Source organism: Streptomyces sp. NPDC033131, from assembly GCF_055578365.1.
On the sequence record NZ_JBVIPA010000005.1, the window covers coordinates 229,022 to 283,669 of the forward strand.

The 54,648-nt window shown below is 71.6% G+C and carries 57 protein-coding genes, 4 pseudogenes and 1 riboswitch; of the genes and pseudogenes, 23 read left to right on the plus strand and 38 right to left on the minus strand.

The annotated features are described in order from the left end of the window. Positions 1–68: 68 nt before the first annotated feature. From ACZ5XS_RS09805 to ACZ5XS_RS09840, 8 genes and pseudogenes are all read right to left on the minus strand, one after another. Positions 69–283, minus strand: a pseudogene (locus ACZ5XS_RS09805) (AAA family ATPase); the annotation flags it as partial. Further along, on the minus strand, positions 280–1,446 hold the full coding sequence (locus ACZ5XS_RS09810; protein WP_468649520.1) for an exonuclease SbcCD subunit D: 1,167 nt from the start codon (positions 1,444–1,446) through the stop codon (positions 280–282). The gene ACZ5XS_RS09810 and the pseudogene ACZ5XS_RS09805, both read right to left, overlap by 4 nt. A gap of 206 nt (positions 1,447–1,652) precedes the next feature. Next, positions 1,653–2,279, minus strand: coding sequence for a YigZ family protein (locus ACZ5XS_RS09815; RefSeq protein WP_468649522.1), 627 nt, complete (start codon positions 2,277–2,279; stop codon positions 1,653–1,655). Between the two features lie 52 nt (positions 2,280–2,331). After that, entirely contained in the window at positions 2,332–2,874 is a 543-nt protein-coding gene (locus tag ACZ5XS_RS09820; protein ID WP_468649524.1) for a SixA phosphatase family protein, read from the minus strand. Beyond that, entirely contained in the window at positions 2,871–3,605 is a 735-nt protein-coding gene (locus ACZ5XS_RS09825; RefSeq protein WP_468649526.1) for a hypothetical protein, read from the minus strand. Before ACZ5XS_RS09825 ends, ACZ5XS_RS09820 begins: the two co-directional genes overlap by 4 nt. Positions 3,606–3,660: 55 nt before the next feature. After that, the gene (locus tag ACZ5XS_RS09830; protein WP_468649528.1) at positions 3,661–4,470 is read right to left on the minus strand and encodes an ABC transporter ATP-binding protein; all 810 of its coding nucleotides are present in this window, start codon (positions 4,468–4,470) and stop codon (positions 3,661–3,663) included. A gap of 8 nt (positions 4,471–4,478) precedes the next feature. Then, positions 4,479–5,492, minus strand: a complete 1,014-nt coding sequence (locus ACZ5XS_RS09835; RefSeq protein WP_468649530.1) for a FecCD family ABC transporter permease — start codon at positions 5,490–5,492, stop codon at positions 4,479–4,481. Further along, positions 5,489–6,505 (minus strand): ABC transporter substrate-binding protein, encoded by a 1,017-nt coding sequence (locus ACZ5XS_RS09840; protein WP_468649532.1) that lies wholly within the window; start codon positions 6,503–6,505, stop codon positions 5,489–5,491. Before ACZ5XS_RS09840 ends, ACZ5XS_RS09835 begins: the two co-directional genes overlap by 4 nt. A 64-nt stretch (positions 6,506–6,569) precedes the next feature. Beyond that, a riboswitch (cobalamin riboswitch) is annotated at positions 6,570–6,762 on the minus strand. Between the two features lie 75 nt (positions 6,763–6,837). Between ACZ5XS_RS09840 and ACZ5XS_RS09845 the strand changes: the two genes are divergently transcribed. Both ACZ5XS_RS09845 and ACZ5XS_RS09850 read left to right on the plus strand, forming a co-directional pair. Beyond that, entirely contained in the window at positions 6,838–7,245 is a 408-nt protein-coding gene (locus tag ACZ5XS_RS09845; RefSeq protein ID WP_468649534.1) for a CoA-binding protein, read from the plus strand. An 81-nt stretch (positions 7,246–7,326) separates the two neighbouring features. After that, positions 7,327–8,544, plus strand: a complete 1,218-nt coding sequence (locus ACZ5XS_RS09850; RefSeq protein ID WP_468649536.1) for a 4-hydroxybenzoate 3-monooxygenase — start codon at positions 7,327–7,329, stop codon at positions 8,542–8,544. Positions 8,545–8,563: 19 nt separating this feature from the next. On the opposite strand, the gene ACZ5XS_RS09855 is transcribed toward ACZ5XS_RS09850, so the two are convergent. After that, the gene (locus ACZ5XS_RS09855) at positions 8,564–8,923 is read right to left on the minus strand and encodes an ArsR/SmtB family transcription factor (protein WP_468649538.1); all 360 of its coding nucleotides are present in this window, start codon (positions 8,921–8,923) and stop codon (positions 8,564–8,566) included. Positions 8,924–8,983: 60 nt separating this feature from the next. Between ACZ5XS_RS09855 and ACZ5XS_RS09860 the strand changes: the two genes are divergently transcribed. Next, complete coding sequence (locus ACZ5XS_RS09860; protein WP_468649540.1) at positions 8,984–10,066, plus strand: cation diffusion facilitator family transporter; 1,083 nt, start codon at positions 8,984–8,986, stop codon at positions 10,064–10,066. A gap of 3 nt (positions 10,067–10,069) precedes the next feature. Here ACZ5XS_RS09860 and ACZ5XS_RS09865 read toward each other — a convergent pair whose 3' ends face one another. From ACZ5XS_RS09865 to ACZ5XS_RS09875, 3 genes are all read right to left on the minus strand, one after another. Next, the gene (locus ACZ5XS_RS09865; protein ID WP_468649542.1) at positions 10,070–10,627 is read right to left on the minus strand and encodes a YbaK/EbsC family protein; all 558 of its coding nucleotides are present in this window, start codon (positions 10,625–10,627) and stop codon (positions 10,070–10,072) included. A gap of 31 nt (positions 10,628–10,658) precedes the next feature. Further along, complete coding sequence (locus tag ACZ5XS_RS09870; RefSeq protein ID WP_468649544.1) at positions 10,659–11,231, minus strand: helix-turn-helix domain-containing protein; 573 nt, start codon at positions 11,229–11,231, stop codon at positions 10,659–10,661. A gap of 146 nt (positions 11,232–11,377) precedes the next feature. Next, on the minus strand, positions 11,378–12,133 hold the full coding sequence (locus tag ACZ5XS_RS09875; RefSeq protein ID WP_468649546.1) for an acyltransferase: 756 nt from the start codon (positions 12,131–12,133) through the stop codon (positions 11,378–11,380). 107 nt (positions 12,134–12,240) lie between these two features. Between ACZ5XS_RS09875 and ACZ5XS_RS09880 the strand changes: the two genes are divergently transcribed. Next, positions 12,241–12,771 carry a gamma carbonic anhydrase family protein gene (locus ACZ5XS_RS09880; RefSeq protein ID WP_468649548.1) on the plus strand — a complete coding sequence of 177 codons (531 nt, stop codon included), beginning with the start codon at positions 12,241–12,243 and terminating at the stop codon, positions 12,769–12,771. A gap of 168 nt (positions 12,772–12,939) precedes the next feature. Here ACZ5XS_RS09880 and ACZ5XS_RS09885 read toward each other — a convergent pair whose 3' ends face one another. Continuing rightward, complete coding sequence (locus tag ACZ5XS_RS09885) at positions 12,940–13,596, minus strand: DedA family protein (RefSeq protein ID WP_468649550.1); 657 nt, start codon at positions 13,594–13,596, stop codon at positions 12,940–12,942. 179 nt (positions 13,597–13,775) lie between these two features. Beyond that, positions 13,776–15,557, minus strand: coding sequence for a ricin-type beta-trefoil lectin domain protein (locus ACZ5XS_RS09890; RefSeq protein ID WP_468649552.1), 1,782 nt, complete (start codon positions 15,555–15,557; stop codon positions 13,776–13,778). A 208-nt stretch (positions 15,558–15,765) separates the two neighbouring features. Here ACZ5XS_RS09890 and ACZ5XS_RS09895 point away from each other — a divergent pair. Further along, a pseudogene (locus ACZ5XS_RS09895) lies at positions 15,766–16,386 on the plus strand (UTP--glucose-1-phosphate uridylyltransferase); the annotation flags it as partial. Here ACZ5XS_RS09895 and ACZ5XS_RS09900 read toward each other — a convergent pair. Beyond that, a complete protein-coding gene (locus ACZ5XS_RS09900; protein ID WP_468649678.1) occupies positions 16,387–16,824 on the minus strand; it encodes a DUF4442 domain-containing protein in 438 nt (145 codons plus the stop codon). 85 nt (positions 16,825–16,909) lie between these two features. Between ACZ5XS_RS09900 and ACZ5XS_RS09905 the strand changes: the two genes are divergently transcribed. Both ACZ5XS_RS09905 and ACZ5XS_RS09910 read left to right on the plus strand, forming a co-directional pair. Beyond that, positions 16,910–17,872 (plus strand): DUF8017 domain-containing protein, encoded by a 963-nt coding sequence (locus tag ACZ5XS_RS09905; protein WP_468649554.1) that lies wholly within the window; start codon positions 16,910–16,912, stop codon positions 17,870–17,872. A gap of 65 nt (positions 17,873–17,937) precedes the next feature. Continuing rightward, positions 17,938–18,936, plus strand: coding sequence for a DUF8017 domain-containing protein (locus ACZ5XS_RS09910; RefSeq protein ID WP_468649556.1), 999 nt, complete (start codon positions 17,938–17,940; stop codon positions 18,934–18,936). Positions 18,937–19,007: 71 nt separating this feature from the next. Here the strand turns inward: ACZ5XS_RS09910 and ACZ5XS_RS09915 are convergent, their stop codons facing one another. The 3 genes from ACZ5XS_RS09915 to ACZ5XS_RS09925 all read right to left on the minus strand — a co-directional run bounded on the left by ACZ5XS_RS09915 (position 19,008) and on the right by ACZ5XS_RS09925 (position 21,382). Continuing rightward, positions 19,008–19,853: a spermidine synthase gene (locus ACZ5XS_RS09915; protein WP_468649557.1), complete on the minus strand. Its 846-nt coding sequence runs from the start codon at positions 19,851–19,853 to the stop codon at positions 19,008–19,010. Positions 19,854–19,953: 100 nt separating this feature from the next. After that, positions 19,954–21,123, minus strand: coding sequence for an elongation factor Tu (gene tuf, locus ACZ5XS_RS09920; protein WP_217242100.1), 1,170 nt, complete (start codon positions 21,121–21,123; stop codon positions 19,954–19,956). 94 nt (positions 21,124–21,217) lie between these two features. After that, entirely contained in the window at positions 21,218–21,382 is a 165-nt protein-coding gene (locus ACZ5XS_RS09925; protein ID WP_468649684.1) for a hypothetical protein, read from the minus strand. 53 nt (positions 21,383–21,435) lie between these two features. On the opposite strand from ACZ5XS_RS09925, the gene ACZ5XS_RS09930 reads away from it, so the two are divergent. Further along, complete coding sequence (locus ACZ5XS_RS09930) at positions 21,436–22,227, plus strand: TVP38/TMEM64 family protein (RefSeq protein ID WP_468649559.1); 792 nt, start codon at positions 21,436–21,438, stop codon at positions 22,225–22,227. Between the two features lie 156 nt (positions 22,228–22,383). Here the strand turns inward: ACZ5XS_RS09930 and ACZ5XS_RS09935 are convergent, their stop codons facing one another. Then, positions 22,384–23,553, minus strand: coding sequence for a thiolase family protein (locus tag ACZ5XS_RS09935; protein WP_468649561.1), 1,170 nt, complete (start codon positions 23,551–23,553; stop codon positions 22,384–22,386). A gap of 115 nt (positions 23,554–23,668) precedes the next feature. On the opposite strand from ACZ5XS_RS09935, the gene ACZ5XS_RS09940 reads away from it, so the two are divergent. From ACZ5XS_RS09940 to ACZ5XS_RS09950, 3 genes are all read left to right on the plus strand, one after another. Next, positions 23,669–24,139, plus strand: coding sequence for a winged helix-turn-helix transcriptional regulator (locus ACZ5XS_RS09940; RefSeq protein WP_468649563.1), 471 nt, complete (start codon positions 23,669–23,671; stop codon positions 24,137–24,139). Between the two features lie 144 nt (positions 24,140–24,283). Beyond that, complete coding sequence (locus ACZ5XS_RS09945; protein ID WP_217242104.1) at positions 24,284–25,159, plus strand: undecaprenyl-diphosphate phosphatase; 876 nt, start codon at positions 24,284–24,286, stop codon at positions 25,157–25,159. 84 nt (positions 25,160–25,243) lie between these two features. After that, positions 25,244–25,423, plus strand: a complete 180-nt coding sequence (locus tag ACZ5XS_RS09950; RefSeq protein ID WP_217242105.1) for a hypothetical protein — start codon at positions 25,244–25,246, stop codon at positions 25,421–25,423. A gap of 68 nt (positions 25,424–25,491) precedes the next feature. On the opposite strand, the gene ACZ5XS_RS09955 is transcribed toward ACZ5XS_RS09950, so the two are convergent. Continuing rightward, entirely contained in the window at positions 25,492–26,607 is a 1,116-nt protein-coding gene (locus tag ACZ5XS_RS09955) for an AI-2E family transporter (RefSeq protein ID WP_468649566.1), read from the minus strand. 87 nt (positions 26,608–26,694) lie between these two features. Between ACZ5XS_RS09955 and ACZ5XS_RS09960 the strand changes: the two genes are divergently transcribed. Together ACZ5XS_RS09960 and lnt are read left to right on the plus strand one after the other, a co-directional pair. After that, positions 26,695–27,177, plus strand: a complete 483-nt coding sequence (locus ACZ5XS_RS09960) for a nuclear transport factor 2 family protein (protein WP_468649568.1) — start codon at positions 26,695–26,697, stop codon at positions 27,175–27,177. A gap of 74 nt (positions 27,178–27,251) precedes the next feature. Then, positions 27,252–28,817 (plus strand): apolipoprotein N-acyltransferase, encoded by a 1,566-nt coding sequence (gene lnt, locus ACZ5XS_RS09965; protein ID WP_468649570.1) that lies wholly within the window; start codon positions 27,252–27,254, stop codon positions 28,815–28,817. Here the strand turns inward: lnt and ACZ5XS_RS09970 are convergent. After that, a complete protein-coding gene (locus tag ACZ5XS_RS09970) occupies positions 28,741–29,646 on the minus strand; it encodes a Gfo/Idh/MocA family protein (protein WP_468649572.1) in 906 nt (301 codons plus the stop codon). The two genes, lnt and ACZ5XS_RS09970, sit on opposite strands and share 77 nt — an antisense overlap. Positions 29,647–29,775: 129 nt before the next feature. On the opposite strand from ACZ5XS_RS09970, the gene ACZ5XS_RS09975 reads away from it, so the two are divergent. After that, a complete protein-coding gene (locus tag ACZ5XS_RS09975; protein WP_468649574.1) occupies positions 29,776–30,288 on the plus strand; it encodes a DinB family protein in 513 nt (170 codons plus the stop codon). Positions 30,289–30,688: 400 nt separating this feature from the next. Continuing rightward, a complete protein-coding gene (locus ACZ5XS_RS09980) occupies positions 30,689–30,895 on the plus strand; it encodes a hypothetical protein (RefSeq protein WP_468649576.1) in 207 nt (68 codons plus the stop codon). 112 nt (positions 30,896–31,007) lie between these two features. Here ACZ5XS_RS09980 and ACZ5XS_RS09985 read toward each other — a convergent pair whose 3' ends face one another. From ACZ5XS_RS09985 to fabG, 5 genes are all read right to left on the minus strand, one after another. Then, positions 31,008–31,499: a hypothetical protein gene (locus tag ACZ5XS_RS09985; RefSeq protein ID WP_468649578.1), complete on the minus strand. Its 492-nt coding sequence runs from the start codon at positions 31,497–31,499 to the stop codon at positions 31,008–31,010. A 110-nt stretch (positions 31,500–31,609) separates the two neighbouring features. After that, positions 31,610–32,293, minus strand: a complete 684-nt coding sequence (ung, locus tag ACZ5XS_RS09990; protein WP_468649580.1) for a uracil-DNA glycosylase — start codon at positions 32,291–32,293, stop codon at positions 31,610–31,612. A gap of 107 nt (positions 32,294–32,400) precedes the next feature. Then, entirely contained in the window at positions 32,401–33,981 is a 1,581-nt protein-coding gene (locus ACZ5XS_RS09995; RefSeq protein ID WP_468649582.1) for an ABC transporter substrate-binding protein, read from the minus strand. A 191-nt stretch (positions 33,982–34,172) separates the two neighbouring features. Then, positions 34,173–34,931: an SDR family oxidoreductase gene (locus ACZ5XS_RS10000; protein ID WP_468649584.1), complete on the minus strand. Its 759-nt coding sequence runs from the start codon at positions 34,929–34,931 to the stop codon at positions 34,173–34,175. A 17-nt stretch (positions 34,932–34,948) separates the two neighbouring features. Then, positions 34,949–35,710, minus strand: coding sequence for a 3-oxoacyl-ACP reductase FabG (gene fabG / locus ACZ5XS_RS10005; RefSeq protein WP_468649586.1), 762 nt, complete (start codon positions 35,708–35,710; stop codon positions 34,949–34,951). 284 nt (positions 35,711–35,994) lie between these two features. Between fabG and ACZ5XS_RS10010 the strand changes: the two genes are divergently transcribed. Then, a complete protein-coding gene (locus tag ACZ5XS_RS10010; RefSeq protein WP_468649587.1) occupies positions 35,995–36,435 on the plus strand; it encodes an excalibur calcium-binding protein in 441 nt (146 codons plus the stop codon). A 28-nt stretch (positions 36,436–36,463) separates the two neighbouring features. On the opposite strand, the gene ACZ5XS_RS10015 is transcribed toward ACZ5XS_RS10010, so the two are convergent. The 3 genes from ACZ5XS_RS10015 to ACZ5XS_RS10025 all read right to left on the minus strand — a co-directional run bounded on the left by ACZ5XS_RS10015 (position 36,464) and on the right by ACZ5XS_RS10025 (position 39,108). Next, entirely contained in the window at positions 36,464–36,880 is a 417-nt protein-coding gene (locus ACZ5XS_RS10015; RefSeq protein WP_468649589.1) for a DUF3037 domain-containing protein, read from the minus strand. Beyond that, positions 36,877–37,641, minus strand: a complete 765-nt coding sequence (locus ACZ5XS_RS10020) for a HipA family kinase (protein WP_468649591.1) — start codon at positions 37,639–37,641, stop codon at positions 36,877–36,879. Before ACZ5XS_RS10020 ends, ACZ5XS_RS10015 begins: the two co-directional genes overlap by 4 nt. A gap of 195 nt (positions 37,642–37,836) precedes the next feature. Beyond that, positions 37,837–39,108 (minus strand): hypothetical protein, encoded by a 1,272-nt coding sequence (locus ACZ5XS_RS10025; protein ID WP_468649593.1) that lies wholly within the window; start codon positions 39,106–39,108, stop codon positions 37,837–37,839. A gap of 288 nt (positions 39,109–39,396) precedes the next feature. Here ACZ5XS_RS10025 and ACZ5XS_RS10030 point away from each other — a divergent pair, with 288 nt between their 5' ends. Beyond that, on the plus strand, positions 39,397–39,882 hold the full coding sequence (locus ACZ5XS_RS10030; RefSeq protein ID WP_468649595.1) for a Rieske (2Fe-2S) protein: 486 nt from the start codon (positions 39,397–39,399) through the stop codon (positions 39,880–39,882). Between the two features lie 3 nt (positions 39,883–39,885). Here the strand turns inward: ACZ5XS_RS10030 and ACZ5XS_RS10035 are convergent, their stop codons facing one another. Further along, positions 39,886–40,536 (minus strand): cysteine hydrolase family protein, encoded by a 651-nt coding sequence (locus tag ACZ5XS_RS10035; protein WP_468649597.1) that lies wholly within the window; start codon positions 40,534–40,536, stop codon positions 39,886–39,888. A 139-nt stretch (positions 40,537–40,675) separates the two neighbouring features. On the opposite strand from ACZ5XS_RS10035, the gene ACZ5XS_RS10040 reads away from it, so the two are divergent. Next, positions 40,676–41,143: a pyridoxamine 5'-phosphate oxidase family protein gene (locus tag ACZ5XS_RS10040; protein ID WP_468649599.1), complete on the plus strand. Its 468-nt coding sequence runs from the start codon at positions 40,676–40,678 to the stop codon at positions 41,141–41,143. A gap of 1 nt (position 41,144) precedes the next feature. Here the strand turns inward: ACZ5XS_RS10040 and ACZ5XS_RS10045 are convergent, their stop codons facing one another. Next, positions 41,145–42,047, minus strand: coding sequence for a LysR family transcriptional regulator (locus ACZ5XS_RS10045; protein ID WP_468649601.1), 903 nt, complete (start codon positions 42,045–42,047; stop codon positions 41,145–41,147). Between the two features lie 74 nt (positions 42,048–42,121). Here ACZ5XS_RS10045 and ACZ5XS_RS10050 point away from each other — a divergent pair. Further along, positions 42,122–43,045: pseudogene (locus ACZ5XS_RS10050) on the plus strand (DMT family transporter); the annotation flags it as partial. A gap of 974 nt (positions 43,046–44,019) precedes the next feature. On the opposite strand, the gene ACZ5XS_RS10055 reads toward ACZ5XS_RS10050, so the two are convergent. Beyond that, entirely contained in the window at positions 44,020–45,351 is a 1,332-nt protein-coding gene (locus ACZ5XS_RS10055; RefSeq protein WP_468649603.1) for an aminotransferase class I/II-fold pyridoxal phosphate-dependent enzyme, read from the minus strand. A 35-nt stretch (positions 45,352–45,386) separates the two neighbouring features. Between ACZ5XS_RS10055 and ACZ5XS_RS10060 the strand changes: the two genes are divergently transcribed. Beyond that, positions 45,387–46,070, plus strand: coding sequence for a pyridoxamine 5'-phosphate oxidase family protein (locus ACZ5XS_RS10060; RefSeq protein WP_468649605.1), 684 nt, complete (start codon positions 45,387–45,389; stop codon positions 46,068–46,070). Then, positions 46,070–46,705 (plus strand): annotated as a pseudogene (locus tag ACZ5XS_RS10065) (FMN-binding negative transcriptional regulator). Before ACZ5XS_RS10060 ends, ACZ5XS_RS10065 begins: the two are co-directional and overlap by 1 nt. A gap of 40 nt (positions 46,706–46,745) precedes the next feature. Here the strand turns inward: ACZ5XS_RS10065 and ACZ5XS_RS10070 are convergent. The 3 genes from ACZ5XS_RS10070 to ACZ5XS_RS10080 form a co-directional block, all read right to left on the minus strand. Further along, positions 46,746–47,693, minus strand: a complete 948-nt coding sequence (locus ACZ5XS_RS10070; protein WP_468649607.1) for a DMT family transporter — start codon at positions 47,691–47,693, stop codon at positions 46,746–46,748. Between the two features lie 222 nt (positions 47,694–47,915). Beyond that, the gene (locus ACZ5XS_RS10075) at positions 47,916–48,920 is read right to left on the minus strand and encodes an EamA family transporter (RefSeq protein WP_468649609.1); all 1,005 of its coding nucleotides are present in this window, start codon (positions 48,918–48,920) and stop codon (positions 47,916–47,918) included. A gap of 71 nt (positions 48,921–48,991) precedes the next feature. Beyond that, a complete protein-coding gene (locus ACZ5XS_RS10080; RefSeq protein ID WP_468649611.1) occupies positions 48,992–49,543 on the minus strand; it encodes a Clp protease N-terminal domain-containing protein in 552 nt (183 codons plus the stop codon). A 261-nt stretch (positions 49,544–49,804) separates the two neighbouring features. On the opposite strand from ACZ5XS_RS10080, the gene ACZ5XS_RS10085 reads away from it, so the two are divergent. Beyond that, the gene (locus tag ACZ5XS_RS10085) at positions 49,805–50,236 is read left to right on the plus strand and encodes a type II toxin-antitoxin system Rv0910 family toxin (protein ID WP_468649613.1); all 432 of its coding nucleotides are present in this window, start codon (positions 49,805–49,807) and stop codon (positions 50,234–50,236) included. Between the two features lie 90 nt (positions 50,237–50,326). Here ACZ5XS_RS10085 and ACZ5XS_RS10090 read toward each other — a convergent pair whose 3' ends face one another. Beyond that, a complete protein-coding gene (locus tag ACZ5XS_RS10090) occupies positions 50,327–50,956 on the minus strand; it encodes a PadR family transcriptional regulator (protein WP_468649615.1) in 630 nt (209 codons plus the stop codon). A 174-nt stretch (positions 50,957–51,130) separates the two neighbouring features. On the opposite strand from ACZ5XS_RS10090, the gene ACZ5XS_RS10095 reads away from it, so the two are divergent. After that, complete coding sequence (locus ACZ5XS_RS10095) at positions 51,131–51,940, plus strand: PhzF family phenazine biosynthesis protein (protein WP_468649617.1); 810 nt, start codon at positions 51,131–51,133, stop codon at positions 51,938–51,940. Between the two features lie 43 nt (positions 51,941–51,983). Here the strand turns inward: ACZ5XS_RS10095 and ACZ5XS_RS10100 are convergent, their stop codons facing one another. Together ACZ5XS_RS10100 and ACZ5XS_RS10105 are read right to left on the minus strand one after the other, a co-directional pair. Next, on the minus strand, positions 51,984–52,784 hold the full coding sequence (locus ACZ5XS_RS10100) for a CPBP family intramembrane glutamic endopeptidase (RefSeq protein ID WP_468649619.1): 801 nt from the start codon (positions 52,782–52,784) through the stop codon (positions 51,984–51,986). 259 nt (positions 52,785–53,043) lie between these two features. Then, positions 53,044–54,561, minus strand: a complete 1,518-nt coding sequence (locus ACZ5XS_RS10105; RefSeq protein WP_468649621.1) for a glutamate-cysteine ligase family protein — start codon at positions 54,559–54,561, stop codon at positions 53,044–53,046. Positions 54,562–54,648 lie beyond the last annotated feature (87 nt).

The window sequence follows — 54,648 nt, forward strand, 5'->3', positions numbered from 1 at the left end:
GGCCCCCAACTCGCACGCAAGTGATGGGGGTTCAGGAAGACCACGCATCCCTCGTCCCGCCCGCTTTGGTTCCACTGCCCAGCCCCTCCCCCTCCCCGCCCCCCCGCCCCCCCGCCACGGAGCCGTACAGCGCGTAGCACACGGCGTCCAGGACGGAGGTCTTCCCGGCGCCGGTCGGCCCGTGCAGCAGGAAGATCCCGGCGGCCGACAGGTCGTCGAAGTCGACGGTCTGGGACCCGCCGAAGGGCCCGAACGCGGTGATCTCGAGCTGGTGCAGCCTCACCGCGCCACTTCCCGCACGGCCTCGTCCGCACGCGCCGCGTCGAACGCGTCCCGCAGGACCACCTGTTCGCGTGCGTCGGGTCCGGCGCCGCGCACGTGGGCCACGAAGTCCTCCGCGATCTGCTGGTCGGTGCGCCCGGCGAGCCGCCTGGCGTACGACACGGCGGGGTCGTCCGCCGCCCGTTCGGGGTCGAAGACGAGGCTGAGCGTGTGCGGGAAGCGCTCGCTGAGCCGGGCCATGGGGTCGGCGGGGCGGACCGGGTCGGTGAGGGTCGCCTCGACCCAGGCCTCCTCGTGCCGGCCGAGGTCCGGGTCGGCGAGCAGGTCCTCCAGGTGTCCGCGGATGCGGGCCAGCGCGCGCGGGACCGGGCAGTCGACGCGCTCGGCGGTGACGGAACCATCGGCGTCCAGGTCGACGAGCCACATGGTCTTGCGGTGCTCGGCCTCCGAGAAGGAGTACGGCAGCGGGGAGCCGGAGTAGCGCACACGCCCGGTGATGGTCTGACAGCCGTGCAGGTGCCCGAGTGCCGCGTAGTCGACGCCGTCGAAGACGCCGGCGGGCACGGCGGCCACTCCCCCGACCGTGATGTCCCGCTCGCTGTCGCTGGCCTCGCCACCGGTGACGAAGGCGTGCGCGAGGACGACGGAACGGGTGCCGGGCGCGCGCCTGGCGAGGTCCGCTCGGACACGGTCCATGGCGGCCGCGAGCACGGCCTCGTGCCCGGCCCCCCGGTCCATGCCGAACTCGTCCTTCACCAGGGCGGGTTCGAGGTAGGGCAGGCCGTAGAAGGCCACGTCACCATGGGTGTCGGACAGCACCACCGGCGTGCCGCACGCCGAGGGATCGGTCCGCAGGTGGATGCCCGCGCGGTCGATGAGGCCCGCACCCACGCCCAGCCGGCGGGCCGAGTCGTGGTTGCCGGAGATCATCACGGTGGGAACGCCGAGGTCGGCGAGGCGGTGCAGGGCGTCGTCGAACAGCTCGACCGCGGCGAGCGGCGGCACCGCGCGGTCGTACACGTCCCCCGACACGACGACCGCGTCCACGCCGCGCTCGCGCACGGTCGTGACGAGATGGCCGATGAACTCCGCCTGGGCTCCGAGCATGTTCACCCGGTGAAACGCCCGGCCGAGATGCCAGTCGGAAGTGTGCAGCAATCTCACAAATCCACTCCGACCCGCATATCTCCCCCTGCAACTCCCCTGGAACCAGCACGAACCGATACAAGCTCGCCGTCAGCATCCACCACGCTAACGCCTGTCGGCACCTGATCCACCACGAACCTCGGACCGTCACGCCCATCCGACAGCAGATGACAGGGAATGTCCTTGATGCGCTGATTGGCGAAGTGGCCGCGCCGGCTGTGGGGTCAGGCGTCCCCGTACGCCTCCCCGCCCAGTTCGAACCCGGCCGTTCCCGCGGTCGTGTCCGCGAGCCATGCCCGGAAGGCCTCGACGTCGGCGTCCGGCAGGCCGATCTCGATCGTGACCGCCTCGCCGTAGCGCACGTCCCGTACCTGGCGGCCCGTCGCCCGCAGGTCGTTGTGGACCTTGCCGGCGCGCTGGTGGTCGACCGTCACCGTGGCCAGCCGGAAGCGGCGGCGGGTGAGGGTGCCGAGGCTGTCCAGGGCCTCGCCGACCACTCCGCCGTAGGCCCGGATGAGCCCGCCCGCGCCGAGTTTGACGCCGCCGTAGTAGCGGGTGACGACGGCGACGACGTACCGCATGTCGCGGCGCAGCAGCATCTGCAGCATGGGGACACCCGCGGTACCGCCGGGCTCTCCGTCGTCGCTCGCCTTCTGGATCGCGGCGTCGGCGCCGATGACGTACGCGAAGCAGTTGTGCGTGGCGTCCGCGTGCCGCTTCCGGATGCCCGCGACGAAGTCCTGGGCCTCCTGCTCGGTGGCCGCCGGGGCGAGGGCGCACAGGAAGCGGGAGCGGTTGACCTCGGTCTCGTGCACGCCCGCGCGGGCCACAGTGCGGTACTCGTCCTGCATCGGGCCACCCTATGCGGGCTGGTCCGCCTCCCCGTCCTCGGCCGTCTCGCGGTCACTTCTTCTTGCCGCGCGCGACGATCACGTCCGTCAGCAGGGCCGTGCCCGGGGCGAGGTCCGACCAGACGGTTCCGCGCCAGGCGAGTACCGCGATCGCCGAGGTCGGGAACTTCAGGCGGACCTCGTCCAGCGCGTCGTCGAGGCCGTCCCCCGCGAGGTCGAGGACCAGTTCCTCCAGGCCGGGGTTGTGCCCCGTCAGCAGCAGCGTGTCGACCTGTGCGGGCGCCTCGTGCACGACGGCCAGCAGATCGGAGACGTCCGCCGCGTACACCCGCCTCTCGAACCGCACCGGCGGCGGTGTGCCCCACTGCGCGGAGGCCAGCTCCCAGGTCTGCCGGGCGCGCACGGCGGTGGAGCACACGGCGAGGTCCGGCAACAGGTCCGCCTCGGCGAGGGCCCGGCCCGCGGCCGGCGCGTCCCGGCGGCCGCGCGGGGCGAGGGGGCGTTCGTGGTCGGGGACGCCCTGGGGCCAGGCGGACTTGGCGTGCCGCAGGACGAGCAGGTGACGCAGCGGGCCCGCTCCCGCCCGGGCGATCACGCCGCCGATCCCACGTCGCGGGTGAGTTCGAGACCCAGGAGACGGTCGGCGTAGGCGTACGTCTCGAAGCGGGCGCCTTCCGGCAGGTCCGAGGTCTCCACCGACCCGAGGACGCGGAGCACCGCGCACACGTCCAGGTCGTCCTCCCAGGCGGTACGGAGCTCTTCGCGCACCTCCTCGGGAATCGCCCGCGACGGCTTGCGCGCCCAGTCGGCGACCGCGCGCCGCCACCGTACGAGGGTCTCGCGGGCCTCACCCAGCGCGTCCGCGTCGAGCCGCACGGGCTCGCTCCGGTGCCGGGAGAGCAGCGCGAGGCGTACGTCGGCGGGGTCGGCGCCCTCCGGGATCGGGATCGCGGGGGATGCCTGGTCCACGGGGCCGACGGTGACGCGGACGCCGTCGGGGGCGGGCCCGTTCTCGGCCACCACGTGGATGACCTGGGCCTGCCCCGGCCCCGACGAGACCCCCGCCTCCCGGCTGTCCTCGAACGGCCGGATGCCGAGGGCCGCCGCGGCCGCCCGCAGTTCCGCCTGCTGCGGCTCCCCCGTCAGCAGCGCCCAGACGGGCGTGCCACCGATTTCGAGGGCCCGGAACAGGACGTCGGCGACGAGCAGCACCCGCAGCGCGGTGGTGTCGCCGCCCGCCACATGGGCGTGGACGCGGGTCAGACCCCGGCGGGCGGGGGCGGGGTCGACGGGCTCGCCGGTTCGGTCGTCGATGATGCGCAGCACGAAGTGAGCGTAGGCGGGCGGACAGCACCGCGCCACCGCCTGACCGAACACCCGTTCAGGTCAGCGTGCCCAGAAACCGCACATGCGGCCGCTCCTCGGGCCCCTCCCGGGTCACGGCGGCCCGCACTCCGTACACCTCGGCGATGAGCCGCTCGGTCAGGACGTCGCCCGGGGTACCGCCCGCCACGACCCGGCCGGTGTGCAGGACGACCACCCGGTCGCAGTACATCGCGGCGAGGTTGAGGTCGTGCAGGGCGACGACGGTGGTGACCGGGAGGGCGGTGACCAGGGACAGCAGGTCGAGCTGGTGGTGGATGTCGAGGTGGTTGGTGGGTTCGTCGAGGAGGAGTTCGCGGGGCTCCTGGGCGAGCGCGCGGGCGATCTGGACCCGCTGGCGCTCACCGCCCGACAGGGTGTGCCAGGGCTGGTCGGCGCGGTCGCCGAGCCCGGCACGGTCCAGGGCCGACCGAACGGCCCGCTCGTCGTGGGCGGCGGCGGGCGTCCAGGCGCGGCGGTGCGGGACCCGGCCGAGTCGTACGACGTCCAGGACCGTCAACTCGACCTGGGTGTCGGCCTGTTGCTCGACCACGGCGAGGCGCCGGGCGACCTCGCGGCGGGGCAGGCCGGCCAGGGGCGTGCCGTCGAGCGTGACGACACCGGCGCTCGGACCGAGCAGGCCGGCCAGCACGCGCAGCAGTGTGGACTTGCCGGAGCCGTTGGGGCCGAGGAGGCCGACGGTGGAGCCCTGGTCGGGCGCGAGGGTGACGCCGTCGAGGATGAGGCGACCGTCGGCTCGACGGCTCACGCGGTCGGCGCGCAGGCCGCCCGTGGCCGTGGCGCCGGGCACGTCGGATGCCGTGCGCACGGTCTCCTTCACCGCACCCTCCGCGTCCGGTACAGCACCGCCACGAAGGCCGGTACTCCGATCAGGGACGTCACCACACCCACGGGCACCTCCTGCGGGTCGAGAACCGTGCGGGCCAGCGTGTCGACCCACACCAGGAAGACCGCCCCGGCCAGCGCGGTGACCGGCAGCAGCCGGGCGTGGCCCGGGCCGACCAGGGCGCGGGCGGCGTGCGGCAGCACCAGGCCGACGAAGCCGATGGCGCCGGCCGAGCTGACCAGCGCGGCCGTGAGCAGGGCCGTGACGCACAGCAGCACCAGACGGGTGCGGGCCACCGACACCCCGAGGGCGGCCGCCGCGTCCTGCCCGAAGGCGAAGGCGTCGAGGGTGCGGGCGTACGACAGGCAGACCACCAGGGCCACGGCCAGGACGGCGAAGCACACCCACACGTCGGTCCAGCCCGCCCCGCCGAGCGAGCCGAGGAGCCAGAAGAGGACGCCCCTGGTGGTCTCGGCGTCGGCCGCGGTCATCACGATGAACGAGGTCAGAGCGGAGAAGAGCTGCATGGCGGCGACGCCGGCGAGGACCACCAGGTCGGTGCTGCCGCCGAGCGTGTGGCTGAGGAACAGCACGAGCGCGAAGGACACCAGGGCGCCCAGGAACGCGCCCGCCGGGACGGACACCGCGCCCCCGCCGACGCCCAGCACGACCACCAGCACGGCCCCGGTCGACGCGCCCGAGGACACTCCGAGGACGAAGGGGTCGGCGAGCGGGTTGCGCAGCAGCGACTGCATCACCGCCCCGCACACGGCGAGTCCGGCGCCGCACACGGCCGCGAGGAGCGTGCGCGGCAGTCTGAGCTGCCACACGATGCCGTCCCGGATCGGTGTCAACTCCGAGGTTCCGAGGCCCAGATGGGCCGCGACGACGGACCACACGTCGGCGACCTCGATGTCGGCCGGGCCGATGGTGATGGCGAGGGCGAGGGAGCAGCACAGCAGGACCGTCCCGGCCGCACCGAGCAGGACCGCCCGGGCGGTCACTTCACGAGCCCGAAGTCGCGCAGGCCCGCCGCGACCTTCTCCACGCCCTCGATCGTGCGGATGGTCGGGTTCATGGCCTGCCCGCTGAGCTGGACGTACCGCCGGTGCCGGACGGCGGTCATGTTCCTGGTGACCGGGTTGGACTCCAGGAAGGCGATCTTCTTCCGGGCCGACTCGGCGGTCTGCGACTTGCGGGTCAGGTCGCCGATGACGAGGACGTCGGGGTCGCGGTCGGCGACCGTCTCCCAGTTGATCTGCGGCCATTCGTCGTGCGTGTCGTCGAAGACGTTCCTGGCACCCAGGGAGCGGGTGATGACGCCGGGAGCGCCGCAGCAGCCCGCCATGTAGGGCGACTCGGAGTTGGCGAACCAGTACAGGAGGGTCACGTCGGAGGCGTCGATGCCGGCGGTCGCCCTGGTCATCCGCGCCTCGAGTTGCCCGACGAGTTTCTCGCCCCGTTCCCTCACCCCGAAGACGGCGGCGAGGTCCCGTATTTCGCCGTAGACGGCCTCGGCGGTCAGGGGCTCGGAGCGTGCGCCGTCCCCGTCGCCGGAGTTGTCCTTGCCGGCGCAGTCGGACGGGGAGACGTAGGTGGGCACGCCCAGCTTCTCGAACTGCTCGCGCGAGGCCACTCCCCCCTTCCCCAGCGTGGAGACGAAGGAGGCGGCGACGAAGTCCGGCTCGGCGTCCAGGACGCGCTCGAAGGAGGGGTTGTTGTCGGCGATCCGCTCCACGGTGGCGTTCGCCTTCTCCAGGCCCTTCATCACGGGGTCGGTCCAGGTCGCCGTGCCCGCCATCCGGTCGGCCAGCCCGAGGGAGAGCATGATCTCGGTGGTGCCCTGGTTGAGGGAGACGGCCCGCTCGGGCGGGGCCTCGACCCGCACCGTACGGCCGCAGTTGTCGAGGCTGACGGCGGCCTTCGCATCGGTGGTGGCGGCGTCGCCGCAGCCGGTCAGGAGCAGGGATCCGGCCGTGAGCAGGGCGGAGGGAAGGGCAAGGCGTGCTGTCTGCACGGAGTGGTCCTCGATCGTCGAGGGCTCGAACGCGGAGCCCGGTCGTACGGTGCTCCCCCGCCGTATGTCACCGCGAGGGCCGCCAGCAGGTCTTCGGACTCGGGATCGTCCGGTCGGGGCGCCTTCCCAGACGACATACGCGTCGTCCAGTGGCCGAGGCCCCGCCCGTCACCCTCACCGCTGCGCGTCAGCTCCGGATTCGCACCGGATTCCCTGACCCACGTGTCATGGGTTCGACTGGCCCCGGCAAGCTATCACGGAGGGGAATCACCGGTCGCGGCGCGCTGTTGTGCCAGAGGTCAGAGCGTTCACGAGCCCCAGGGAGACCCACGGTGTACGGCGACGAGGCAACGGTCCGCAAGATCCTCACCGGGCTCGGCGACACCTGGGCCGTGGTCGGCCTGTCGTCGAACCGGCAGCGCGCCGCGTACGGCGTGGCCGAGGTGCTCCAGCGCTACGGCAAGCGGGTCGTCCCGGTGCATCCCAAGGCGGAGACCGTCCACGGGGAGCGCGGGTACGCCTCGCTCGCGGACATCCCCTTCGACGTGGACGTCGTGGACGTGTTCGTGAACAGCGACCTCGCCGGGGCGGTCGCCGACGAGGCGGTGGCGAGGGGTGCGCAGGCGGTCTGGTTCCAGCTCGGGGTCATCGACGAGGCCGCGTACGACCGCACCCGGGCCGCGGGCCTGGAGATGGTGATGGACCGCTGCCCGGCGATCGAGATCCCCCGCCTGGGCTGACGGACGCTCTCGCCGCCACCTGCCCGCGGCGTCCGTCCACGATCCGCGAATCGCTCCGGGACGCACCGACATAATGTTCGGGTGACCTCCACCCCTTCCCCCGACTCCGGTGCTCCGCAACGCTTTCCGGTCGTCGTCGTGGGCGCCGGGCCCGCCGGGCTCACCGTCGGCAACATCCTGCGGGCCGCCGGCGTCGACTGCCTGGTCCTGGAGACGGAGACGCGCGAGTTCATCGAGCAGCGGCCGCGGGCGGGCGTCATCGAGGAGTGGGCCGTGCGCGGGCTCCAGCAGCGCGGTCTCGTGGACACCCTGCTGCAGCGCGCGCAGCTCCACACCGAGTGCGAGTTCCGCTTCGGCGGTGAGCGCTTCCGCTTCTCGTACGTCGAGCTGACGGGGACTCACCACTTCGTCTATCCGCAGCCGCTGCTGGTGACGGACCTGGTGCGCGAGTACGCGGACGTGCGCGGCGGGCAGGTGCGGTTCGGTGTGCGGGGCGTCCGGCTGCACGACCTGGACACCGACCATCCCTCGGTGTCCTACGTCCCGGCGGAGTCGGGCGAGCGGGAGGTCGTCGCGTGCGACTTCGTCGCGGGGTGCGACGGGGGGCGCGGGGTGAGCGGTGGCGCCCTGCCCGAGCAGGCGCACATCTCCCGGCACGACTACGGCATCGGCTGGCTGGCGCTGCTCGCCGAGGCGCCTCCGTCCAACGACTGTGTCGTGTTCGGCATCCATCCGAACGGCTTCGCCGGGCACATGGCCCGCAGCCCCGAGGTGACCCGGTACTACCTGGAGTGCCCGCCCGGCGACGACCCGGAGAACTGGTCGCACGAACGCGTCTGGTCCGAGCTCCAGGAGCGGCTCGCGGCCACGGGCCTCGGTCCGCTCACCGAGGGGCGGCTGATCGAGAAGCGCGTCCTGGACATGCACAGTCACGTGGTCGAACCCATGGTGTTCGGCCGGCTCTTCCTGGCCGGGGACGCCGCCCACCTGACCGCCCCCATCGCGGCGAAGGGCATGAACCTCGCTCTGCACGACGCCTTCCTCCTCGGCGACGCCCTCGCCGGGTACCTCACCCACGGCGACGAGTCCGGCCTGGACGGCTATTCGGAGGCGTGCCTGCGGCGGGTGTGGGACTACCAGGAGTTCTCGCAGTGGCTCTCCGAGGTCTACCACGGCACCTCGTCGGGCGACCCCTACCGCGCGGGCACCACCTTCGCCCGGCTCCGCCGTCTGTTCACCTCGCCCGCCGCCGGGGCGGCCTTCGCCGAGCAGTATCTGGGCACGGCCACCGCGTACTGATCCGGCCGGGCCGGGTGCGTCAGTCGTGCGGCGGCCGGTCGGTGAGCCGGTGGTCCGCCACGTTCAGCGCCTCGTCCACCAGTCGGCGCAGATGGCCGTCGGGCAGGCTGTAGACCACCCGGCGGCCTTCCTTGCGCGTGTTCACCAGGCCGGCCAGCCGCAGCCTGGCCAGGTGCTGGCTGACGGCCGGCCGGGCCGCCCCGCACGCCTTGGTGAGCGTCGTGACGTCGGCCTCTCCCGCGACCAGCGCGTGCAGCAGGGTGAGGCGGGTCCGGTCGCCGAGCAGGGCGAGCAGCTCGGCGGCGAGCGCGAACTGCTCCTCGCCCGGGGTGCGCGGGTGCGCATCGTTCGCAGGTGACAGGTGCATGCGTGCGCTCATACGCACATAATGGCGTCGTGGGCGTCGCGCGTCCACTCCGCACGCCGGAAGGGGACCCACGTGAACGACCGACACCACCACGACCACGGGCACGACCGACACCACCACGACCACGGCCACGGCCATCACCACGACGCCCCTCACCACCACCCGCCCTCCGGCCTGCGCCGCCGCCTCACCCACCTCCTCACCCCTCACTCCCACGAGAGTGCCGACAAGCTCGACTCCGCCCTGGAGTCCTCGGCCCGCGGCATGCGGGCCCTGTGGATCTCGCTGGCGGTGCTGGGCGCGACGGCCCTGGCGCAGGCGTTCGTGGTGGCCGTCTCCGGGTCGGTCGCGCTGCTCGGCGACACGGTGCACAACACCGCGGACGCGCTGACCGCCGTGCCGCTCGGGATCGCGTTCGTGCTCGGCCGGCGCGCGGCGACCCGCCGCTTCACCTACGGCTACGGCCGCGCCGAGGACCTCGCGGGCATCGTGATCGTGCTGACGATCGCCGCGTCGGCGGCCTTCGCGGGCTGGGTGGCGATGGACCGGCTGCTCGATCCGCGGCCCGTCGAGCACGTGCCGGCGGTCGCGGTGGCCGCGCTGGCCGGTTTCGCGGGCAACGAGTGGGTGGCCCGATACCGGATCCGGGTCGGCCGTGACATCGGCTCGGCCGCGCTGGTCGCGGACGGTCTGCACGCCCGTACGGACGGATTCACGTCCCTGGCCGTGCTGTTGGGCGCGGGCGGCTCGGCCCTGGGGTGGCAACTGGCCGACCCCATCGTCGGACTGGCGATCACGGCCGCCATCACCCTGGTGCTGCGGGACGCGGCGCGCGAGGTGTTCCGGCGGGTGATGGACGCCGTCGACCCGGCGCTGGTGGACCGCGCCGAGCAGGCCCTGCGGGAGGTAGACGGGGTCCGGGAGGTGGGCGAGCTGCGGCTGCGCTGGATCGGGCACCGGCTGCGCGCCGAGGTGGCGGTCGTGGTGGACGGCGAGGCCACGGTACGCCAGGCGCACGGCATCGCCGTGGACGCCGAACACGCCCTGCTGCACGCCGTCCCGCGCCTCACCGCGGCCCTGGTGCACGCGGACCCGGCACCGGTGCCGGGCGAGGCGGATCCTCACCACGCCCTCGCCCACCACGGGGCGGCCTGAGCGTCAGGCGACCCCCAGCCCTTCCAGCACCACCGCGCCCGGCAGCTCCTCGAACGCCTTCCCCGGCACCAGCAGCTTGCCGCGCCGCCGTCCGCTGCCCACCAGGACGTACGGCAGCTCGACGACGGCGGAGTCCACCAGCACGGGCCAGCCCTCGGGCAGTCCGATCGGGGTGACGCCGCCGTACTCCATGCCGGTTCGACCCGTCGCCGTGTCCATCGAGGCGAAGGAGGCCTTGCGGGCGCCGAGCTGTCGGCGGACGACGCCGTTGACGTCGACCCGGGTGGTGGAGAGCACGACGCACGCGGCCAGGGTGCTCTCGCCGCCGCGCTTGCCCGCGACGACCACGCAGTTCGCCGACTGCTCCAGCAGGTCGCGCCCGTAGTGCTCCACGAAGACGGCGGTGTCGGCCCACCGCGGGTCGGTGTCGACGTAGACGATCTGCTCGGCGGGGACGCTGCCGCTCCAGCGGCGTACGGCGTCGGCGACCGGGCCGGTCAGCTCGTCGAGGCAGTCGGGGGCGGGAGTGGCGCGGTCGAAGTGACCGATGGGTGCGTCCATGGCCGCACGCTAACAAAGCCGTACGGCCGTCTCAGTGCACGGGCGGGACGGAGACGGCCATCAGCATCCGCATCGCAACGTCGCCCTGATTGCCGTACGTGTGCGGGGTGTTGGCCTCGAAGGAGGCGGTCGCGCCCGCCGGGACGCGGTACTCCACGCCGTCCACGGTGAGGGTCAGTTCGCCTTCGGTGACGTGGAGCAGTTCGGCGGTGCCGGTGGGGTGCGGGTCGGAGGAACTGTTCTCGCCCGGCATCAGCCGCCACTCCCACATCTCCAGCGGGCCGGGGGCCTCGGTGCCGGCGAGGAGGAGGTTGTAGCTGCCTGCGTCCGTGTGCCACAGCCGTACGGCCTGCTCGGCGGGGACGACCCGGACCGTCGGCCCCTGTTCGTAGTCGAGCAGGGTGGTGATGCTGATCCCCAGCGCGTCGCCGATCTTGACGACCGTGCCGAGGCTGGGGTTGGTGCGGGACTGCTCGATCTGGATGAGCATGCCGCGGCTGACTCCGGCCCGGGCGGCGAGCACGTCGAGGGTGAAGCCGCGCACCGCGCGCCAGTGCCTGACGTTGCGTGCCAGGGACTGGGTCAGCAGGTCGAGGTCCGACACATTCCGTCCAACGTCTAGTCACAGTCATGGATGAGAGAGGGGAGAGTTCAGTTCTCCGAACTGCGGTGGGTGCACCCCATCGTTCACCGAACTGTACTGCGGGGCCAACCGGCGGTGGGGGTGGGAGCTTCTGGCGACGGGCTGAGTCAGTCCAGCTCGGCGAGCTTCGCCGCGGTCTCGTCGTCCAGGTCCGCCAGCCTGCGCAGCTGTTCCGGGGTGACCCCCGCGGGAATCGGGACCGGTGCCGGCGTCCGGAGCGGCGGCTGCCAGCCGTCGCCGGGAGTCCAGCGCCGCACGACCCGGGCGGGCGCCCCCGCCACGACGGCGTGATCGGGCACCACACCGCGGACCACCGCTCCGGCGGCGACGACCACGTTCCGCCCGATCCGCGCGCCGGGCAGGATCACCGCCCCCGTCCCGATCCAGCAGCCCGGCCCGATCTCCACCGGCTCCATCCGGGGCCACTGCTTGCCGATCGGCTCGTGCGGGTCGTCGTAGGAGTGGTTGGTGGACGTGACGTACACGTACGGCCCGAAGTAGCAGTCGCTGCCGATGGTGACCGTCGTGTCGGCGATGACATGGCTGCCCCGGCCGAGGACGACTCCGTCGCCGATGCGCAGGATGGGATCCGGTCCGAGGTCGAGGTCGGGCATCAGACCGGCGGTCAGGGTGACCTGTTCGCCGACGATGCAGTGCGACCCGAGGTGGATCCAGGGTTCGCCGAAGACCGTGCCGAGCGGGAAGGCCAGCCGGGTGCCCGTGCCCAGTGCGCCGAAGCGGAACCGTCCCGGGTGTTCGGCGGTGACGGAGCCGGTGCGCTGCACCCAGGCCCAGCCCGCGTGGACGGCCCGCTGCGCGAGGCCGCGCGGCCAGGATGAGAACGTGTTCTTGCGCTTCGACACGCGCTCACCGTACTCAGCGTCACGTGAGCCGATGAGACCGAGGGGCTGTGATCTGCGCCCCACCCGGTGGCGTACGGTGCCGGTGTTGTCGGCGACGGGAGAGGGCGATGGGGCAGAAGGCTTTGATCACGGGCATCGGCGGCAGGGAACCGAACATCCACGAGGAGGCGTTCGTGGCGCCCACCGCCTCGGTGATCGGGGACGTGACCCTGGAGGCCGGGGCGAGTGTCTGGTACGGCGCGGTGCTGCGCGGCGACGTCGAGCGGATCTCCGTCGGAGCGCAGAGCAACATCCAGGACAACTGCACGCTCCACGCCGACCCCGGCTTCCCCGTCACGATCGGCGAGCGGGTGTCCGTCGGTCACAACGCCGTCGTCCATGGAGCGAGCGTCTGGAACGACTGCCTGATCGGCATGGGGGCGACGATCCTCAACGGCGCGGTGATCGGGGCGGGTTCCCTGGTCGCCGCGCAGGCGTTGGTGCCGCAGGGCATGCAGGTACCCCCCGGCTCACTCGTCGCGGGCGTCCCCGCGAAGGTGAGGCGGGAGCTGACGGAGGAGGAGCGTCAGGGGGTCACGCTGAACGGCACGCTGTACGCGGACCTGGCGAAGACGCACAGCGAAGTGCATCAGGACTGAGGGGTCCTTTCACTATGAGCGTCCGATCAGGTCGCGTGGTCTGGTGCCGTGCATCGCAAGGCGCCGGAGCGACCTCGTGGCGGAGCCACGTGGGCGTTTCGGCAACGCGGCGAGGTGCGGTGCCAGACCACGCGACCCGGACGGGCATAGTGAAAGGACCCCTAAGTGTCAGTCGGCGGCCGGGACGGGTACCGGCTCGGGCTCGGCCGCCTGCTTCTGAGCCGTCACGTTCTTCGCCTTGCGCTTCAGCACCAGCATCGACGTGAGCCCCACCAGCACCGCCGCCACCAGCCCCAGCCACGAGAACCGCTTCAGCCACGACTCGGCGACGATCCCGACGTAGTAGATGACGGCCGTCGTGCCGCCCGCCCACAGGATCCCGCCGAGCACGTTGGCGATCAGGAACTTCCAGTACGGCATCCGCAGCACACCCGCGAGCGGCCCGGCGAAGATCCGCAGCAGGGCGACGAAGCGGCCGAAGAAGACGGCCCACATGCCCCACTTCTCGAAGGACCGCTCGGCCGTGGCGATGTGTCCCTCGCTGAAGTGCCTGGGGAACTTCCGCCCGAGCCAGGCGAGCAGCGGGCGTCCGCCCTTGCGGCCGATGGCGTAGCCGATGGAGTCGCCGACGATGGCACCGACGGTGGCACACACGCCGAGAATCACCGGGTCGATGCCCGCGTGTTGCGAGGACAGCAGTGCGGCCGACACCAGGATGATCTCGCCGGGCAGCGGGATGCCCAGGCTCTCCAGACCGATGACGATTCCCACGAGGGCGTAGACGGCGACCGCGGGCACCGTGTCGAGCCAGTCCTGGACGTGCAACGCCGGTTCCTCCGATTCGCGTCCCTGCATTCCCCGCGTGCCCCGGTGAACAGGCGCACGCCCGGGAAGCCTACCGGGTCACCGGGACGCCTCGGCGCCCCACAGGTCGCACTGGTGTTCCCGGCTCACGGTACGAGGACGGTGACCACTTTGAGGGGGTGGCCCCTTCGGCGGACCGACTACCCGAGGACCGTGTCGACGGTGGTGGTGACGGTCGTCGTGACGGTGTCGGCGACCGAGCCCGCCGTGTCCCGTACGGCGCCCGGGAGGGCCGCCACCTCCTCCACGGATGCGGCCGGCACGCGGTCGTCGCCGGAGGTGTCGGTGCCGACCTGGGCCATCCGCCTCTCGACATGCGGCGGCGCGAGCGGCTGGTCGCCCTGCGGCTCCTCGGCGCCCTCGGGCGGTGGATCGGCGTCGGGCGTCGGAGCGGCGGCGGTCGGCGGTGAGCCCGGGGCCCCTGGGCCGTCGTCCCGCGTCTCGCCCCGCTCTTCCGCGCCGCCGGTGTCACCGCTCACCGGCTCCAGCACCCACCGCTGTTCCGCCGATCCGTCCCGCTCGGCGACGACCAGCGCCTTCCCGGGGCCGGGCGCGACGAGCAGGCCTCCGCCCCGGCGCAGCAGCAGTTCGCCGCGGACGGTGAGGTCGTAGCGGACCTCACCGGCGTGCACCAGGCAGTCGGCCAGGACGACCGAGCCCTCGTCGGCGTCGGCGTCCAGGCAGAGGGTGGGAGCGAGGGCGCTGCGCAGCAGACCGTCGTCCTGGTACGACCACTGCTGGGACCGGGCTGTCGAACACGCCGTCAGGACGGTCCCGGCGCCGTTCTCGGTCCTGCCCCCGGGTACGTCGAGGCAGAGTCCGGCGACGACGTTGCGGAGCCTGCCGTGTCCGACCTCGACGCGGTTGCCCACGGACGCGGCGGACGGGGATCCGGCGGACGGGGCCTCGTCGACGGCGCCCGGGGAGACGGCGCCCGGGGAGACGGAGTTGCCGCTGGCCGCGCCCCAGGTGGCGCGGGGTCCGGGAACGCCGCTCTCGTCGGACCAGCCCTTGGCGACCAGCACGGTCACGAGAAGGGCGAGGGACGTCAGACCGGCGCCCACGAGCATGGCCTTGTGATGCCGGCGCGGCGCGGTGAGGCGGCCGGCCTGAGCAGGGCGGTGGCGGCCGCCGTGACCGGGACGCGGGACGAGACCCGCAGTCGACGCGGTCTGGTCGTTCCCCCGGCCGGGCCGCGAGTCGAGATAGCGGCGGGCACCCCAGCCGAGCACCGTCTCGGCGAGCAGGTCTTCCAGTCCGTCGTCGAAATGGCTGAGCTGCTCGGCCGCGTGCCGGCAGTACCGGCACGCCATCAGATGCTGTTGGACATCGGGCAGCAGGCCTCCGCCCCGGCGAATGGGGACGTCGAGGAGGCGGTTGTAGAAGCGGCATTCCGTGGTGGGTGCCAGTTCCCGGTGGGCCCGTACGCAGCCCGTGCGGAATTGCTCGCGTGCCTGCTCCAGGGCGGCCGACGCCCTGGCCGTGTCCACTCCCAGCAGACCGGCCGGTACGGATATGGGCTCGGCCTCGACCTCCGTGTGCCACAGCAGGCATTGGGAGGCTCCAGGAAGGGCCTGGAATGCGCGCTCGGCGAGCTGTCGCCTTTCGGGGGTGACCGACCTCGCGGCGCGCAGACCACGGCCGCCGGTCGGTTTGCGGAGTTCCGGCAGTACGGCGGAAATGCCGTCGTCCGCGGCCCACTCCTTGACGGTCTCCCGAACGGCTCGCAGGAGCCGGGGCCGTACCGCACCGCCGCCCCCCGGTCCCAGCACGCGGTGGAACGCGGCGGCGGCCGCCATGGAGGCGGAACCCTCCGAGGAGACCAGGCAGATGGCCGCGTAGTCGTAGGTCGCCCGCCAGTGCCGGGCCATCAGGAGCGCGACGGCGTGGGCGTCCGTGCCGGCCGCGTCGAGCCGGGCCATGAGATCGCGGTCGGATTCCCCGGGGCTGGATCCGGGCCGTGGCGGGTACGGGGGACGTGGGGGGTGGGGGGATTGCACTGGACCAATTCCTTCCAAGCCGCAGGACGGCATGCGAAATGCGCGTCCGTAGGAAAGCAGGTGCCTGATTGGTGCATACCTATGCCGCGTCAGGTGCGGGGCCGTTATGGGCAGTGGTTATGAGCGGTCGATCAAGGGGGCGCTCACTTTCGCACAAACGACTCACAGGAAACAAGAAGTTCGAGTGACCCAGGTTCAAAAAGCGGCGACTTCAGAAAATTTACCGGCGGTATCCGTACCCGCATTCGAAAGACAGCGGAGTCGGCCCGTCAAGTTGTGTGCGGCGAACACCCGTTGGCACACGCAATCTCCAAGTTCCCGCCCCACAGCGCCCTCGAGCCGGAGCAGGCGCCCGCCGACCCAGGGTGACGCGGTGCGACTGGACGCGGTGCGTGACCCGGCCCGCCCGGTCGTCATTCACCACACATCCGCCAGGGCGAGCCCCTCGGCCTCGGCCACACGGCGCCCTCCGCGCCCGCCGCCAGGTCGGCGACCAGCCGTTCGCCGTCCTGCTCGGTGACGATCACATCGACCCGCGCGAGACCTGCTCAGCCGACGGGTCCAGCTCTACGGCCGCGCGGCCATGAAGCCGACCTACGAAGGAGACGCGGTCCGCGTCACCGGCCCGGCCGGCCGGCCGTCGCCACAGGACGCGCCCAGCGCGTACGCCGTCATCGGCCGCCACGCCCTCGACCCCGCCGTCTTCGACGCCCTGGAACGCACCCCGCCCGGGCGCGGCGGCGAGATCCGCTCAGCCGTTGGGCCGCAGCGTCCACACGACCGTCATCTCGGTGGTGACCGTTCCGTCCGCGCGCTGGATGGCGACGGTCACCGGGAACTCCGGGCGCTTGCCCTCGTCGAGTTCGGCGACGACGTCGGCAGCGGGGCGGCCGAGCGTGGCGGTGGCGGTGACGGGACCCAGGGCGATCTTCCTGAACGCGATCTCGGCGGTGACCGGAAGCGGCACGGCGCGGGAGAGCTGGTCCCCGAAGGCGGCCAGGACGATCGCACCACTGGCCGACTCCCCCAGCGTGAACATCGCGCCGGCGTGCGGCCCGCCGACGTGGTTGCGGTACTCGCTCTGGTCCGGAAGGGCCAGGACGGCCTTCTCCGGAGTGGTCTCCAGGTACTCCAGGTTCAGCGTGCGAACCATCGGCACCGTGGCGGCGAGCAATTCGCCGATGGACATCTGATCTGCGTTCATGCCGACATGTTACCCATGAGTAGCCTCGCGGGGCCAGAGTCGCGGAATGATCGCCGTATCGTTACGGCCCATGTGGCCAGGAGAGCAGCCGCCGGGGGGCGGGCAGAGTCCGCAGCAACGCCCGGCCGAGGAAAACCCCTACCGGCAGTCCGGTTACCAACAGGCGAATCCGTACGCCCCACAGCAGCCGCCCCCGTGGGAGGCGCCCACCGCGCCCGGCGGCGTACCTGTTCCCGGGCCGCCGGGCGGCGGGCGTCGTACGAAGGTGATCGCGATCACCCTGGCGGCGGCCGTGGTCGTGGGCTCCGCCGTGACCGGGGCCGTCCTTCTGGGCGGCGGCACGGACGACGAGGCCGGCCCCGGTCCGACGGCTTCGGTGGCCTCGGTGTCGCCCTCCGTGTCCGGGAATCCTCGCGCCGCCGACGGCATGTCGCCCACCGTGGCCGGCTGGAAGACCGTGGTGAACCCCGACCTGGGTGTCGCGTTCGACGTGCCGTCGAACTGGGCGCTGCGGTCGACGAGTTGGGTCTCCTGGGTCTCGGAGGACGACGACCCGGAGGACAAGCCCCTCGTCGCGATGAAGGCCCCCGCCATCCTCAAGGAGCAGTGGTGCGGGTCGGACGACGACAAGGACGGCAGGACGGACCACACGGCGCTGGCGAGTGTCGGCACCAGAAACAACAACGGGGCCAGGAGCACCGAGGCGGCGGCCCGCGCCGACTCCTCGGCCTGGGTCTACGGCGCCTACACCCAGCCGCACCGCGAGAAGGTCACGACCGGCCCGGTCACCTCCTTCACCACCGCCTCCGGTCTCACCGGCAGTACCGCCACGTCGACGTCCGCCGGAGTCGCCAAGAAGGGCAAGTGCGACACCGACGGCAAGGCGACGACCTTCGCCTTCCAGGACGCGGACGGTGACTTCGCGTCCTGGTCGCTCGTCGGCGCCGCGGGCGTCGGTGACGAGGTGCCGGACGCCACGGTGGAGAAGATCATGAAGACCGTACGGCTCTACACGTCCGGGGACGAGCGCTGATTGCTACGTCCCTGACAAGGACCGGTGACCAAAACGTGTCCCGGGCGGGGCTAGGGTGGCTGCCCATGTGGCCAGGACAGCAGCCGCCCGGGGGCGAGCAGAACCCGCAGCAGCAGAACAACCCGTACCAGCAGCCGGGGTACCAGCAGCCGAATCCGTATCAGCAGCCCGGGTTCCAGCAGCCCAACCCCTATGCGCAGCAGCCGCAGTGGGGCGCTCCGGCGCCGGCGGGCGCGCCCGCACCGCCGCCGCCCGGCGGCGGTGGCGGCCGGACGAAGGTCGTCGCGATCGTGGCGGCGCTGGCCGTGGTCGTGGCCGCCGGTGTGACCGGATTCCTGGTCCTGGGCGGCGACAAGGACGACGAGGCGGACGGCGGCAAGGATGCGAAGCCGTCCGCGAGCGCGTCCACCGAGCCGAGCGCGTCGGCCTCCGAGGAGAACCCGCGCGGCGGTGACGCCGAGCAGGCCACCATCGAGGGCTGGAAGATCGTCGTCAACCCCAAGTGGGGCACGGCCTTCGACGTGCCGGCGGACTGGGAGGTGCAGTCCCCGTCGTCGGCCGTCGCCTTCGAGGAGGAGAACTCCGACGACCTCAAGCCGATCATCACGATGTCGGCGCCGGCGATCCTCAAGTCCAACTGGTGCGAGTCCGACGACGACAAGGACGGCCGCACCGACACCATGTCCCTGGCCGCGACGGGCACCAAGGGTGCCAACGGCGCCAAGAACACCGACGAGATCGCGATCAACACCCCGGCCTGGTGGGTCTTCGGCGGCTACACACAGCCCGACAAGAAGAGCATCACGATCGACAAGAAGGCCACGCCCTACACCACCACGTCCGGCATCAAGGGCAGTTACGCCTGGGCGTCGTCGAAGGACACACCCGCGACGGGCAAGTGCGTGACCGACGGCAAGGCGATCACCTTCGGCTTCAAGAACTCGGCCGGTGACTTCGTGTCGTGGAACTTCTACGGGGCCAAGGGCGTCAAGGAAGAGGTCTCCAAGGAGACCATCATGAAGATCCTCAGCACGGTACGGGTGCACGGAACTCCGACGGGCTGAGGACGGTCTTTCGGTCCTGGCCGGCCGGGACCGGCAGAGCCGGGCGGCTGCCGTGTCGGTGCGGCAGCGGGTCAGCCGATACCGAACGCCCCGTCGGGGGGCACGGGTGACGGTACGGCGTCCTCGTCCCGCACGGGTCGGGCGCCGCCGATGAACTTCCGCAGGGCGGGCCCGTGTTCGACGCGGGCCGGGAAGGCGTCGGAGGCGGTGCGGCGGGCCAGGGCCGGCGTGTCGAGCGGGTGGTGCGCGGCGACGAGCACCGCGTTGCCGAAGCGGCGCCCGCGCAGCACGGCCGGCTCGGCGATCAGCATCAGCTCCTCGAACACCTCGGCGAAGGTGGCGAGTTGGGAGCGGAGGAAGTCGAAGGGCGCGGCGTCGGCCAGGTTCGCCAGGTAGACGCCCTCGCCGCGCAGCACCCGAGCGGTCTCGCGGGCGTAGGTGACGGACGTCAGGTGCGCGGGCACCCTGGAGCCGCCGAAGACGTCGGCGACGAGGACGTCGGCGGATTCCGCGGGGGCTGATTCCAGCCAGGCGCGGGCATCGGCAGCGTGCAGCGCGATCCCCGCGCCCTCGGACAGCGGCAGATGCTCCGCGACGAGGTCCAGCAGGCCTCGGTCCGCCTCCACGACGTCCTGTCGCGAGCCGGGCCGGGTCGCCGCCAGGTACCGGGGCAGGGTGAGCGCGCCCCCGCCGAGGTGCAGCACGTCCAGCGCACGCCCCGCCTCCGCGACGATGTCCAGAACATGCCCGAGCCGCCGCGCGTACTCGAACTCCAGGTGCTCCGGCTCGTCCAGGTCGACGTACGACTGCGGCGCCCCGTCCACCGTCAGCAGCCAGGCCCGCTCCCGGTCGACGTCGGGCATCAGCTTGGCGGTCCCGTGATCGACGTCGCGGGTGACGGGTATGGGCTCGTTCACCTTCACATTGTGCCTGTGCCGCGGCGCTCCCCTCAGCGGCGTGCGGAACCGCGCGACCGGTCACAACGGCCCCGCGGTCCCCCACGCCCACCGGCCGCCCTCAGACGACGGCGGTCACGGTCCCGGCCCCGACGGTCCTGCCACCCTCACGGATGGCGAATCCCAGCCCGGGCTCCAAAGGCACCTCACGTCCCAGCTCGACGGTCATCGTCACCGTCTCCCCGGGCCGGGCGACAGCGGCCTCCCCCAGGTCCACGTCCCCGACCACGTCCGCGGTCCGGATGTAGAACTGCGGCCGGTATCCGGTGGAGACCGGTGTCGTACGCCCGCCGTCGCGGCCGGACAGCAGATACACCTGTGCCGTGAACCGCCGCCGGGCCGGCACGCTGCCGGGCGCGGCCACCACATGCCCCCGCCGCACCGCGTCACGCGGCACGCCACGCAACAGCATCGCGACGTTGTCCCCGGCCTGGGCCTCCTCCATGGGCTTGCCGAACGTCTCCAAGCCGGTCACCACGCTCTCCACGCCCGCGCCGAGCACCTCGACCCGGTCCCCCAGGCGGAGCGTCCCCCGCTCGACCGCGCCCGTGACGACCGTGCCCCGGCCGGTGATGGTGAGCACGTTCTCCACCGGCATCAGGAACGGCGCGTCCAGATAGCGCTCGGGCATCGGCACGTACGTGTCCACCGCGTCGAGCAGCGCCTCGACGGACGCGGTCCAGCGCGGGTCCCCTTCGAGGGCCTTGAGCCCGGAGACACGTACGACGGGTACGGAGTCACCGCCGTAGCCGTGCGCGGTGAGCAGGTCGCGGACCTCCAGTTCGACGAGGTCGGCCAGCTCCTCGTCGGCCATGTCGGCCTTGTTCAGCGCCACGATCACGTGGTCCACGCCCACCTGCCGGGCGAGCAGCACGTGCTCGGCGGTCTGCGGCATGATCCCGTCCAGCGCGGACACCACGAGGATGGCCCCGTCGAGCTGTGCGGCGCCGGTGACCATGTTCTTGACGTAGTCGGCGTGGCCGGGCATGTCCACGTGCGCGTAGTGCCGGGTGTCGGTCTCGTACTCGACGTGCGCGATGTTGATGGTGATGCCCCGAGCCGCCTCCTCCGGCGCCCGGTCGATGCGGTCGAAGGGCACGAACGTGCCGGAGCCGCGCTCGGCCAGCACCTTGGTGATGGCGGCGGTCAGGGTGGTCTTGCCGTGGTCGACGTGGCCCATCGTGCCGATGTTCAGATGCGGTTTGGTGCGCACGTATGCCGTCTTGGGCATGGCGATACCTCGAAGCTTCTTCGTGGAAAATCCGGGGACCCCTAGGACTCGCCGACCCTCCCCCTGCGGGGTCCGCCGGACGATCCGGAGAGGGTCAGCTTCGGGCGCCGTCGACGGCGGTCAGGAAGGTGAGAGCGGCAGCCTTCGGGGCATCCGCGACCGCGGATGCTGCGAGGAGGAAGGCGAGCCGGTACATGACGCAGATCATGGCCGACGCGTTGTCCCACGTCGAATGGTTTTCCGCGGTGCCGAACCGCACAACGGACGGCATCCATACGGCGATCACACATATATGTCGGTTAGTGTCACCGAATGCTCGATGCCACCAACCGCTCTGGGGGCACCGCCACGGCCACTCCCCGGGCCGCCGCCACGGAGTTCGCCGTCGCCGTCCCCACTGCGGAGCTCGCCGGACCCGCTCCGGCGGGTCTCGCCGCGCGCTGCTCGAGAGTGCTGTTCTCTCCGTGGTCGCGCCTGTCCCTGCTCGTCGCCCTGCTCGCCGGGGCCGCGGCGGCCGTGCTGCTCTTCGAACCGCAGCGGCTGCTGGCGGACGGCTGGCCGCCGCAGCTCGGCGGAGCCGCGGCGGCGCTGGTGTTCGCTGCGGCGTACGGCCTGTGCACGGTCGCCTTCGTGCCCCGCCCGCTGCTGAACCTGGGGGCCGGCGCGCTCTTCGGCTCCCAACTGGGCGTCGGCTCGGCCATCGCGGGCACGGTGCTCGGTGCCGGGCTCGCCTTCGGTCTCGGCCGGGTGCTGGGGCAGGACGCGCTGCGCCCGCTGCTGCGCGGCCGGTGGCTGAAGGCCGCGGACGGGCAGCTCAGCCGGCACGGCTTCCGTTCGATGCTGGCGGCACGGCTGTTCCCCGGCGTGCCGTTCTGGGCCGCGAACTACTGCGCCGCCGTCTCCCGCATGGGCTGCGTCCCCTTCCTCGTGGCGACGGCGCTCGGTTCCATCCCGAACACCGCCGCGTACGTCGTCGCGGGTGCCCGGGCCTCGGCGCCGACCTCGCCGGCCTTCCTGATCGCGATGGCCTGCATCGCGCTGCCGGCGCTGGTGGGCGCGCTGGTGGCCTGGCGCAAGCGTCACCAGCTGCGCGCAGTCCGGTAGCACTCCGGACGGGTCCACGGGGCCGCCCGCCGCAGCCTCGGCCCCGGGCAGGCGAGCTGGGACGCGAGTGCTTCGAAGCGGTGTTCCCGTGGGGTCAGGCGCCCGCGAGACTCGACGGCGGCACCGGCCAGGCCTGGGCCGTCCTCACCGAGGCGGTCACACGGACTCCAGGACCATCGCGTTGGCGAGTCCGCCCGCCTCGCACATCGTCTGCAGGGCGTAGCGGGCGCCGCGCTCGCGCATCGCGTGCACGAGGGTGGTCGTCAGCCGGGTGCCGCTCGCGCCGAGCGGGTGGCCGAGGGCGATCGCGCCGCCGTGCACGTTGACCTTGGCGAGGTCGGCGCCGGTCTCCTGCTGCCAGGCCAGGACCACGCTGGAGAACGCCTCGTTGACCTCGAACAGGTCGATGTCGTCGAGGGACAGGCCCGCCCTGCGCAGCACCTTCTCCGTCGCCGGGATGACGCCGGTGAGCATGAGGATCGGGTCGGATCCGGTGACGGCGAAGCTGTGCAGCCGGGCCAGGGGGCGCAGGCCGAGGCGGGCCGCGGTCTCGCCGGACGTGATGAGCACGGCGGACGCCCCGTCGTTGATCGGGCTGGCGTTGCCCGCGGTGACGTTCCACTCGATCTGCGGGAAGCGCTCGGCGAAGCCGGGGTCGGCGTAGGCGGGTTGCAGACCGGCCAGGATCTCGGCGGTGCTGCCCGGTCGTACGCACTCGTCACGGGTGAGGCCCTCCAGGGGCGCGACCTCCGCGTCGAACAGGCCCGCGTCCCAGGCCGCGGCGGCCTTGTGGTGCGAGGAGAGGGCGAAGGCGTCCATCTGCTCGCGGGTGATCGACCACTTGGCGGCGATGAGCTCGGCGCTGATGCCCTGCGGGACCAGGCCCTCCCCGTAGCGCTCGGCGACTCCGGGGCCGAAGGGGTCCTTGCCGGCCGGCACGTTCGACCACATCGGCACCCGGCTCATGGACTCGACCCCGCAGGCGACGACGAGGTCGTACGCGCCGGAGATGACGCCCTGGGCGGCGAAGTGCACGGCCTGCTGGGAGGAGCCGCACTGGCGGTCCACGGTGGTCGCGGGGACGGTCTCCGGGAAGCCCGCCGACAGGACGGCGTAGCGGGTGGTGTTCATGGCCTGCTCGCCGACCTGGTCGACGGTGCCGCCGATGACGTCGTCGATCAGCGTGGGGTCGACGCCGGAACGCTCGACGAGGGTGCGCAGGGTGTGGGCGAGGAGTTCGACGGGGTGGACGTGCGCGAGGGCGCCGTTCGGCTTGCCCTTGCCCACGGGAGTGCGTACGGCTTCGACGATCACTGCGTCGCGCATGGTGCGGCCTCCAGGACGACTGCCAGGACCACCGGCGACTACCGGTGAGTAGGAAATCCGAACTCACCATAGCCTTGTAAGTTGGAACTTCAAACCCTCACCTAGACTGAACACCATGGCCGCCACCAAGGACCCGCGCCCCTGCTCCATCGCCGACACCCTCGCCGTCGTCGGCGAGAAGTACTCTCTGCTCGTCCTGCGCGAGGTGTGCCTCGGCAACAACCGCTTCGACCAGCTGGTACGCAACATCGGCGCCCCCCGCGACATCCTCGCCACCCGGCTGCGCCGGCTCGTGGACGCCGGGATCCTGACGAGGGAGGCCTACAGCGAACGGCCACAGCGCTTCGCGTACCGGCCGACGCAGGCCGGACTCGAACTGGAGCCGGTCCTCATGACCCTGATGGCGTGGGGCGACCGCCACCTGCGCAAGGACCACGACCGCCCGATGCTGGTCCAGCACTCCTGCGGCAGCGAACTCACCCCGGTCGTCACCTGCCGGGCCTGCGGCGACCCGGTCCGCCACGCGGACCTGACGGCCCGCCCTCAGGCCGACGGATGGACGGTGGCCGGACCCACGGCCGCCTAGTCCACGCCGCCGGTACCAAACCCCTGTGCCAACGCCGTCACTTCAGGACGCTACGCTGCCCCTCGACACTTCCGATCACCGCACCCGGCGGTTCGGTGCGCCCGTCGCTCCTCACCACGATCAGCGCTTGGACTCCGTAACTTCATGTCTTGGTTTGAATCCCTCATCCTCGGACTCGTCCAGGGGCTGACCGAGTTCCTTCCCGTCTCCTCCAGCGCGCACCTGCGCCTGACGGCGGCCTTCTCGGGCTGGGAGGACCCGGGCGCGGCCTTCACCGCGATCACCCAGATCGGGACCGAGGCCGCCGTCCTGATCTACTTCCGCAAGGACATCGGGCGCATCATCTCGGCCTGGACCCGCTCGCTCACCAACAAGGAGATGCGCGGCGACCACGACGCGAAGATGGGCTGGCTGGTCATCGTCGGCTCGATCCCGATCGGTGTGCTCGGCGTGACGCTCAAGGACCAGATCGAGGGGCCGTTCCGTGATCTGCGGATCACCGCGACGATGCTGATCGTGGTCGGCGTGATCATCGGCTTCGCCGACCGGCTGGCGGCTCGCGACGAGAGCGGCGGCCGGCACCGCGCGCCCAAGCAGCGCAAGTCCCTCGAGGATCTGAGCGTCAAGGACGGCCTGATCTACGGACTCTGCCAGGCCTGCGCCCTCATCCCGGGCGTCTCCCGTTCCGGCGCCACGATCAGCGGCGGCCTCTTCATGGGCTACCAGCGCGAGGCCGCGGCCCGGTACTCCTTCCTCCTCGCCATCCCCGCGGTGCTCGCCTCCGGCCTGTTCGAACTCAAGGACGCGATGGAGAACGACCACGTCTCCTGGGGGCCGACGATCTTCGCGACGGTGATCGCGTTCGCGGTCGGATATGCCGTGATCGCCTGGTTCATGAAGTTCATCTCGACCAAGAGCTTCATGCCGTTCGTGTACTACCGCATCGCCCTCGGCATCCTGATCGTCGTCCTCGTCACGATGGGCGTGCTCAGCCCGCACGCGGCGGAGTCGGCGGGCTGACGATCAGTCACCCGTGACCAATGGCATAGGAGTTGCGTAGCCGTCCGGTAGCGCGCTGTCAGTGCTTGCGCCTAGGCTTGTGGCATGTCCCCCGAATCCATGGCTCCTGCTTCCGTGCGGTCCGCCGCCGAGGTGAACGAGCAGATCCGCGCACTGTGGCTGCGCGCGGGCGGCACCCTCTCGACCCAGGAGCGCGCGGAGTACGAGCTGTTGGTCGTCGAGTGGGCGGCCGCGATCCGCGGCGCCGTCGTCGAGGCGGCCTGAACACCCGCGCCCCGCTGAAAGGTTGACGGTGCTCGGCCGCCCGACAGCTGCAGCCTGCCCGCCGGTCGCTACGCCGTGGCGACGTCGCCCGTGGGCGGCTCGCCGGTCCCCGGCTCCTGCGACACGTCGCTGAGCTGCTCGCGCACGTAGTTCCATACCACCGCGATCAGCGCGGCGACCGGTACGGCGAGCAGACTGCCCACGATGCCGGACAGACTGCCGCCCAGCGTCACCGCCAGAAGGATCACGGCTGCGTGGAGGCCGAGCCCCCGGCTTTGGATCATCGGCTGGAACACGTTGCCCTCGAGTTGCTGCACCACGACGATGATGGCCAGCACGATCAGCGCGTCCGTCAGACCGTTCGAGACCAGCGCGATGAGGACCGCGACGAAACCGGCGAACAGGGCGCCCACGATCGGCACGAACGCGGAGACGAAGGTCAGCACCGCCAGCGGCAGCACCAGCGGCACGCCCACGATCCACAGGCCGAGGCCGATCAGGACGGCGTCGAGCAGACCGACGGCCGCCTGGCAACGCACGAACGAGCCCAGGGTGTCCCAACTGCGTGCGGCCACGGTCGGGATGTCGGTGGCGAGCCGGCCGGGCAGCTGACGGGCGAGCCACGGCAGGAACCGCGGTCCGTCCTTGAGGAAGAAGAACATCAGGAAGAGCGCGAGGACGGCGGTGACCACGCCGTTGACCACGGTGCTCACTCCCGTGACGACCGTGGACACCATGTTGCCGAGGCCGTCCTGAGCGCGGGCGACCGCGGTGTCGATGGCCTTGGTGACCTGGGCGTCACCGATGTTCAACGGCGGCCCGGCGGCCCAGTCGCGCAGCTTCTGGACCCCTTCGACCACGCCGTCGGTCAGCTCCCCGGACTGGGACGCCACGGGTACCGCGATCAGCGCCACCACACCGAGGGCGACCAGGAGGGACAGCACGGTCACCACCGCCGCGGCCAGAGCGGCGGGCCACCCGAGACGCCGCAGGGACCTGACCACGGGCCAGGTCAGTGTGGTGAGGAGCAGGCCGATTATGAGCGGCCAGACGACGGACCACATCCGGCCCAGCAGCCACAGGGTCACCGCGAGCATCACGAGCACCAGCAGCAGATCGACGGAGATACGCGCGGATGTGCGGAGCGCGGCGCGGGTTCTCGGGGAACTCAACGAGGCAGACATGGGGGTCACTCTATTGGCGATCAAGTAACAACCGAATATCTCCGCGCCCCCCTTGGCGGCGCCCACGCCATGCCCAACACTGAGCCGATGACGCAGCGTGTGGAGCTCGCGACCGTGATGGACCGACTGGCCGTCGACGAATTGATCACCGACTACGCGACGGCGGTGGACGACGGCGACTGGGAGGCGTACCGAGGGCTGTTCACGCCCGACGGGCGGGCGGACTACCGCTCGGCCGGCGGCATCGAGGGGGACGCCGGGAAGGTCGCCGCCTGGCTCGAGGAGAGCATGCGGCTGTTCGCGATGCGGCAGCATCTGATCGTCAACCGCCGGGTCCGCTTCGACCTCCTGGAGCAGGACACCGGCGACACGGCCCATGTCCGGGCCGACTACGTCAATCCGATGCGGCTGGCCGACACCGACGGCGGCCCGGCCGCCCCCGACTTCGTGTGCGGCGGCCGGTACGTCTTCGGGCTGCTGCGTACGTACGACGGCTGGCGGCTGAAAGAGGTGCTCGTCCAGGAGAAGTGGCGCCGCCGGCCGGACCCGCAGGCCCCCGTGATCGACTGAGCCGACGGCGTCCTCTGTCCCGGGGGTGTCCGCGGCACGCACACTGGAGACACCCACGGGGTAGGAGGTGCCGTATGAAGTCGTTCGGCCACTGGCTCACCTCCCCGTGGCGGCGCTCGGCCGTCGCCGCGGCGGCGGGCGCCCTGCCTGTACTCGCCTTTCCCGCCCCGTCACTGTGGTGGTGTGCGTACGTCGCCCTCGTCCCCTGGATCGTGCTGGTCCGCTCGGCGCCGACCGGGAAACGGGCGGCGTACGACGGCTGGTGGGGCGGGTTCGGGTTCATGCTGGCGATGCACCACTGGCTGCTGCCGAGCCTGCACGTGTTCACGTTCGTCCTCGCGGCGCTGCTGGGCGCCTTGTGGGGCCCGTGGGCCTGGCTGGTGCGCCGCTGTCTCGCCGGAACGCCCTCCCGTGCCCGGACCGGGGCCGCCCTCCTCGTCCTGCCGTCGGGCTGGCTGGCTGTCGAACTCGTGCGTTCCTGGCAGGGGCTGGGCGGCCCCTGGGGCGTGCTCGGGGCGGGCCAGTGGCAGGTGGAACCGGCGCTGCGGCTCGCCTCGGTGGGCGGGGTATGGCTGCTCAGCTTCCTTGTCGTGGCCGTCAACGTGGCGGTCGCCGTACTGGTCACGGTCCGTGAGTCCCGGGTGCCGGCCGTCGCCGGGCTGGTCGCCACAGCGGCGGCCGCCTCGGCTGCCTGGGTGTGGTCGCCGCGCCCCGACACCGAGGGGCGGACCAGGATCGCGGTCGTCCAGCCGGGGGTCGTCGAGGGCCCCGACAGGCGCTTCGCGCGGGAGGAACAGCTCACCCGCGAGCTGGTCGGACAGGACGTCGACCTGATCGTCTGGGGTGAGAGCAGTGTCGGCCACGACCTCGGGCGCCGGCCCGACCTCGCGAGGAGGATCGCCGCGCTCTCACGCGCCACCGACGCCGACATACTGGTCAACGTGGACGCCCGGCGCTCCGACAAGCCCGGCATCTACAAGAGTTCGATCCTGGTCGGGCCCGACGGCCTCACCGGCGACCGCTACGACAAGATGCGGCTCGTCCCCTTCGGCGAGTACGTCCCGGCCCGCTCACTGCTCGGCTGGGCGACCTCCGTCGGCAAGGCGGCGGGCGAGAACCGCAGGCAGGGCTCCGGGCAGGTCGTGATGGACGCCGGGAACGGGCTCAGGATCGGTCCGATGGTGTGCTTCGAGACCGCCTTCCCGGACATGACCCGCCATCTCACCGAGGACGGCGCCGACGTCCTGGTCGGCCAGTCCTCCACGTCGACGTTCCAGCACAGCTGGGCGCCCGAACAGCACGCTTCCCTGGCCGCCCTGCGCGCCGCGGAGACCGGCCGCCCGATGGTCCACGCGACGCTGACGGGCGTGTCGGCGGTCTACGGCCCGAGCGGGCAGCGCATCGGACCGTGGCTCGGCACCAGCGCGAGCACGAGCGCGGTCTACGAGGTGCCGCTGGCCGACGGCGTCACGCCGTACGTCCGCTTCGGCGACTGGCCGGTGCGGGCGGCCCTGTTGATCCTCGGGGCGTGGGGCGTCACCGAGGGCGTACGGACGCTGCGGTTCAGGCGGCCTTCGCCTGAACCGCGCGTACCACCTGCTCGCACAGTTCGTGAGTCGCCAGCGCGTCCCGGGCGCTGAGCACCTTGCCCGCGCGCACGGCGTCGAGGAAGGCACCCGCCACCTGCTCGATGCCGCGCTGCCGGGCCACCGGCACCCAGTCGCCGCGCCGCCGCACGGTCGGCTGGCCCTTGTGGTCGATCACCTCGGCGAGGTTGACCACCTGACGTTTGGTGTCCTGCCCGGACACCTCGAGGATCTCCTCGGCCGAGCCGCTGAGCCGGTTCATCACGCCGAGCGCGGTGAAGCCGTCCCCGGCCAGTTGCAGCACGACATGGTGCAGCAGGCCGTCCTCCACGCGGGCGCGCACGGACACGTCGTCGACCGGGCCGGGCACGAGGAAGCGCAGGGTGTCCACGACGTGGATGAAGTCGTCGAGGATCATGGCGCGGGGATCCTCCGGGAGCCCTATCCGGTTCTTCTGCATCAGGATCAGCTCACGCGGGTGATCGGCGCACTGGGCGTACCCGGGGGCGTAGCGCCGGTTGAAGCCGACGGCCAGGCTCACGTTCCGCTGTTCGGCGAGCTCCACCAGCCGTGCGGAGTCGGCGAATTCGTACGCCAGCGGCTTGTCGACGTACGTCGGTACGCCCGCCTCGAGGAGCCGCGTCACGATCTCGGGGTGCACGGTGGTGGGCGCGTGCACGAAGGCGGCGTCGAGGTCCTGGCCGAGGAGGGAGTCCAGGTCGGTGTGGCGCCGCTCCTCGGCAAGGTGAAGGCCGTCGGCGACCCGGGCGAGCGTCGCCGGGGTGCGGGTCTGCAGGTGCAGCTCGACCCCGGGGCGGCCGCCGAGCACCGGCAGATACGCCTTCTGCGCGATGTCACCGAGTCCGATGCAGCCGACCTTCACGAGCTCTCCTTCAGCGGTTGTTGCCTGCCGGGGTCATGCCGGAAGCATACGGCGGCCGTGGCGGCCCCGGGTCGGCGAAGGCGTGGAAAACCCGTGGTGGGGGCGGGCGCGGGGGGCGACGATGCGTGCATGACGACGCAGCGCAGCGAACCCGCCCAGAACGCCGACGAACGCACCATGCTGGAGGGCTGGCTGGAGTACCACCGGCAGACCCTGGCGTGGAAGTGCGAGGGCCTGACCGACGCCCAGCTCAGGACCGCCTCGGTGGAGCCGTCCGAGCTGTCCCTGATGGGTCTGGTGCGGCACATGGCGGAGGTCGAGCGGGGCTGGTTCCGCAAGGTGCTGATGGGCGACGATCCGGGGCCGCTCTACTCCACCGAGGAGGACCGGGACGGCGAGTTCCATCTCACCGAGGCGGACAGCTGGGAGGAGGCGTACGGCACCTGGCAGGCCGAGATCGAGACCGCCCGGCGCAATTCCACGGAGTTCGGCCTGGACGACCTCTCACGCGGCAAGAGCCGGTTCACCCATGAGCCGTTCAACCTGCGCTGGATCTACACGCACATGATCGAGGAGTACGCCCGCCACAACGGCCACGCCGATCTGATCCGCGAGCGCATCGACGGCGCGACGGGATACTGAGGCAGGCCGACGTCAGCCGCCGCGGACCCGCCCCCTCCGTACGGGGCCGGAGATCACCCGTGCGGGGCATCCTCCGCTCGTCCGCTGTGCAAAGGCCTTACGACCCAGCAGAGTTGCGGGGGTGCATCGAACGACAACCACCGCAACGCTCCTGGTCACCGTGGCTGTCTCGGCCCTCTCCGGCTGTGTGACGGTCCAGCACCCACCCGTGTCAGGACCGCCGCCGGCCCCCTCCCAGCCGTCGGCACCCCGGCCGGAGGGGCGGTCGGAGCCGCAGGTCGTGCAGGCGCCGGCCCGCGAGGCCCTGGAAATGATCGGCCCGTCCCGCCGCCCGGACCCGACACCACCGGCGTCGCACCGCGCCGCCCCGGCGGCCCCGCCACGGGCCGAGGAACCGCCTGTGCGTTCCCGCCCGGCGCACCCGGCGCGTCCGAAACCCCGCCACCCCGAGGTCGGACACCCCGCGAAGCCGCACGTGGAGATCCCCGACGTGGCCAGGTCGGTCCCGAAGGACGCGAAGGACGTCTGCGCGCTCGGCAGGCAGTACGGGGGCTGGCAGGCGGGCAGCCCGGAGTCGATGATCTGCGACCAGACCTACGGGCGGTGAGCCAGGAGGCGGGGGCGGGGGCGGAGGGAGCGGGGAAGGCGGACGCAGTGGGCGGTGTGGCTGGGAGCGGACGCCCATCGGTGCGAGGTCGCCGTCGCGGCAGCCCGCACGCTCACCAGCGCGAGGCGCCCCCTTCGCCGATCCGCAGCTCCAGCCGGTTGATCGCTCCCCGCACCCCGTCCCCGTACCCGTCGTCGCCCAGCGCACCGGACGCTTCCCGCGCCCGGCGCAGATGGGTGCGGGCGGCCTCCGTGCGGCCGAGCTTCACATAGTCGGCGGCCAGGTTCAGATGCAGGGACGGGTACAGCGCCCGCACCGCGAGCGCTCCCTCGTGCTCGCGGAGCCGGTCGTCCGTCAGCTCCTCCGCGGCCGTCAGTGCTCTCAGGTCCCAGGCGAGCTCGTCGAAGGGGTCGTCCTGGGTGTCGGCCAGGTAGTGGGCCAACGTGCAGCGGTGCAGGGGATCGCCGTGCTCACCGATCTCCGCCCACAGGCCCAGGAACCGCTGCCGGGCCTCCTCACGGTCACCGGCGTGATGCAGCATCACGACCTGCCCGATCCGCGTCATCACGGCATCCACGGCCGCCTGCCCCTGTCGCTCCGCCACCGCGTCCTCCGCACCCTCGCCGACTGTCCCCGCCGACGCTAACCGCCGCCACCGGCAATCCCGGTCAGGCGGCACCGGGCCGGTTCGGCGGGGAACCGGCCCGGCGAGGGTCAGCCCAGGTTCGGGATGGTCCAGTCGACGGGCTGGTGCCCCTGGCGGGCGACCGCCTCGTTGATCTGCGTGAACGGGCGGGAGCCGAAGAACTTCTTGGCCGACAGCGGGGAAGGGTGAGCGCCCTTGACCACCGCGTGCCGGGTCTCGTCGATCAGGGGGAGCTTCTTCTGCGCGTAGTTGCCCCACAGCACGAAGACCGCCGGGTCGGGCCGGTCGGCGACCGCGCGGATCACCGCGTCGGTGAACTTCTCCCAGCCCCTGCCCTTGTGCGAGTTGGCCTCGCCGCCCCGGACCGTGAGCACCGCGTTGAGGAGCAGCACGCCCTGGCGGGCCCACGGCATCAGATAGCCGTTGTCCGGGATTTCCAGCCCGAGCTCCGCCTTCATCTCCTTGTAGATGTTGCGCAGCGAGGGCGGTGTCTTCACGCCGGGACGGACCGAGAAGCACAGGCCATGGCCCTGGCCCTCGCCGTGGTACGGGTCCTGACCGAGGACGAGGACCTTGACCTGCTCGAACGGCGTGGCGTCCAGCGCGGCGAAGACCTCCTCGCGCGGAGGGTGGACGGGACCCCTCGCTCGCTCCTCCTCGACGAACTCCGTCAGCTCCTTGAAGTAGGGCTGCTGCAGTTCGTCGCCCAGGACCCCGCGCCAGGACTCGGGCAGCATGGCGGTGTCGGTCACGTCAACTTCCTTACGGTGTGCGGTCACTGGGACGTGCGGTCACGTCCAGGCCACAGAACCTACAGGCGGGCACTGACAACCGGCTCCGCTGACCGCGCCGACGGCCCCTACCAGCTGGTCTTCCAGTACAGCTCCCACATGACCATCATCGTCGCCGGGTCGATGACCTTCTCGAGCCCCGCGATCTCGTCGTTCGCGGCCACGTACTGCTTGCCCTGCCACAAAGGCAGCAGCCGCGCGTCGTCCACGAGGATCTGCTGGGCTTCCTTGATCTGCTTGGCCACGGCCCCGCGGTCGCTCTCCGCGCGCGACTCCGGCAGCAGCCTGCCGGTGATCTCGGGAGCTTCGTACGGGGTGCCGAGCGCGTTCTGCTTGCCCACGAAGGGCGCGATGAAGTTGTCGGCGTCGTTGAAGTCGGGGAACCAGCCGCGCCCGAACACCGGGTACTCGCCCTTCTGGTACCCCTCCACGTAGCTCTTCCAGGGGCGGCTCTTGAGGGTGACCGTGAACAGGTCGGAGGCCTCGAGCTGCCGCTTCAGTTCCTCGAAGGCGGGCTTGGTCGTCGAGCCGTAGCGGTCGCTCGTGTACCAGAGCTGCAGCGGGACGCGCTCGGTGATGCCCGCTTCCGTGAGGATCTTCTCGGCCTTGCGCACGCTGGGGGCACCGAAGTCGTCGAAGAAGCCCGTGGTGTGACCCACCAGCCCTCTGGGGATCATGGAGTACAGCGGCTCGACGGTGTCCTTGTAGATCTTGTGCGCGAGCGCCGGGCGGTCGATGACCTGGGCGACCGCCTTGCGGACCGCGGGCTTGGCGGCCCACGGGTCGCTGGGGTTGAAGACCAGGTAACTGATCTCGGTGGTGGGGTTCTCGATGAGCTGGAGCCCCTCCGCCTTCTGGTTGACCTGGAGGTTCACGGTGTCCGAGGCACCGAGACCGCGATAGATGACCGCGATCTCCTTGTCCTTGAGGGCCTTGACCATCTCGTCCGACTGCTGGAAGTAGCGGATGGTCACGGCGTTGTTCTTGCGGTCCGCCAGGCCCTTGTAGTTGTCGTTGCGGACGAGCTCGGCCTTCTCTCCCTCCTCGAAGGAAGCCAGGCTGTAGGGCCCCGAGCCGCTGATGTCGCCGTCCTTGCGGAGCGCGTCCGCGGGGTACTCCTCGGGATCCACGATCGACATGGCGGGCGTGGTCAGCACCAGGGGGAAGGTGGCGTCGGGCTGGCTGAGATGGAAGACGACCTCGCGGTCACCCTTCACCTGCACCCGGGAGAGAGTTCCCAGCAGACCGGCGGGGCCGCCATTGACGTTGATCTTCTTGATCCGGTCGAACGAGTGCTTGACCGCCCTGGCGTCCAGCGCGTGCCCGTCGGAGAACTTCAGGTCCTTGCGGAGCGTGCAGCTGTACACGGTGCTCGAACCGTCCGTGAAGCCACAGCTCTCGGCGGCGTCAGGTTCCGGCTCGACCGTACCGGGGGAATAGTTCAGGAGGGTTTGGTACACATTGCGGAACAGCTCCCAGGAGTTGTCCCAGGAGGCCGCGGGATCCAGCGTGGCCGGAGAACTGGTGGTTCCCACGACGACCGGCGCCTCGTCTCCGGAGGCGTCCGAGGAGAACACGCCACACCCGGCCATCAGGGATATGGACGCGATGGCCGCGAGCGGCGGCAGGTATCGGTTCCGGATGAACACGCGCTTGCTCCTCGAAAGGCCGTACCAAGGGTCGGCAGACCATACCGCAGCGCTCCGCCCTCTGAACCTCCCCGGCGATCGCTCTCTTGATCGATTCCGCAATGACGACGTTGTCATCGGCCTGTGCGGCTCCGGTACGTCGGCACGGGCGCCGTTTCCGTAAAGGAGCGCCCGTGCCGAAACTCACGTGGTCAGCCCACGCCGGCGTTCAGGAAGATGCCGCCGTCGACGACGAGCGTCTGGCCGGTGATCCAGTCGGACTGCTCCGAGGTGAGGAAGGCCGTGGCGCCGCCGATGTCGGAGGGCACGCCGAGCCGGGCCAGCGGGTACCCCGCGGCGGCCTCCTCCTCCCGGCCCTCGTACAGGGCCTTCGCGAACTGGGTCTTCACGACGGCCGGGGCGATCGCGTTGACCCGCACCTTGGGCGCGTACTCGTGCGCCAGCTGAAGGGTCAGGTTGATCATGGCTGCCTTGCTGATGCCGTAGGCACCGATGAAGGGCGAGGCGGAGACGCCCGCGACGGAGGCGATGTTGACGATCGCGCCGCCGTTGTCCTTCTGCCAGGCGTGCCAGGTCTTCTGCGCGAAACCGAGCGCGGAGACCACGTTGGTCTCGAAGACCTTGCGGGCGACCTCCAGGTCGAGGTCGGCGATCGGCCCGAACACCGGGTTGGTGCCGGCGTTGTTGACCAGGTAGTCGACGCGGCCGAAGGCCTCCATCGTGCGCTCGACGGCGACGGCCTGGTGGGCCACGTCGTGGGCCTTGCCCGCGACGCCGATGACCCGGTCGGCGCCGAGCTGCTCGACGGCCTCCTTGAGGGCCTCCTCGTTGCGCCCGGTGATGCAGACGCGGTCTCCGCGCGCGATGAGGGCCTCGGCGATGCCGTAACCGATGCCGCGGCTGGCGCCGGTGACCAGGGCGACCTTGCCCGAGAGTTCCACAGTCGTCATGTCCCTGTTCCTCAGCCCTAGTTGAGCGGTCCGCCGGCCACGTACAGCACCTGGCCGGAGACGAATCCGGCGGCGTCGCCCGTGAAGAAGGCGATCGCGTTGGCGATGTCGTCCGGGTTGCCCACGCGCTGGACCGGGATCTGGGTGGCGGCCGCGGCCTTGAACTCCTCGAAGCCCATGCCGACCCGCTCGGCGGTGGCGGCGGTCATGTCGGTGGCGATGAAGCCGGGCGCCACGGCGTTGGCGGTGACGCCGAACTTGCCGAGCTCGAACGCGAGCGTCTTGGTGAAGCCCTGCAGTCCGGCCTTGGCGGCGGAGTAGTTGACCTGGCCGCGGTTGCCGAGCGCCGAGGACGAGGACAGGTTGACGACGCGGCCGAACTTGGCGTCCACCATGTACTTCTGGACGGCTCGGGTCATCAGGAACGAGCCCCGCAGGTGCACGTTCATGACCATGTCCCAGTCGGACACGCTCATCTTGAACAGCAGGTTGTCGCGGAGCACGCCCGCGTTGTTGACGAGGATCGTCGGGGCGCCGAGCTCCGCGACGACGCGCGCGACGGCCGCCTCGACCTGTGCCTCGTCGGAGACGTCCGCGCCGACCGCGATCGCCTTGCCGCCCGCCGCGGTGATCTTCTCCACGGTGTCCTTGCAGGCTGCCTCGTCGAGGTCGATCACGGCGACCGCGCGACCCTCGGCGGCCAGTCGTACGGCGGTGGCGGCGCCGATGCCGCGCGCTCCGCCGGTGACCACGGCGACCCGCTGCTCAGTGGTGGACATTGCTGGTTCTCCTCGCCCTCGAGAAGGACGCCCATCTGGTGAGCGACCGCTTAGTACCTTCAAGCAGACGTGACGCTAGAAGCCCTGGCACCCGGTGTCAACGTCACACGAGCCCGGTGTGATCCATTACCTGCGGGGCAGGCCCAGCAGGCCGCGCCCGCACGTCATCGTCCCGCACCGGGGCCCGTCGGCGGCACCCGATCGGCCCACCGCTGCGCGCCCCTGCGCCATCTGGCCCATAGCGTCGAAGCGCGGGCCACTCGTGGCCGGAGAGGAGGCGCTCGATGCGCCGTCGTACCGGTGCCGCCGGCACGCTGATCGCGATCATCGCGATAGTGCCGTTGGCCGACATCGCTCACGCTCAGGATCTGGACTGCGCCGACTTCACCTACCGGGAGGAGGCGCAGGCCGTGTTCGACTCGGACCCCACGGATCCGAACCGGCTCGACGAGGACCAGGGCCCGGACGACGGCATCGCCTGCGAGGCACTGCCCCGGCGCGGCGCCCCCGTCATCTCCTCGACCGCCGCTCCCGTCACTCCGACCACTCCGGCGGCCGTCACTCCCCGGACTCCTGCGGTCGTCACCCCGACGCAGGGTGTGCGCGGCGGGCTGGGCGGGGCGTCGGACTCCGGACCGAGCGGCTGGACCACCGGAATCGGCCTGGCCCTGGCCGCCGGCGGCGTCGTCGCCACCGGCTATGTGGTGAGGCGGCGTCGGACCTGACGCCCGGCACGCGGCGGCGCCGCCTTTGTCAGCGCACCAGCAGGCCGAGCAGCCGGTCGGTCTCCGCGGCCGGGTCGGTGGTCAGTCCGGTGTGCACGGGCCCCGGTTGGACGACCGTCGAGCGGGGCGCGATCAGCCAGCGAAAGCGCCGCCCGGCGTCGTCGCGAGCGGCCTGCCCCGCCGCTTCGCCGCCCGTGCTGACACCCTCGACGGCACGCAGGGCGGCCCTTACGCCGGCCACGTCCGCCTCCGGGTCCAGGGCGAGGAGCCGTGCCTCGTCGAGGTGGGTGCGCACGCCCACGTACGACTTGGCCCGGCAGTAGACCAGCACCCCGGCGTTGATGCACTCGCCGCGCTCGATGCGGGGGACGACGCGCAGCAGCGCGTACTCGAAGACGTCCCGCTCGTTGCGGTCGCTCCCCCTGATGATGTGGCGCTCGCTCACTTGCTTCCCTCGATGCCGTGGATGCGGGCGTGGACGACGGCGGCGCGCGCGGCCAGCGGACGCGCGTAGGCCCGGCGGAGGTCGTCCGGTGTGTCGAAACCGGGCTCGTCGGACAGCCACACGTCCGGGATCTTCGCGGTGACCTCGGCCAGGAGCTCGGCGGTGACCAGCGGCGCGAGCGCGGCGGCGGCCGCGGCGACGTCCGGCGCGAAGGACGCGAGCACGTGCTCGGAGGCGTCGTACGGGCGGGCCGCCGAGGCCTCGGCGCCGGGCCAGTTGTGGTGCCAGATCATGGTCGCGCCGTGGTCGATGAGCCACAACTCGCCCTGCCACATCAGCAGGTTGGGATTGCGCCAGGAACGGTCGACGTTGTTCACCAGCGCGTCGAACCAGACGATCCGCCCGGCCTCCTCCGGGCTCACCGCGAAGGCGAGCGGGTCGAAGCCGAGGGCCCCGGAGAGGAAGTCCATGCCGAGGTTGGTGCCGCCGCTGGATCTGAGCAGTTCCTGCACTTCCGGATCGGGTTCGCCGAGCCCCAGCACCGGGTCGAGGCCGATCGTCACGAGGCGCGGCACCCGGAAGCCGAGCCGCCGGGCCAGTTCGCCGCACACGACCTCGGCGACCAGCGTCTTGCGGCCCTGCCCGGCACCGGTGAACTTCATGACGTACGTTCCGCGGTCGTCGGCCTCGACGAGCCCCGGCAGCGAGCCGCCTTCACGCAGGGGCGTGATGTAGCGGGTCGCGGTGACCTCTCTCAGCATGTTCCCAGGCCACCTGTCCCTTCAGCCTCACGATTTCGGCCGGCAGGAAGATCTCCCCGTCTCCCGAGCAGTCCGTCGAGGGCGGTGCGCCCCGTACTCCCGACTTCCGGCATGAAGTGAGCATAGTAACCGAGGGTGATCGCCGGTGAGGTCCGGCGGATCACGCCGGAGACCGGATGATCCGCCGGACCTGTTTCAGGAGCCGTCCGCGCGGACCGCGTAGACGTAGCGCTTGTTGGTGTATTCGCTGGCGTTCCAGATCACGGACTCGCTGTACGACCAGCCGGACGCCCCGCTGCTGTGGTAGCTGAGGTCCTCGCAGCCGACGGCCAGGTCGCAGACGGTGCTCGCGGTGGCGCTGCCGGAGGTGAAGGTGCGCAGAGCGCCCTTGCCGGAAGGGCCGTTGCTCACCGAGAGGTAGTGCTTGCTGTTGCGGGAGACGACGCCCTGGATCTTCTGCTGGCTGACGGTGACGGCTTCCGTCGCGGTGAGGGCGGCCGGGTGCCGGTCGGTGTAGTCGAGGTTCCAGCGGACCACCTTGGGTGTGGTGCTGCCCGCGCCGGTGCCGTTGAAGCTGCCGTCCGTGTAGTCGACGGTGCCGGAGAGCGAGTACTCGCTGACCACCAGGCTGTCGGGGCTGCTGGCGCGGTCGAGGCCGATCGCCGTATAGCGCAGGTACGTTCCTGCATTGTCGTAGGCGTGACTCTGCGGCAGCACGTACTGGTAGCCGTAGCCGTAGTACTGCCCGTCGGTGTGCAGTCCGCACACGTCCTTCTCCGCGGTGGCGACCTGGAAGAGGCTGCGCAGGTCGAACACCCGGAGCCCCTTGTAGGTGTCGACGACATAGAGCAGGTCGCCGTACCACATGATGCCGCCGGCGTGCTTGCGGATGGGGTTGAAGGAGTACGCACCCGCGCTGGTCCTGACGGGTTCGACCAGCAGCACATGCCGGTACGTCGGTGCGGACGGGCTGCTGTAGTCGACGAAGGTCACTCGCAGGCCCTTGTCGAGCGGGTACTCGTCGACACCGTCGGCGTCCGGATCGGTCTCGAAGAACCAGGAGACGAGGACGACCTTGTTGCTCCCTCCCTCCGGGTAGAGCCCGTTGCCGTAGGCGTCGGCGCTGGTGGTGACGCCCTGGGGTATCCAGTAGTCCACCGCCTGGTCGTCGGTGTCCCAGGCGAAGCCGGTCTGGAAGGCCGTAGCGGTACTGGGCGCGCTCGTGAGGGCTCTGGCGCTGCGGTTGGTGTCGGCTATGACGGTGGTCGCGCCGACCTGGGTGAGGCTGTTCGCCAGGCCGGCCGCCAGATCGGCGAACTGGCCGTGGCTGTTGGAGGACCGGCTGGTGAGGCTGAACTGGCCGGCGTTGATGGTGGCCGCGTGAGCGGTGGTGGGGGCGAGCACACTGCCGGCCACACCGATGAACGGTGCGGTGGCCATGCCCTTGATGATCGATCTGCGCGTCATGGTCATGACCGGCAAAAGTAGATGGATTCGAACACGCAGCACAACTACAGGTGTTCGACTTTCGCCCGACGATGCCGTCACCACGGTCGGCGGCCGCCCCGTTGCCGGCAGCGGAGGCGGCCCGCGCCGGCCCGGACAGGAAACCGACAGGACCGGACAGCGAACCGACAGCTCCGCTTTACCCACGGCTCCTAGCGAGCAGGCCAAGATTCGACGTTGTCTGAACAGGCGATCTGCGTCGGCCGTATGTGTCGGCACATCGCGCAACCTCCCGAAGGGAATCGCACCATGACCAGCGCATCGTTCAAGCCCACCTCGGGGCCGGGCCGTCGTACCGTCGTGGCGGCTGCCGGAGCGGCTGGGCTCGCCGTCGCGCTGACCGCGTGCGGCGGCTCGGACGACGACTCGTCGAGCTCGTCCGCCCCCGCCGACTCGTCCGGCAGCAGCCCCACCGGGGACGGCTCGGCCGACGGCGACGCCGGGGGCGGCACGGCGCTCGCGGCGACCGCCGACATCCCCGAGGGCGGCGGAAAGGTCTTCGCCGACCAGAAGGTGGTGGTGGTCCAGCCGACCGCGGGCGAGTTCAAGGCGTTCTCGGCCACCTGTACCCATCAGGGCTGCGCGGTGAAGAGCGTCGCCGACGGCGTCATCAACTGTCCCTGTCACAACAGCAACTTCTCGATCACCGACGGCAGCGTGAAGAGCGGTCCGGCGAAGAAGCCGCTGCCGGAGATGCAGATAACCGTGAGCGGGGATTCGATCACCCTCGCGTGACCGTCAGCGCCGGACCGTACGGCGCTGCCGGCTGACGCAGGCCAGCACCTCGTCCGTGGTCGCGACCGTGGCGACCAGTGCGAGGGTGTGGCGGATCATCGCGGGGGTGTAGTCGGAGGGCACCCCCGCGATGGCGTCCGTCGGCACGACGGCGGTGTAACCGCGGTTCACGGCGTCGAAGACGGCGTTGGGGATCGCCACGTTGGCCGAGACCCCGGTCACGATCAGCGTGCGGCAGCCCAGGTTGCGCAGCAGGGCGTCGACCTCGGTTCCCTGGATCGGCGACAGCCCGTGCAGCCGTCGTACGACGAGGTCCTCCTCGGCGGCCTCGATGGGCGGGGCCAGGCGCACCGCGGTGGTGCCGGACAGCTGCTGAACGGGCAGCCGTTCGGCGGCGCGGAAGAGGCGGGCGTTGCGGCTGGCGCCGCGGCCGTCGGGGCGGCGTTCGGCGACCGCGTGGATCACCTGGACGCCGCCCCGGTGCGCGGCGGCGACGAGACGGGCGACGTTGGCGAGCGCTCCCGACGAGCGTGCCTCCTCGGCGAGTTCGGGCAGGGCGCTGTCGGGTCCGACGACGCCCTGCTGGCACTCGACGGTGAGAAGGACGGTGGTCTCGGGGGCGAGGAGCTCACTGAGCTGTTCGTACGACGGCATGGCTTTCCCCTGGTCGCCGACGGGCTGTGGGCCGGGTGAGATTAGCCACCATTGCGCGGGGACGGAAGACGACCCATCCTTTTCTGACGTGATGTCAGAGGATCTCCTCTGACACGACGTGAGAGAAAGAGGGGGCCGCATGACCGTCACTCAGCGCCGAGGCCGCAAGATCATGATGACACCCGGCGAGCTGGACGAGTTCCTCACCAGCCAGCGCACCTGCCGGGTCGCCACCGTGTCCGCGACCGGCGCCCCGCACGTGAGCACGCTCTGGTTCGCCTGGGACGGCACGTCGATGTGGCTCTACTCGGTGGTGCGCAGCAAGCGGTGGACCGATCTGCGGCGCGATCCGCGGGTCGCGATCGTCGTGGACACGGGTGAGGAGTACGACGAACTGCGCGGCGTCGAGCTGTCCGGCACCGTGGACTTCGTGGGCGAGGCCCCGCGCACCGGGGAGCTGTGCGCCGAACTCGATCTGCCCGAGACCCTGTTCGCGCGCAAGAACTTCCGTCTCGACGAAATGCCGCACGACGGGCGGCACGCGTGGATCCGGCTGACCCCGGAGAAGGTCGTTTCCTGGGACTTCCGCAAGCTCGGGTCGGCCTGACTCAACCGAGCTTCTCGGCCGCCGCCTTGAGCGCCTCGACCGCCGCCCGGATCGACGGGCGGCGGTCGGCGTCCGCACGCCAGACGACGTACACGTGGCGGCGCACCCGCTGCTTCAGCGGGACGGTGACGACCTCGGCGGGCATCGGGTGGCGCCCCAGCAGGGGGGCGATGCACACCCCCAACCCCGCGGCGGCCAGTCCGAGTTGGGTGTGGGTCTCGGCGGCGCGGTGGCCGACGATCGGCTCGATGCCCTTGGAGCGCAGCGTGAACATCAGCCACTCGTGACAGAACTCGCCCTCGCCCCAGGTGATCCACTCGTCCTCGGCGAACTCGCCGAGGTCCACCTCGTCACGGTCCGCGAGCCGGTGGCCGGCCGGCAGCGCCACGTCGGCGGGGTCGTCCAGGATGTGTGCCTTGACCAGGCCGTCGGGCAGCGGCATCGGCTTGTTGTACCAGTCGAGGACGACCGCGAGGTCGAGGTCGCCGCGGATCACCCCGGCGATGCCGCTCTCGGGTTCGAGCTCGGAGGAGCGGATCCGCAGGGCCGGGTGCTGGACGCGCAGGGCGGCGAGCGCGGTGGGGAACAGGCCCCGCGCGGCCGTCGGGAACGCCGACAGTCTGAGCTCGCCGACGACCTGCCCGCGCTGGGCCTCCAGGTCGGACTGGGCGAGCTCCACCTGCGACAGGATGCGTGCCGCGTGCTCGGCGAGCAGCCGGCCCGCGTCCGTGAGCCGCACGCCCCGCCCGTTCTTGGCGAGGAGCTGCTGGCCGACCTCCCGCTCCAGCTTGGACATCTGCTGTGAGACGGCCGACGTGGTGATGTGCAGTCCCTCGGCGGCGCCACTCACCGAGCCGTGCCGGGCGAGGGCGTCTAGGGTACGCAGGCGCTCCAGGTTCAACATGTAAGCAATACTACGAGATACCGCGCGAGAAATCTCGATTGTGCTACGAGGTCGTCGGCTCCATCGTTGTCCCCATGACCACCGTCACCGCCACCCGCACAGAGGTCCGGACCGCCGCCCGCCTCCGCCCCGCCCTCGACTGGCGCCTGCGCTTCGGCGTCCTCTCGCTGATCTGGGGTTTCAGCTTCCTGCTCATCAAGGTGGGCACCGAGGGCTACGCCCCCTTCCAGGTCACGCTCGGGCGCCTGGTCTTCGGTACGGCGGTGCTCGCCGCCGCGATGGCCCTGCGGCGGGAACGGCTCCCGCGCGGAGCGCGCACCTGGGCGCATCTGACGGTCGCCGCGCTCTTCCTGAACGCGCTGCCGTTCTCGCTCTTCGCCTACTCCGAGCTGACGATCCCGTCCACGCTCGCGGGCATCTGCAACGCGACCTCGCCGCTGTGGGGCATGGCCCTGTCCCTGGTCGCCCTCTCCGAGGACCGGCCGACCCGGGTCCGTGTCGCCGGTCTCGGCCTCGGCTTCCTCGGCGTCCTGACGGTCCTCGGCGCCTGGCAGGGCTTCCACGGCCTGGACGCCACGGGCACGGCGATGGCCCTGCTGGCCTCGCTCAGCTATCCGATCGGCTGGATCTACGTCCGTCGCACCCTGGCCGGCTCCGGCCACTCGAACCTGTCGATGACCGGGGCCCAGTTGCTGCTGGCCACGCTGCAACTGGCGGTCGTCACCCCGATGTTCACGAGCCTTCCGAGCCACTTCGCGATCACTCCCCTGCTGGCGATCGCGGCGCTGGGCGCCCTCGGCACGGGGCTCGCGGTCCTCCTCCAGTACGGCCTGGTCGCCGAGGTCGGCCCGACGACGGCCCAGATGGTCACCTACTTCATCCCGGTCATCGCCACGGCCGCCGGCGTCGCGATACTCGGCGAATCGCTGAGCTGGTCGACACCGGTCGGCGCGGCGATCGTCCTGGCGGGGGCGGCGCTGACGCAGGCGAGGCCGAAGGGACGCGACCGCCACGCCGTTTCAGAGCCCGGGGCCGGGGCTGGGGCTCTGACCGGGACCGGGCCCCCGTCCGTACCCGCTCCCGGGGCCGGCGCCGCGCCTGCACCCGGGTCCGGGGCCGGGGCCGCGCCCAGGTTCGTGCCTGGGTCCGGGTCCAGGTCCGGGGACGGGGCCAGGACCGGGACCGGGCCCGCTTCCGGGGCCGGGCCGAGGCCTGGGGCCGCGCCCAGGTTCGCGCCTGGGTCCGGATCCAGGTCCGAGTCCGGACCCAGGTCAGGGGCCAGGTCCAGGTCCAGGTCCGAGGCCGAATCCAGGTCCGGGGCCGGGGCCGGGTCCGGGCCCAGGCCCGTGCCCAGGTCCGTGCCCGGGTCCAGGTCCGTGCCCGAGTCCAGGTCCAGGTCCGTGCCCGGGTCCAGGTCCGTGCCCGAGTCCAGGTCCAGGTCCAGGTCCAGGTCCAGGTCCAGGTCCGTGCCCGAGTCCAGGTCCAGGTCCAGGTCCAGGTCCGTGCCCGAGTCCAGGTCCAGGTCCAGGTCCAGGTCCAGGTCCGTGCCCGAGTCCAGGTCCAGGTCCAGGTCCAGGTCCGAGTCCAGGTCCAGGTCCGAGTCCGGATCCAGGCCCGGGACGGGGCCAGGTCCAGGTCCGAGTCCGGATCCAGGCCCGGGGACGGGGCCAGGTCCAGGTCCGAGTCCGGATCCAGGCCCGGGGACGGGGCCAGGTCCAGGTCCGAGTCCGGATCCAGGCCCGGGACGGGGCCAGGTCCAGGTCCGAGTCCGGATCCAGGCCCGGGACGGGGACGGGGCCAGGTCCGGGGACGGGGCCAGGGACGGGGCCGGGCCCGCTCCCGTACGGGGGGCCGCTCCCGGGGCGCCTACCGAGTCCGAACCCCCGTTCGACCCCGGGTCCGTCCCCGGCGCTCCCGCCGACAGCCGGGACAGCCAGGACAGCCCCGCGCAGTCCCTCACCGAAGCCAGGTCCTAGACGTAACCGCGAACCGGGGCCGGCCTGACGGCGGAGGCGACCGCGTCCGCCAGCGGGCCGGTCTCATGCTCGGCGAGTGTCGCGACGGTGATCCGGATTCCGGGCGGTGCGCTCATCCGGAAGCGGGCGCCGGGCGCCACGGCCCAGCCGGAGTGCAGCAGCCGGGCGACCGCTCCGGTCTCGTCGGGCACGGGGATCCACACGTTCAGACCGGAGCGCCCGTGGGCCTCGACACCGCGGACCGCCAGCGCGTCGATCAGCAGTGTCCGGCGCGCCCGGTACGCGGCCGCCACCGCCGGCGTGTCCAGAGCGCCGTCGGCCCACAGCCGCCGCACGGCCTCCTGCGTGATCCGGCTGACCCAGCCGGGCCCGAGCCGCTGCCGTCCGCGCACCCGGTCGACGGTGACGGCGTCCCCGGTGAACACGCCGAGCCGCAGGTCGGGGCCGTACGCCTTGGCGGCCGAGCGCACGAAGGCCCAGCTGCGGGTGACTTCCGCGAGGGGATGCAGAGGCAGGTCGACGATGCCGTGGCCGTGGTCGTCCTCGATCAGCAGGGTCTCCGGATACGCCAGGAGCACGGACCTCAGGGCACGCGCGCGTGTGGCGCTCACCGCCGCCCCCGTCGGGTTCTGCGCCCGGTCGGTGACGATCAGGGCGCGCGCCCCGGACTCCAGAGCCCGCCGCACGTCGTCCGGGAGCGGCCCCTCGTCGTCCATCCGCACGGGGGCGGTGCGCAGCCCGAGCGCCGGGACGAGGTCGAGCAGACCACCCCATCCCGGATCCTCCACCGCGACGACGTCCCCCGGCTTGAGGTGGGCGGCGAGGATCCGCTCGATGGCGTCCAGCGAGCCCGACACGACGGCGAGGGGCCCGTCCGGCACTCCGTCGGCGTCCAGTCCGGCTCGTGCGAGCCGCGCCAACTCCGGCTCGACGGGATCGTCTCCGTACATGACCGGCCGCCGGTCGCTCTGCTCGGCGGCCGCCGCGAACGCCTGCGCGAGGGAGGGCAGCAGCGCGGGGTCCGGGTTGCCGTTCGACACGTCCCGCACGCCCTCTGGCACGTCCACGCGGATGTGCTCGCGCCCGGTCGTGGCCGGCTTGGGCCGCACCCTGCTGCCCCGGCGCCCGGCGGTCTCGATGACCCCGCGCTCGCGCAGGGTGCGGTACGCGGCCGCGACGGTGTTGGGATTCACGCCCAGTTCGGTCGCCAACTCCCGCATGGGAGGCAGGAGTTGACCGGGGGGCAGTCCACCGGCGCCCACCGCCTGCTCGATGCTCGCCGAAATCTCTGCTGCACGCCGGCCCGTGATCCGATAATCTCCTAGCACAAAGCTAATTATGCACTAGTGCAATGGAGAGTGCAATGCAGGGGACCCAGCAGACGACGACGCAGCCCGCCGCCTACGCCCCGACCGACCGCACCGTCCCCACCCGCGCCGCGCACAAGGCCTCCTACGACAGGGAGTTGGTGCACGCGATACTCGACGAGGCCTACGTCTGCCACCTGGGTTTCGTCCGTGACGGCGCCCCGGTCGTGCTGCCCACGCTGTACGGCCGGGTCGGCGAGCGGCTGTACGTCCACGGCTCGACGGGTTCGCGCCCGCTGCGGATGACCGGACAGGCCGACCTCGGGCTCCCCGTGTGCCTGACGGTCACGCACGTCGACGCGCTGATCCTGGCCCGCTCGGCCTTCCATCACTCGATCAACTACCGGTCGGTCGTCGTGCACGGCATCGCCCATGACGTGACGGACCCCGAGGAGAAGCGGCTGGCCCTGGACGCGCTGGTCGACCACGTCGTACCGGGCCGGTCCCGGGACTCGCGGCCGGCCAACAAGAAGGAGTTCGCCGCCACCGCCGTGATCCGCCTCGACCTCGACGAGGTCTCCGCCAAGCTCCGCACCGGCGGTGTCAACGACGAGCCCGAGGACCTCGCCCTCCCGCACTGGGCCGGAGTCGTCCCGCTGCGCAAGGGCTACGAGACTCCTCTCGGCGACGCCGGCCTGGCCCCCGGGACCGCGGTCCCCGACTACCTCCGGGCCCTCTGATGCTGATCCACCCCTGGGACGCGCCCCGCGACGATGCCGAACGGCAGGGCCGGCCGGCCGTCCACGACTTTTGACAGCTCGCCGTCAACGGCCTTCCGGGCGAGCCGCCGTACGTCCAGCCCCTGCACTTCGCCTACGACGCCGAGCGCGGCGAGGTGCTGACGCACCTGGCCCGTCCGAACCACCCCGGTGGCAGGCCCTGGAGGCGAATCCGGAGGTCGTGCTGAGCGTGGTCGACGACCATGTCCAGGTCCCCGGTCCCTGGCAGGCGCCGCCGGACAGCCCTTCCGAGCACGGCACCCCGACGAGCCCGTACGCGGCGGTCCAGCTTCCGCTGCACGGCCCAGGTCCTGGACGATCCGGCCGAGAAGGCCGCGCTCCTCGACCGGCACCTCGGCCACTTCCAGCCGGAGGGCGGCTCCGCACGGGCCGCGGTGGGTGAGGCGCCGTACGGCAGACTGCCGGCCGGGATCCGCGGGATGCTGCTCGACATGGTCGCCGTCCGGGCGAAGTTCAAGTACGCGGGACACCGGCCCGCGGAGGTCCAGGACCGGATCGCGGCCGGCCTCGCGGACCGCGGCGGCCCGCGGGACGCGGCGGCGCGCGAGCACCTGCTGAACCGGCGCGGAACCTGAGCGACGAGTGGCCCTTCCCGTCGGGAAGGGCCACTCCGCGTCACATGAGCACCGGTTCCCCGTCCAGGTCACCTCGCTTCTCCGCCACCGCGAGCCCGGCGACCGACCCGAGCATCAGCAGGGTGCCGGCCAGCGTGGTGGGGGTGAGCCGTTCACCGAGCAGCACCACGGCGAGCACCGCGGCTCCCACCGGTTCCAGCAGCATGATCACGGACACGGTGGTGGACCGGACGACCGCGGCGGCCGCGAAGTAGAGGGCGTAGGCGAGGGCCGTGGGGACGGCCGCGATGTAGGCCAACAGCCACAGGAGCAGGCCGGGTTCCGCGGTGTGCGGCACCAACCCCTCGGCCAGGGCGAACGGCAGCAGGCACAGGCTCGTGACCGCGAGCGTCCACACGGACGTACTCGCGGCGTCCGCACCGCCGTCCCGGCCCCGCCCCCGCGTGACCAGGGTCATCACACAGCACCCGGCCGCCGACACCAGCCCGAACAGCACACCCCAGGGGCGCACGGACGCGTCCTCGCCCCCGAGCATCAGCACCCCGAGCCCGGCGAGCGCCCCGACGACGGCGAGCGCCCCGCCCCGTCCCAGCCGCTCCCCCAGGGTCAGCCTCGCGCCGAGCGCGATGAGGACGGGACCGGCGCCGAGGGTGACGACGGTGGCCACGGCGAGGCCGGTGGCTTCGACGGACGCGAAGTAGGCCGTCTGGAACACGGCCAGACAGACCCCCGTGACACCGGCCCGCCGCGCCTTGTGACGCAGCGGTTCCCGTACGGCCGTCCGCGCGCCGCCCGTTAGCAGGCGGCGGGCGGCGAGCAGCAGGACGAGCCCGGCCGCGCAGCGCCAGAAGGACAGGGCGACGGGTCCGATGTCACTGGCGCCATAGGCCAGGGAAGCGACCGCGCCGGCGGTGCCCCAGGCGACGCCGGCGACGATCAGGTAGAGAAGGCCTCGCCCGATGGGCAGGCCGGAAGCAGCATTCGACACGCGTTCTCTCCGCAGTGCGCAAGGTGCGCTGAAGTTCGGGAAAGGACGCCCGCTGGGCGGGGTCCGCGGACTTCGTCTGCGGGCGGCACCGTTCCGCCCGGCGGTGTGCTGCCGGGCTCAGGGGGTCTCGGAGTGGGTCTCGGACACCCCGCTTCGCCGGATGGCCCGCCTCAGGCGGCCGGCGGCGGAAGAACGATGCGGTGCAGGTGCATGATCGGGAGCCTAGGTGGCGGTTCCGCGGGCCGACAACTCACTTTCCGTGCCACCGCTCGCCACCGGCTCCGGGGAGCCCTTGGCGGGCGCCGACGACTGGGCGATGAACGCTCCCGTCAGGACGACCGTGCCACCGATGATCTGCGGTGCCGAAAGGTGCTCGCCGAGCAGCACCCAGGCGAGGACGGTGGCGATGACCGCTTCGAGGCAGGCCACGACACCGGCGACCTGCGGCGAGAGCCGGCGCACCGAGACCACCCCGGTGACGTAGGCGAGCACGGTGGCGACGAGCACGATCCAGGTGAGCAGCAGACCGGCGGCCACCGGCCTACCGTCCATGTCCGCGCTGCGGGCGAGCAAGGACCAGTCCATGTTCCAGGGACGCGCCACGACGGTCAGTACGGCGGTGCCGACGAGGAGGCCGTACGCGATGACTCCGAGCGGGTCGGGGGCCTCGGAGCCGGAGTCGCTGCCCTGGTCGGACAGGACGAAGTAGCCGACCTGGCAGCAGGCGGCACCGAGCGCGAGCAGCAGACCGAGGGCGTCGAAGCTCAGACCCGACCAGACCTCGACGACACAGGCGAGTCCGCCGACCGCGAGGACCACGCCGAGTGCGGCGGCACGCGTCACCGGCCGCCGCTGCACGAACCGCACCCAGCCGAGCACGAGGGCGGGTGCGAGGTACTCGACGAGCAGTGCGACCCCGACGGGTATGCGGGAGATCGCGGCGAAGTAGCAGGCCTGGACGCCGGCCACCGCGAGCAGACCGAAGCCGGCGAGCAGGGCGGGGCGGCGGCGCAGCAGCGCGCGGTGGCGTACGGCGACCGGCAGCATCACCACGGCCGCGCCCGCCACCCGCAGCCACACCACGTGGAGCGGGTCGAGGCCCGCTTCGATGAGCGGCTTGGCCGCGACTCCTGATCCGCCGAAGGCGAGCGCGGACGCGAGCGCCAGGCCGAGCCCGACGCCCCTTCCGCGGTTGCCCTGACTGCTCTCAGACGTATGCACCGGCACATGATGACAGGCGATGACATGAGCGTCACCCCCGTTGACACCTGTCTCAGCGGTTGGACCGGAACTGTTCCCTACGTTCCGCTCACCGGATTCGCCGCGAGGCGGCGGTCCACCCGGACGAGCACATCCGTCGCGTCGATCCCGGCCCGGCCCAGCACCTCGACGGCCCGCGCCTGCGGGTCCACGACGATCGCCGCGAGCAGGTCGATGCCACGGGCCGGGCCGCCGCCACGCCGGGCGGCGCGCGCCCTGGCGTACTCCATCGCCCCCGCGGCCAGCGGCGAGAAGCCCTCCGCCCCGGTCACGACCGGTACGGCGCCGGAGTCCTCGACAGTGCCCTGCCAGCGCAGCCCGTATCCGATGCTGCGTTGCACGAGGTAGCCCAGGAGGCGGGCGAACTGCGGTTCGGCGTCGAAGAATTCCCGCACCTCCGGGTCGCTCTCCAGGAGGGAGTGCAGCAGGTGGGCCGTGTCGATCTGCCGGTCGCCGTCCCGGACCGCCCGCCGACGGGCGCCGGAGAGCACCGCTGCCAGTTCGGCACTGGGCCTGGCATCGTTGTCCGGGAGGACCGGGGGCCGGCCGCCGGGCCCTTGGGCCGACTGCCGGTGGATACGGGCTTGCACACCCCCTACCCCATCAGTCCCGCCCTCTCGGGTCATCCGCGAAAGGAAGCATCTTCCCGTCCCACGGGAAGGGGACCCCGCAGGCCGGAATCTCCTCCTTACGGATGAGATCACACCCTGATGCCCCGAGGGGCGCGCGCCGCCTTGCCTCGCGCCGGACGCGCCCACCCGAAGCATTTCTGATGGCTCGTCAGTATTGAATGTTCCGGGGCCTGCGGCTACGTTCCGCGACACCCCAGCCCGACACGGAGAGGTGGTCGCATGGCCGAAGTCAGCGCGGAGGCACGGATCCAGGCACCCGCGGAGAAGGTCTGGGACCGGCTGACCGACTGGTCCGCGTACGGCGAGTGGAACACGACCCACACCAGCTTCCCCGAGGGCGGCCCGCAAAGCCTCGCCGCGGGCGGGACGTTCCGGGAGAACATGAAACTCATGGGGTTCCCGGCCGAGGTCGAGTGGACCATCGAGGAACTGGAGCCGGCCCGGGTACTCGCGATCCGCGGCCAGGGCCCGATGGCCGTGACCGTCGCCACGCGCTACACCCTCACCCCCGACGGCGACGACGCCACCACGGTCCGCATCGACGGCGAGTTCACCGGCGCCGCCGTCTCGCTGATGGCGGGCAAGCTCAAGGACTCGGCGACGGCTGCCCTGAACGAGTCGCTGCGCAAGCTGGCGGGCCTGGTGAGCTGACGGCCCTCCGGCCACAGGGCTGCCCGGCCGCCCACGCGAAGGCGCCCCGCGGATCATTCCACGGGGCGCCGCCTCACTGCCGCAGGGCGCTCAGTCCTCATCGGCGAGGATCAGGTACAGCTTCTTGCGGGCGTCGTTGATCACGCCGACCGCCTTCTCGCGCTGTTCCTTGCTGCCGGTCTTCCAGACCTGCCCGAACGCCTCCATCAGACCGAAGCCGGCCTGGCGGATCTCACCCAGAGCCTCCCAGTCGACACCACGGGAGGCTTCCTCCCAGGGCGCCTCAGGGCCCTCCTCGGCCGCGGTGCGGCCGGCGTCGGTGAGCGAGAACAGCTTCTTGCCGCCCTCGGAGGCGCTGATGATCAGCCCCTCGTCCTCCAGCAGCTGGAGGGTGGGGTACACCGAGCCGGGACTGGGCTTCCACGCCCCGCCACTGCGCTCGGCGATCTCCTGGATCATCTCGTACCCGTGCATGGGCCGGTCCTTCAGCAGGGCCAGGATCGACGCGCGCACGTCACCGCGCCGCGCCCTCCCCCGCGGTCCGCCTCGTCCCCGGGGCCCCCAGGGCCCCGGCCCGAAGCCCGGTCCGCCGAAGCCGGGACCGCCACCGGGGCCACCCGGCCCGAAGGGCCCGAAGGCACCCCGCCGACCGTCGAAGCCGCCTCGGCCGCCCTCGCGGCCGGCGCCGCCATGTCCACGTTCGAATCCGTGGGAACGCATCGCCATCACTCCATTCCATCGTTGATCTGTCGCGATGCGTTAACGATATATCGGAAGCGTTCGCATGGCAAGACCTCGAGCCGGGGCCTCCTCACCCGACACCGCCCCCGAATGGGGCCAGTTGGGAGGAATTGGCCTTGGCCCCCGCCTCAGGAGAGCCCCTAGCGTCGAGACATGCGCATCCGAATCGTCGACGCCTTCACCGACCGTCCCTTCGCCGGCAACCCGGCCGGCGTCCTGCTCCTCGACGCCTTCTTAGCGGACGACCGGCTCCAGAGCATCGCCCTGGAGGTCAACCACGCCGAGACGGCGTTCGCCCACCGGCTGCCCGCAGGCGGCGAGGCCGACTGGGCGCTGCGCTGGTTCACGCCCGCCGCCGAGGTCGCCCTGTGCGGTCACGCCACGCTCGCCACGGCCCACGTCCTGCACACCACCGGTGCCCACGAGGGCCCGGTGCGGTTCGCCACGCGCAGCGGTGTGCTCCTCGCGATCCCCCGCGAGGACGGCTCGATCACGCTGGACTTCCCGACGGCACCGCTCACCGCGGTCGAGCTCCCGGCCGGTGTCGCCGTGGCCCTCGGCGCCGAGCCGCTGACCGCCTTCGACACCGGGCCGAACCTCGGCGACCTGCTCGTCGAGCTCCCCGACGAGAAGACGGTCCGCTCCCTCGCGCCCGACCTCAAGGCCCTCGTCGCCCACTCCGAGCGCGGCGTCATCGTCACCGCCCGCGCCGAGGACCCCGCCCGCGGCTACGACTTCGTCTCCCGCTGCTTCTTCCCCCGCCTCGGCATCGACGAGGACCCGGTCACGGGCAGCGCACATACGGCGCTCGGCCCCTACTGGTCCGAGCGCCTCGGCCGCCCCGGCCTCACGGGCCTCCAGGCCTCCGCGCGCTCCGGGCTGGTCCGTACGGAACTGCGCGGCGACCGCACCCTGCTGACCGGCCACGCGGTGACGGTGATCGAGGGCGAGCTGCTGGCCTGATCAGGCCGGCGGAGGGCGCAGGGCAGGGCATGCCGCCGTCGGCTCACGCCGTCGGCAGCCAGCCCACCTTCCCCGCCAGCAGCGCGTAGCCCACGAACGCCCCGATGTCGAGCAGGGAATGCGCCACCACCAGGGGGCCCACGCGGCCCCAGCGGCGGTACAGGTACACGAACACGACGCCCATCACCATGTTGCCGATGAAGCCGCCGATGCCCTGGTAGAGGTGGTACGAGCCGCGCAGTACGGAACTGGCCATCAGCGCGGTGCCGGGCGTCCAGCCCAACTGGCCGAGGCGGCGCAGCAGATAGCCCACCACGATGACCTCTTCGAGGATCGCGTTCTGCATCGCGGACATGATCAGCACCGGATACTTCCACCACACCTCGGGCAGCGCCTCGGGCACCACGGTGAGGTTGAAGCCGAGGCCGCGCGCCGCCAGGTAGAAGGCGATCCCGGTGCTGCCGATGACCGCCGCGACCGCGGCCCCCCGGCCCAGGTCGGGCCAGGGCCGGGTGCGGTCGAAGCCGAGGGTGCGCAGGCCCCGCCCCTCGCGGAGCAGGAAGTGCGCGACCAGCGCCACGGGCACCAGCGCCGAGGCGATCCCGAACAGCTGCCAGGCGAGATCCAGCCAGGGACGACCGGGGGCGGCCGATGCGTTGAGGGTGGCCGCCTGGTCCTTGAGGCCTCCCGGTTTGGTGACCGAACCGACAAAGCTGATCAGGGCGGACACACCACTCGCACCGAGCGAGACCCCCAGAACGAGCAGGGTCTCGTCCCGAAGGACCCGTCGTGAGGGCCGCTCCTCAGGAAAGGAACCGGCCACCGAGCCCGCCTCGGACTGCACACCTGCCTCCAAGTTGAGTGATCCCGCCGCATCCCCACGGCCGGCCGGGACTCAACAGGGAGGGCCACCACCGTCATGGGACATCACAGCTTGCCCGATCAGTATGGGACGGGCGGCGGCGACCCCCGGTCGTGACCGATCACCGGACCACCGGTGACACCGTCCACGAGGCCGGCGAGCCGTTCCGGGTCCACTCGATGATCCTCGAGACGATCGTGGCAGCGGGGTGCGGGCACCGACCGGTGCCCGCTTCCTCACCTCAGCCCAGCGGCACCGGCTCCGGCAGCCCCACCGGCCAGGTGTGCACCGGCTCGCCCTTGTGCATCAGCTCGCGGTACCACCGGGTCGTCGCGGCCAGTGCGGCCTCCCGGGACAGGCCGCTCTCCAGGGCCCGGTGGAAGGTCGCGGCCTGCCAGGACGCACCGTTGACCCGGCGTCGGCAGCGTTCCTCGATGACGCCGAGGTACAGGTCCCGGTCGGCGGGTTCGATGCCCCACGCGTCGAGTCCGGTCGCGGCCAGCGGCAGCAGCTCGTCCCGTACGAGACTGACGGCGTCGACCTCGGTCGTGCCGCCGTACCGGCCGCGCCGGGGCCAGGTGAGGCGGGCGTCGATGCCGTGCCGGCACGCGGCGTCGAAGTTGGCTGCGGCGGTCTCGAACGGCAGCCTGCTCCAGATGGGCCGCGACTCCTCGGCGAGGGCGCGCACGAGGCCGTAGTAGAAGGCCGCGTTGGCGATGACGTCGGTGATGGTGGGACCGGCGGGCAGCACGCGGTTCTCGACGCGCAGGTGCGGGACGCCGTCCGCGATGCCGTAGACCGGGCGGTTCCAGCGGTAGACGGTTCCGTTGTGCAGGACGAGCTCGGCGAGCTTCGGGATGCCGCCCCCGTCAAGGACCTCCAGCGGGTCCTCGTCGTCACAGATGGGCAGCAGAGCCGGGTAGTAGCGCAGGTTCTCCTCGAAGAGGTCGTACGCGGAGGATATCCACCGCTCGCCGAACCAGGTGCGGGGGCGCACGCCCTGGGCCTGGAGTTCGGGCGGGCGGGTGTCGGTGGACTGCTGGAACAGCGGCGGCCGCGACTCGCGCCACAGCTCGCGGCCGAACAGGAACGGCGAGTTGGCGCCCACGGCGATCTGGGCGGCGGCGACGGCCTGGGCGGCGTTCCACACGTCGGGGAAGCGGTGCGGAGTGACCTGGAGGTGGAGCTGCACGGAGGTGCAGGCGGCCTCGGGCGCGATGGACTTCGAGCTGCAGGTCAGGCGCTCCACGCCGTCGATGTCGAGGGCGAAGTCCTCGCCGCGGGCGGCCACGATCTGGTCGTTGAGCAGGACGTAACGGTCGACGTCGGAGAGGTTCGAGGACACCAGGTCGTCCCGGTCGAGGGTCGGCAGAATGCCGATCATCACGATTCCCGCGTCGAGCTCTCCCGCTTTCCTGTCGGCATACGCCAGCGAGGTGCGGAGTTCCTCGGCCAGCCGGTCGAATACCCTCCCACCCAATGGGTGTGGGGCTATGTTGACTTCCAGGTTGAACATGGCGAGTTCTGTTTGGAAATCTCGGCTTGCGATGCGTTCGAGCACCTGCGCATTGAGCATTTTCGGCATACCGTCGGACCCGGTGAGATTCAGTTCGATCTCCAGCCCCATGAGGTTCCTGGGGCGGTCGAACCGCTTCTCGGCCAGGAGTCGCTCCAGCCCCGTCAGGTTCCGGCGGAGCTTGTCGCGGTAGCGCTGGCGATCGGACAGGTCGAACTGACCTGCCACGACCTTCTCCCCCATCGCAGGGTCCCTCCTCGCATGGGCGGGCCGAAGGCCGGCCGCCGGTGTCCGGGTCAGGTGGGATGATGCCCAGCCGAGACGATCGAT

Excerpts from the sequence above, each read along its gene's own strand:
- ACZ5XS_RS09815 (WP_468649522.1), bottom strand. The coding sequence starts at position 2,279 with ATGCAGGACGAGTACCGCACTGTGGCCCGCGCGGGCGTGCACGAGACC.
- ACZ5XS_RS09855 (WP_468649538.1), bottom strand. The coding sequence starts at position 8,923 with ATGAGCGCACGCATGCACCTGTCACCTGCGAACGATGCGCACCCGCGC.
- ACZ5XS_RS09865 (WP_468649542.1), bottom strand. The coding sequence starts at position 10,627 with ATGGACGCACCCATCGGTCACTTCGACCGCGCCACTCCCGCCCCCGAC.
- ACZ5XS_RS09880 (WP_468649548.1), top strand. The coding sequence starts at position 12,241 with ATGGGGCAGAAGGCTTTGATCACGGGCATCGGCGGCAGGGAACCGAAC.
- ACZ5XS_RS09890 (WP_468649552.1), bottom strand. The coding sequence starts at position 15,557 with ATGGCCCGGCTCGACGCGGCCGGCACGGACGCCCACGCCGTCGCGCTC.
- ACZ5XS_RS09900 (WP_468649678.1), bottom strand. The coding sequence starts at position 16,824 with ATGTCCATCGGCGAATTGCTCGCCGCCACGGTGCCGATGGTTCGCACG.
- ACZ5XS_RS09905 (WP_468649554.1), top strand. The coding sequence starts at position 16,910 with ATGTGGCCAGGAGAGCAGCCGCCGGGGGGCGGGCAGAGTCCGCAGCAA.
- ACZ5XS_RS09910 (WP_468649556.1), top strand. The coding sequence starts at position 17,938 with ATGTGGCCAGGACAGCAGCCGCCCGGGGGCGAGCAGAACCCGCAGCAG.
- tuf (WP_217242100.1), bottom strand. The coding sequence starts at position 21,123 with ATGCCCAAGACGGCATACGTGCGCACCAAACCGCATCTGAACATCGGC.
- ACZ5XS_RS09930 (WP_468649559.1), top strand. The coding sequence starts at position 21,436 with ATGCTCGATGCCACCAACCGCTCTGGGGGCACCGCCACGGCCACTCCC.
- ACZ5XS_RS09935 (WP_468649561.1), bottom strand. The coding sequence starts at position 23,553 with ATGCGCGACGCAGTGATCGTCGAAGCCGTACGCACTCCCGTGGGCAAG.
- ACZ5XS_RS09940 (WP_468649563.1), top strand. The coding sequence starts at position 23,669 with ATGGCCGCCACCAAGGACCCGCGCCCCTGCTCCATCGCCGACACCCTC.
- ACZ5XS_RS09945 (WP_217242104.1), top strand. The coding sequence starts at position 24,284 with ATGTCTTGGTTTGAATCCCTCATCCTCGGACTCGTCCAGGGGCTGACC.
- ACZ5XS_RS09950 (WP_217242105.1), top strand. The coding sequence starts at position 25,244 with ATGTCCCCCGAATCCATGGCTCCTGCTTCCGTGCGGTCCGCCGCCGAG.
- ACZ5XS_RS09955 (WP_468649566.1), bottom strand. The coding sequence starts at position 26,607 with ATGTCTGCCTCGTTGAGTTCCCCGAGAACCCGCGCCGCGCTCCGCACA.
- ACZ5XS_RS09960 (WP_468649568.1), top strand. The coding sequence starts at position 26,695 with ATGACGCAGCGTGTGGAGCTCGCGACCGTGATGGACCGACTGGCCGTC.
- lnt (WP_468649570.1), top strand. The coding sequence starts at position 27,252 with ATGAAGTCGTTCGGCCACTGGCTCACCTCCCCGTGGCGGCGCTCGGCC.
- ACZ5XS_RS09975 (WP_468649574.1), top strand. The coding sequence starts at position 29,776 with ATGACGACGCAGCGCAGCGAACCCGCCCAGAACGCCGACGAACGCACC.
- ACZ5XS_RS10000 (WP_468649584.1), bottom strand. The coding sequence starts at position 34,931 with ATGACGACTGTGGAACTCTCGGGCAAGGTCGCCCTGGTCACCGGCGCC.
- fabG (WP_468649586.1), bottom strand. The coding sequence starts at position 35,710 with ATGTCCACCACTGAGCAGCGGGTCGCCGTGGTCACCGGCGGAGCGCGC.
- ACZ5XS_RS10010 (WP_468649587.1), top strand. The coding sequence starts at position 35,995 with ATGCGCCGTCGTACCGGTGCCGCCGGCACGCTGATCGCGATCATCGCG.
- ACZ5XS_RS10020 (WP_468649591.1), bottom strand. The coding sequence starts at position 37,641 with ATGCTGAGAGAGGTCACCGCGACCCGCTACATCACGCCCCTGCGTGAA.
- ACZ5XS_RS10025 (WP_468649593.1), bottom strand. The coding sequence starts at position 39,108 with ATGACGCGCAGATCGATCATCAAGGGCATGGCCACCGCACCGTTCATC.
- ACZ5XS_RS10030 (WP_468649595.1), top strand. The coding sequence starts at position 39,397 with ATGACCAGCGCATCGTTCAAGCCCACCTCGGGGCCGGGCCGTCGTACC.
- ACZ5XS_RS10035 (WP_468649597.1), bottom strand. The coding sequence starts at position 40,536 with ATGCCGTCGTACGAACAGCTCAGTGAGCTCCTCGCCCCCGAGACCACC.
- ACZ5XS_RS10040 (WP_468649599.1), top strand. The coding sequence starts at position 40,676 with ATGACCGTCACTCAGCGCCGAGGCCGCAAGATCATGATGACACCCGGC.
- ACZ5XS_RS10045 (WP_468649601.1), bottom strand. The coding sequence starts at position 42,047 with ATGTTGAACCTGGAGCGCCTGCGTACCCTAGACGCCCTCGCCCGGCAC.
- ACZ5XS_RS10060 (WP_468649605.1), top strand. The coding sequence starts at position 45,387 with ATGCAGGGGACCCAGCAGACGACGACGCAGCCCGCCGCCTACGCCCCG.
- ACZ5XS_RS10085 (WP_468649613.1), top strand. The coding sequence starts at position 49,805 with ATGGCCGAAGTCAGCGCGGAGGCACGGATCCAGGCACCCGCGGAGAAG.
- ACZ5XS_RS10090 (WP_468649615.1), bottom strand. The coding sequence starts at position 50,956 with ATGCGTTCCCACGGATTCGAACGTGGACATGGCGGCGCCGGCCGCGAG.
- ACZ5XS_RS10095 (WP_468649617.1), top strand. The coding sequence starts at position 51,131 with ATGCGCATCCGAATCGTCGACGCCTTCACCGACCGTCCCTTCGCCGGC.
- ACZ5XS_RS10105 (WP_468649621.1), bottom strand. The coding sequence starts at position 54,561 with ATGGGGGAGAAGGTCGTGGCAGGTCAGTTCGACCTGTCCGATCGCCAG.